General features: G+C 68.1%; 56 protein-coding genes and 1 pseudogene (1 of these 57 only partly in view). 37 read left to right on the plus strand and 20 right to left on the minus strand.

The features are described 5' to 3' along the window. Window positions 1–1,152, minus strand: a pseudogene (locus GPX89_RS35725) (Fe-S oxidoreductase); the annotation flags it as partial. 401 nt (window positions 1,153–1,553) lie between these two features. On the opposite strand from GPX89_RS35725, the gene pafA reads away from it, so the two are divergent. From pafA to GPX89_RS35770, 9 genes are all read left to right on the plus strand, one after another. Next, a complete protein-coding gene (gene pafA, locus GPX89_RS35730) occupies window positions 1,554–2,912 on the plus strand; it encodes a Pup--protein ligase (protein WP_187703011.1) in 1,359 nt (452 codons plus the stop codon). Window positions 2,913–3,110: 198 nt separating this feature from the next. Beyond that, a complete protein-coding gene (locus GPX89_RS35735; protein ID WP_328602680.1) occupies window positions 3,111–4,103 on the plus strand; it encodes a helix-turn-helix transcriptional regulator in 993 nt (330 codons plus the stop codon). A gap of 208 nt (window positions 4,104–4,311) precedes the next feature. After that, window positions 4,312–5,289 carry a helix-turn-helix transcriptional regulator gene (locus GPX89_RS35740; protein ID WP_268893429.1) on the plus strand — a complete coding sequence of 326 codons (978 nt, stop codon included), beginning with the start codon at window positions 4,312–4,314 and terminating at the stop codon, window positions 5,287–5,289. 8 nt (window positions 5,290–5,297) lie between these two features. Then, a complete protein-coding gene (locus tag GPX89_RS35745) occupies window positions 5,298–6,317 on the plus strand; it encodes a 2-dehydropantoate 2-reductase (RefSeq protein ID WP_328602681.1) in 1,020 nt (339 codons plus the stop codon). Window positions 6,318–6,381: 64 nt separating this feature from the next. Then, complete coding sequence (tatA, locus tag GPX89_RS35750; RefSeq protein ID WP_157392181.1) at window positions 6,382–6,666, plus strand: Sec-independent protein translocase subunit TatA; 285 nt, start codon at window positions 6,382–6,384, stop codon at window positions 6,664–6,666. Between the two features lie 121 nt (window positions 6,667–6,787). Next, window positions 6,788–7,762, plus strand: coding sequence for a twin-arginine translocase subunit TatC (tatC, locus tag GPX89_RS35755; protein ID WP_328602730.1), 975 nt, complete (start codon window positions 6,788–6,790; stop codon window positions 7,760–7,762). A 3-nt stretch (window positions 7,763–7,765) separates the two neighbouring features. Continuing rightward, a complete protein-coding gene (locus tag GPX89_RS35760) occupies window positions 7,766–10,459 on the plus strand; it encodes a DEAD/DEAH box helicase (RefSeq protein ID WP_328602682.1) in 2,694 nt (897 codons plus the stop codon). A gap of 112 nt (window positions 10,460–10,571) precedes the next feature. Beyond that, the gene (locus GPX89_RS35765) at window positions 10,572–11,291 is read left to right on the plus strand and encodes a DUF4333 domain-containing protein (RefSeq protein WP_157392183.1); all 720 of its coding nucleotides are present in this window, start codon (window positions 10,572–10,574) and stop codon (window positions 11,289–11,291) included. Window positions 11,292–11,440: 149 nt separating this feature from the next. Beyond that, entirely contained in the window at window positions 11,441–11,854 is a 414-nt protein-coding gene (locus GPX89_RS35770; RefSeq protein WP_157392184.1) for a hypothetical protein, read from the plus strand. A 15-nt stretch (window positions 11,855–11,869) separates the two neighbouring features. On the opposite strand, the gene GPX89_RS35775 is transcribed toward GPX89_RS35770, so the two are convergent. Continuing rightward, on the minus strand, window positions 11,870–12,835 hold the full coding sequence (locus GPX89_RS35775; RefSeq protein WP_157392185.1) for a 5'-3' exonuclease: 966 nt from the start codon (window positions 12,833–12,835) through the stop codon (window positions 11,870–11,872). Between the two features lie 417 nt (window positions 12,836–13,252). Here GPX89_RS35775 and GPX89_RS35780 point away from each other — a divergent pair, with 417 nt between their 5' ends. Then, window positions 13,253–14,383 carry a M24 family metallopeptidase gene (locus GPX89_RS35780; RefSeq protein WP_157392186.1) on the plus strand — a complete coding sequence of 377 codons (1,131 nt, stop codon included), beginning with the start codon at window positions 13,253–13,255 and terminating at the stop codon, window positions 14,381–14,383. Between the two features lie 297 nt (window positions 14,384–14,680). Here the strand turns inward: GPX89_RS35780 and GPX89_RS35785 are convergent, their stop codons facing one another. Both GPX89_RS35785 and GPX89_RS35790 read right to left on the minus strand, forming a co-directional pair. Continuing rightward, on the minus strand, window positions 14,681–15,838 hold the full coding sequence (locus tag GPX89_RS35785) for a serine hydrolase domain-containing protein (protein WP_157392187.1): 1,158 nt from the start codon (window positions 15,836–15,838) through the stop codon (window positions 14,681–14,683). 288 nt (window positions 15,839–16,126) lie between these two features. Further along, entirely contained in the window at window positions 16,127–16,552 is a 426-nt protein-coding gene (locus GPX89_RS35790; RefSeq protein ID WP_157392188.1) for a PPOX class F420-dependent oxidoreductase, read from the minus strand. A 66-nt stretch (window positions 16,553–16,618) separates the two neighbouring features. On the opposite strand from GPX89_RS35790, the gene GPX89_RS35795 reads away from it, so the two are divergent. Further along, window positions 16,619–17,380: an SDR family NAD(P)-dependent oxidoreductase gene (locus GPX89_RS35795; RefSeq protein WP_157392189.1), complete on the plus strand. Its 762-nt coding sequence runs from the start codon at window positions 16,619–16,621 to the stop codon at window positions 17,378–17,380. Next, the gene (cbiE, locus tag GPX89_RS35800) at window positions 17,377–18,639 is read left to right on the plus strand and encodes a precorrin-6y C5,15-methyltransferase (decarboxylating) subunit CbiE (RefSeq protein WP_157392190.1); all 1,263 of its coding nucleotides are present in this window, start codon (window positions 17,377–17,379) and stop codon (window positions 18,637–18,639) included. Before GPX89_RS35795 ends, cbiE begins: the two co-directional genes overlap by 4 nt. Here the strand turns inward: cbiE and GPX89_RS35805 are convergent. Then, complete coding sequence (locus tag GPX89_RS35805) at window positions 18,633–19,148, minus strand: hypothetical protein (RefSeq protein WP_157392191.1); 516 nt, start codon at window positions 19,146–19,148, stop codon at window positions 18,633–18,635. The two genes, cbiE and GPX89_RS35805, sit on opposite strands and share 7 nt — an antisense overlap. Before the next feature lie 537 nt (window positions 19,149–19,685). Between GPX89_RS35805 and GPX89_RS35810 the strand changes: the two genes are divergently transcribed. From GPX89_RS35810 to GPX89_RS35835, 6 genes are all read left to right on the plus strand, one after another. After that, a complete protein-coding gene (locus tag GPX89_RS35810) occupies window positions 19,686–20,834 on the plus strand; it encodes a sensor histidine kinase (RefSeq protein ID WP_157392192.1) in 1,149 nt (382 codons plus the stop codon). Continuing rightward, window positions 20,831–21,499, plus strand: a complete 669-nt coding sequence (locus GPX89_RS35815) for a response regulator transcription factor (RefSeq protein ID WP_328602683.1) — start codon at window positions 20,831–20,833, stop codon at window positions 21,497–21,499. The genes GPX89_RS35810 and GPX89_RS35815 overlap by 4 nt, the downstream gene beginning before the upstream one ends. 65 nt (window positions 21,500–21,564) lie before the next feature. After that, window positions 21,565–23,244 carry a murein biosynthesis integral membrane protein MurJ gene (gene murJ, locus GPX89_RS35820; RefSeq protein ID WP_235948903.1) on the plus strand — a complete coding sequence of 560 codons (1,680 nt, stop codon included), beginning with the start codon at window positions 21,565–21,567 and terminating at the stop codon, window positions 23,242–23,244. Window positions 23,245–23,282: 38 nt separating this feature from the next. Continuing rightward, complete coding sequence (locus tag GPX89_RS35825; RefSeq protein ID WP_157392193.1) at window positions 23,283–23,765, plus strand: nitroreductase/quinone reductase family protein; 483 nt, start codon at window positions 23,283–23,285, stop codon at window positions 23,763–23,765. A 65-nt stretch (window positions 23,766–23,830) separates the two neighbouring features. Next, a complete protein-coding gene (locus GPX89_RS35830; protein ID WP_157392194.1) occupies window positions 23,831–24,715 on the plus strand; it encodes an alpha/beta fold hydrolase in 885 nt (294 codons plus the stop codon). A gap of 38 nt (window positions 24,716–24,753) precedes the next feature. Continuing rightward, a complete protein-coding gene (locus GPX89_RS35835) occupies window positions 24,754–25,317 on the plus strand; it encodes an adenylate kinase (RefSeq protein WP_157392195.1) in 564 nt (187 codons plus the stop codon). A 7-nt stretch (window positions 25,318–25,324) separates the two neighbouring features. On the opposite strand, the gene GPX89_RS35840 is transcribed toward GPX89_RS35835, so the two are convergent. Further along, window positions 25,325–25,774, minus strand: a complete 450-nt coding sequence (locus GPX89_RS35840) for a MarR family winged helix-turn-helix transcriptional regulator (protein ID WP_157392196.1) — start codon at window positions 25,772–25,774, stop codon at window positions 25,325–25,327. Window positions 25,775–25,912: 138 nt separating this feature from the next. On the opposite strand from GPX89_RS35840, the gene GPX89_RS35845 reads away from it, so the two are divergent. The 7 genes from GPX89_RS35845 (at window position 25,913) to GPX89_RS35875 (ending at window position 30,946) form a co-directional block, all read left to right on the plus strand. Continuing rightward, complete coding sequence (locus GPX89_RS35845; RefSeq protein WP_157392197.1) at window positions 25,913–26,251, plus strand: DMT family transporter; 339 nt, start codon at window positions 25,913–25,915, stop codon at window positions 26,249–26,251. A gap of 37 nt (window positions 26,252–26,288) precedes the next feature. Beyond that, window positions 26,289–26,609 carry a DMT family transporter gene (locus GPX89_RS35850; RefSeq protein ID WP_157392198.1) on the plus strand — a complete coding sequence of 107 codons (321 nt, stop codon included), beginning with the start codon at window positions 26,289–26,291 and terminating at the stop codon, window positions 26,607–26,609. Window positions 26,610–26,685: 76 nt separating this feature from the next. Then, a complete protein-coding gene (locus GPX89_RS35855) occupies window positions 26,686–27,312 on the plus strand; it encodes a hypothetical protein (protein ID WP_157392199.1) in 627 nt (208 codons plus the stop codon). Window positions 27,313–27,400: 88 nt separating this feature from the next. After that, window positions 27,401–28,048, plus strand: a complete 648-nt coding sequence (locus GPX89_RS35860; protein ID WP_328602684.1) for an ABC transporter permease — start codon at window positions 27,401–27,403, stop codon at window positions 28,046–28,048. Further along, on the plus strand, window positions 28,045–29,199 hold the full coding sequence (locus GPX89_RS35865) for an ABC transporter ATP-binding protein (protein ID WP_157392200.1): 1,155 nt from the start codon (window positions 28,045–28,047) through the stop codon (window positions 29,197–29,199). The genes GPX89_RS35860 and GPX89_RS35865 overlap by 4 nt, the downstream gene beginning before the upstream one ends. Next, window positions 29,196–29,972, plus strand: a complete 777-nt coding sequence (locus GPX89_RS35870; protein WP_157392201.1) for an ABC transporter permease — start codon at window positions 29,196–29,198, stop codon at window positions 29,970–29,972. The genes GPX89_RS35865 and GPX89_RS35870 overlap by 4 nt, the downstream gene beginning before the upstream one ends. Then, the gene (locus GPX89_RS35875) at window positions 29,969–30,946 is read left to right on the plus strand and encodes a glycine betaine ABC transporter substrate-binding protein (RefSeq protein ID WP_157392202.1); all 978 of its coding nucleotides are present in this window, start codon (window positions 29,969–29,971) and stop codon (window positions 30,944–30,946) included. The genes GPX89_RS35870 and GPX89_RS35875 overlap by 4 nt, the downstream gene beginning before the upstream one ends. A gap of 31 nt (window positions 30,947–30,977) precedes the next feature. Here the strand turns inward: GPX89_RS35875 and GPX89_RS35880 are convergent, their stop codons facing one another. Further along, window positions 30,978–31,193, minus strand: a complete 216-nt coding sequence (locus GPX89_RS35880; RefSeq protein WP_157392203.1) for a hypothetical protein — start codon at window positions 31,191–31,193, stop codon at window positions 30,978–30,980. A 162-nt stretch (window positions 31,194–31,355) separates the two neighbouring features. Then, window positions 31,356–31,835 (minus strand): MarR family winged helix-turn-helix transcriptional regulator, encoded by a 480-nt coding sequence (locus GPX89_RS35885; protein ID WP_235948905.1) that lies wholly within the window; start codon window positions 31,833–31,835, stop codon window positions 31,356–31,358. A 145-nt stretch (window positions 31,836–31,980) separates the two neighbouring features. Between GPX89_RS35885 and GPX89_RS35890 the strand changes: the two genes are divergently transcribed. Continuing rightward, window positions 31,981–33,432: an MFS transporter gene (locus tag GPX89_RS35890; RefSeq protein WP_157392386.1), complete on the plus strand. Its 1,452-nt coding sequence runs from the start codon at window positions 31,981–31,983 to the stop codon at window positions 33,430–33,432. A 58-nt stretch (window positions 33,433–33,490) separates the two neighbouring features. On the opposite strand, the gene GPX89_RS35895 is transcribed toward GPX89_RS35890, so the two are convergent. Next, on the minus strand, window positions 33,491–33,988 hold the full coding sequence (locus GPX89_RS35895; RefSeq protein WP_198347778.1) for a VOC family protein: 498 nt from the start codon (window positions 33,986–33,988) through the stop codon (window positions 33,491–33,493). Window positions 33,989–34,057: 69 nt separating this feature from the next. On the opposite strand from GPX89_RS35895, the gene GPX89_RS35900 reads away from it, so the two are divergent. From GPX89_RS35900 to GPX89_RS35915, 4 genes are read left to right on the plus strand one after another with little or no spacing between them, the layout of a single operon-like run. After that, the gene (locus GPX89_RS35900; protein ID WP_328602686.1) at window positions 34,058–34,582 is read left to right on the plus strand and encodes a MarR family winged helix-turn-helix transcriptional regulator; all 525 of its coding nucleotides are present in this window, start codon (window positions 34,058–34,060) and stop codon (window positions 34,580–34,582) included. Window positions 34,583–34,638: 56 nt separating this feature from the next. After that, window positions 34,639–35,055, plus strand: a complete 417-nt coding sequence (locus tag GPX89_RS35905; RefSeq protein WP_198347758.1) for a hypothetical protein — start codon at window positions 34,639–34,641, stop codon at window positions 35,053–35,055. Then, the gene (locus tag GPX89_RS35910; RefSeq protein ID WP_157392206.1) at window positions 35,052–35,924 is read left to right on the plus strand and encodes an NmrA family NAD(P)-binding protein; all 873 of its coding nucleotides are present in this window, start codon (window positions 35,052–35,054) and stop codon (window positions 35,922–35,924) included. Before GPX89_RS35905 ends, GPX89_RS35910 begins: the two co-directional genes overlap by 4 nt. Beyond that, a complete protein-coding gene (locus tag GPX89_RS35915) occupies window positions 35,921–36,601 on the plus strand; it encodes an NUDIX domain-containing protein (protein WP_157392207.1) in 681 nt (226 codons plus the stop codon). Before GPX89_RS35910 ends, GPX89_RS35915 begins: the two co-directional genes overlap by 4 nt. Here the strand turns inward: GPX89_RS35915 and eda are convergent. The 4 genes from eda to zwf are packed head-to-tail and all read right to left on the minus strand — an operon-like array spanning window position 36,598 to window position 41,508. After that, window positions 36,598–37,221: a bifunctional 4-hydroxy-2-oxoglutarate aldolase/2-dehydro-3-deoxy-phosphogluconate aldolase gene (eda, locus tag GPX89_RS35920; RefSeq protein ID WP_157392208.1), complete on the minus strand. Its 624-nt coding sequence runs from the start codon at window positions 37,219–37,221 to the stop codon at window positions 36,598–36,600. The two genes, GPX89_RS35915 and eda, sit on opposite strands and share 4 nt — an antisense overlap. After that, entirely contained in the window at window positions 37,218–38,207 is a 990-nt protein-coding gene (gene glk / locus GPX89_RS35925) for a glucokinase (protein ID WP_157392209.1), read from the minus strand. The genes eda and glk overlap by 4 nt, the downstream gene beginning before the upstream one ends. Further along, window positions 38,207–40,024, minus strand: coding sequence for a phosphogluconate dehydratase (gene edd, locus GPX89_RS35930; protein ID WP_328602687.1), 1,818 nt, complete (start codon window positions 40,022–40,024; stop codon window positions 38,207–38,209). Before edd ends, glk begins: the two co-directional genes overlap by 1 nt. Beyond that, window positions 40,021–41,508: a glucose-6-phosphate dehydrogenase gene (gene zwf, locus GPX89_RS35935; protein ID WP_157392210.1), complete on the minus strand. Its 1,488-nt coding sequence runs from the start codon at window positions 41,506–41,508 to the stop codon at window positions 40,021–40,023. Before zwf ends, edd begins: the two co-directional genes overlap by 4 nt. Window positions 41,509–41,687: 179 nt before the next feature. On the opposite strand from zwf, the gene GPX89_RS35940 reads away from it, so the two are divergent. Beyond that, the gene (locus GPX89_RS35940; RefSeq protein ID WP_157392211.1) at window positions 41,688–42,878 is read left to right on the plus strand and encodes an ROK family transcriptional regulator; all 1,191 of its coding nucleotides are present in this window, start codon (window positions 41,688–41,690) and stop codon (window positions 42,876–42,878) included. A 34-nt stretch (window positions 42,879–42,912) separates the two neighbouring features. Here GPX89_RS35940 and GPX89_RS35945 read toward each other — a convergent pair whose 3' ends face one another. Further along, window positions 42,913–43,311 carry a hypothetical protein gene (locus GPX89_RS35945; RefSeq protein ID WP_157392212.1) on the minus strand — a complete coding sequence of 133 codons (399 nt, stop codon included), beginning with the start codon at window positions 43,309–43,311 and terminating at the stop codon, window positions 42,913–42,915. Window positions 43,312–43,703: 392 nt separating this feature from the next. Here GPX89_RS35945 and GPX89_RS35950 point away from each other — a divergent pair, with 392 nt between their 5' ends. Genes GPX89_RS35950 through GPX89_RS35960 form a run of 3 tightly spaced genes read left to right on the plus strand, consistent with a single transcriptional unit; the run spans window position 43,704 to window position 47,792 of the window. Continuing rightward, the gene (locus tag GPX89_RS35950) at window positions 43,704–44,666 is read left to right on the plus strand and encodes an AurF N-oxygenase family protein (protein ID WP_157392213.1); all 963 of its coding nucleotides are present in this window, start codon (window positions 43,704–43,706) and stop codon (window positions 44,664–44,666) included. Window position 44,667: 1 nt separating this feature from the next. Further along, window positions 44,668–46,287: an FAD-dependent oxidoreductase gene (locus GPX89_RS35955; protein WP_157392214.1), complete on the plus strand. Its 1,620-nt coding sequence runs from the start codon at window positions 44,668–44,670 to the stop codon at window positions 46,285–46,287. Next, window positions 46,284–47,792, plus strand: a complete 1,509-nt coding sequence (locus tag GPX89_RS35960; RefSeq protein WP_157392215.1) for a flavin-containing monooxygenase — start codon at window positions 46,284–46,286, stop codon at window positions 47,790–47,792. The genes GPX89_RS35955 and GPX89_RS35960 overlap by 4 nt, the downstream gene beginning before the upstream one ends. Window positions 47,793–48,150: 358 nt before the next feature. Here the strand turns inward: GPX89_RS35960 and GPX89_RS35965 are convergent, their stop codons facing one another. From GPX89_RS35965 to GPX89_RS35980, 4 genes are all read right to left on the minus strand, one after another. Further along, complete coding sequence (locus tag GPX89_RS35965; protein WP_157392216.1) at window positions 48,151–48,801, minus strand: flavodoxin family protein; 651 nt, start codon at window positions 48,799–48,801, stop codon at window positions 48,151–48,153. Between the two features lie 35 nt (window positions 48,802–48,836). Beyond that, a complete protein-coding gene (locus tag GPX89_RS35970) occupies window positions 48,837–49,298 on the minus strand; it encodes an SRPBCC family protein (protein ID WP_157392217.1) in 462 nt (153 codons plus the stop codon). A gap of 62 nt (window positions 49,299–49,360) precedes the next feature. Continuing rightward, window positions 49,361–50,338, minus strand: coding sequence for a TIGR03557 family F420-dependent LLM class oxidoreductase (locus tag GPX89_RS35975; protein WP_328602688.1), 978 nt, complete (start codon window positions 50,336–50,338; stop codon window positions 49,361–49,363). A gap of 35 nt (window positions 50,339–50,373) precedes the next feature. Further along, window positions 50,374–51,405, minus strand: a complete 1,032-nt coding sequence (locus GPX89_RS35980; protein ID WP_157392218.1) for a DNA topoisomerase IB — start codon at window positions 51,403–51,405, stop codon at window positions 50,374–50,376. 234 nt (window positions 51,406–51,639) lie between these two features. Here GPX89_RS35980 and mbp1 point away from each other — a divergent pair, with 234 nt between their 5' ends. Together mbp1 and GPX89_RS35990 are read left to right on the plus strand one after the other, a co-directional pair. Beyond that, on the plus strand, window positions 51,640–51,885 hold the full coding sequence (gene mbp1, locus GPX89_RS35985) for a microaggregate-binding protein 1 (protein WP_157392219.1): 246 nt from the start codon (window positions 51,640–51,642) through the stop codon (window positions 51,883–51,885). A gap of 183 nt (window positions 51,886–52,068) precedes the next feature. Then, window positions 52,069–54,387, plus strand: coding sequence for a molybdopterin oxidoreductase family protein (locus GPX89_RS35990; protein ID WP_157392220.1), 2,319 nt, complete (start codon window positions 52,069–52,071; stop codon window positions 54,385–54,387). A 3-nt stretch (window positions 54,388–54,390) separates the two neighbouring features. Here GPX89_RS35990 and GPX89_RS35995 read toward each other — a convergent pair whose 3' ends face one another. Next, window positions 54,391–54,936, minus strand: coding sequence for a hemerythrin domain-containing protein (locus tag GPX89_RS35995; protein ID WP_328602731.1), 546 nt, complete (start codon window positions 54,934–54,936; stop codon window positions 54,391–54,393). 702 nt (window positions 54,937–55,638) lie between these two features. Here GPX89_RS35995 and GPX89_RS36000 point away from each other — a divergent pair. Continuing rightward, on the plus strand, window positions 55,639–56,103 hold the full coding sequence (locus GPX89_RS36000; RefSeq protein ID WP_157392222.1) for a CinA family protein: 465 nt from the start codon (window positions 55,639–55,641) through the stop codon (window positions 56,101–56,103). Window positions 56,104–56,146: 43 nt separating this feature from the next. On the opposite strand, the gene GPX89_RS36005 is transcribed toward GPX89_RS36000, so the two are convergent. Continuing rightward, window positions 56,147–56,532 carry the final stretch of an aminotransferase class I/II-fold pyridoxal phosphate-dependent enzyme gene (locus tag GPX89_RS36005; protein ID WP_157392223.1) on the minus strand. Its footprint extends 1,069 nt past the window's final position, so only the last 386 of its 1,455 coding nucleotides appear in the window; its start codon lies off the right edge, out of view; its stop codon occupies window positions 56,147–56,149.

The following is a 56,532-nucleotide window of genomic DNA, read 5'->3' on the forward strand; positions in this document are numbered from 1 at the left end:
GCAGCTCCACAGGACCTCGGGGTCGATGACGCCGCCCACGTCCTCGCCGCCGACCAGCGGCCGCTCGGCCTCGGCGCGCGCGGCCTCGGAAATCTTCGCCAGCGCACGCTCATTCGGCTTGCCCTCGCTGCCGCCCGCGAGCAGATAGGGCGCCTTCGCATACGTGTGGTCGCGCAGGGACATGATCAACAGCTTGGGCGACAACGGTTTTCCGGTGTTCCAGGCCGGGCACTGCGACTGGCAGCGGCCGCACTCGGTGCAAGTCGTGAAGTCCAGCAGGGCTTTCCAGGTGAAGTCCTCGACCTTGCCGACCCCGAAAGTGTCGGTGTCGGGGTCGGCGGTCTCCATCTCGAGGACCCGGCCGCCGGACATCATCGGCTTGGCCGCCCCGAGCGCGACCCCGCCGTCGTCCTCACGCTTGAAGTAGATGTTGAAGAACGCCGAAATCCGGTGCCAGGCCACACCCCAGGTGAGGTAGCGCCCGATGACGTAGAGGAACGCCGCCCCCGCGATCATCTTGAGCAGCGCGAGGCTCGACAGCATGACCACGCTGGCAGGCATCACCCGGGCCAGCTGCATGGTGATCGGATCGGTCCACGCGCGCCCGCCACCGTAGGTCGCGATTTTCCCCGCCTCGAGCAGCATGTCGCTGACGCCGTGGGCGAGCACGATCAGCTCGATCAGGTACGCCGCAAAGAAATTGGATCCGCCGAACCGGGAGAGCCGCTCCGGGCGACGCGGATGATTCAGCTGCCGGATCGCGATCAGCGCGACGATCCCGACGACGGTCGTGACCGCGAGGAACTCCTCGAGCAGCCGATAGCCGGCGGTCTCGCCGATGATCGGCCACCCGAACTCGGGATCGAAAGTCTCCCCGTAGGACTCGAAGTAGAACACCATGCCGACGAGGAACCCGACCATGACGAGCCAATGCGCCCAGCCCACGGTCCGGAACTTGTTCATCCGCGTATGCGCCGCAACCTCCACGGCCACGGTCCGCACCCGCGGCAGTACCGGCCGCAACCGAGACCCGTCCGGTTGCCCGGCCCGGAAGACGCGAATCATCCGGGTCAACCCGGTGAAGAAGTATCCCCAGCTGACGATGGTGATGATGGCCCCGGTGATCCCGAGCACGATCGTCGCAGTGCTCAAGGCACAGCCCCCCGTCCCAAGAAGCCGCTGAGCGGCAACAAGATTCATGTTACCCGTGGGTAACTTATGTATTCTTCGTCAAGTTATCATCGAATCGGCGGGGGAGGAAGACCTGCCGAGGTGAACCTCACCGCGGCGAGGTCGCTCAGTTTCCTTGCGGCGGTTGACGCTTCGAGACTCGCGCCGATACCGCCCATCCCGGCGTCGGCGGGCCGTGAAAATCCCGCTATTCGGGATCTGGCCGATTTGCACTCTCAATAGCAGAGTGCAAAGGAGTCTTGCTTTTTCGCAGGGTAGGGCGCGTGGAACGTTGCATCCCGTGCTAAATCGTTGTGAATACGTTTGCACGAGCTGGCCGACAAGCCGGTTACCGGGCACTTCAGAGCTGTAATGTCGATAGGGTGCAGCGACGAATCATGGGGATCGAGACCGAATTCGGGGTGACGTGCACCTTTCACGGTCACCGACGGTTGAGTCCTGACGAGGTGGCCCGGTACTTGTTCCGCCGGGTAGTTTCTTGGGGCCGTAGTTCTAACGTGTTCCTCCGCAACGGTGCCCGGCTCTACCTCGATGTCGGTTCCCATCCGGAGTACGCGACGGCCGAGTGCGACAGCTTGGTGCAGCTGGTCACTCACGATCGGGCCGGTGAGCGGGTCCTCGAGGATCTGCTCATAGACGCCGAGCAGCGGCTGGCGGAGGAGGGTATCGGCGGCGATATCTACCTGTTCAAGAACAACACCGACTCCGCGGGCAACTCTTACGGCTGCCACGAGAACTTCCTCGTGGTCCGCGCCGGCGAGTTCTCCCGCATCTCGGATGTGCTGCTGCCGTTCCTGGTTACCCGTCAGCTGATCTGCGGTGCCGGCAAGGTGCTGCAGACGCCCAAGGCCGCCACGTTCTGCCTGTCGCAGCGGGCCGAGCACATTTGGGAGGGCGTCTCCTCGGCGACCACCCGCTCGCGGCCGATCATCAACACCCGTGACGAGCCGCACGCCGACGCCGAGAAGTACCGGCGCCTGCACGTGATCGTGGGCGACTCGAACATGGCCGAGACCACCACCATGCTCAAGGTGGGCACGGCCTCGCTGGTGCTGGAGATGATCGAAGCGGGCGTCGCGTTCCGAGACTTCGCCCTGGACAACCCGATTCGCGCCATCCGCGAGGTGTCGCACGACCTCACCGGCCGTCGTCCGGTGCGGCTGGCGGGCGGCCGTCAGGCCAGCGCCCTCGACATCCAGCGCGAGTACTACGCCCGCGCCGTCGAGCACCTGCGCAACCGCGACCGCGACCCGCAGGTCGATGCGGTGGTGGACCTCTGGGGTCGCACCCTCGATGCCGTCGAGGCGCAGGATTTCGCCAAGGTGGACACCGAGATCGACTGGATCATCAAGCGCAAGCTGTTCCAGCGCTACCAGGACCGCTACAACATGGAGCTGTCCGATCCCAAGATCGCCCAGCTGGACCTGGCCTACCACGACATCAAGCGCGGCCGCGGCGTCTTCGACCTGCTCGCCCGCAAGGGTCTGGCCAAGCGGGTCACCGAGGACGAGGCGGTGGACGCGGCGGTCACCACGCCCCCGCAGACCACCCGGGCCAAACTGCGCGGCGATTTCATCACCGCCGCCCAGGAGGCCGGTCGCGACTTCACGGTGGACTGGGTCCACTTGAAGCTCAATGACCAGGCCCAGCGCACGGTCCTGTGCAAGGACCCGTTCCGTTCGGTCGACGAGCGAGTGGATCGCCTGATCGCCTCGATGTGAGTCGGAGCCGACGCCCGGGACTCCCAGGGGCTTCGCCCCCGAACCCCCTGGATCCCGGGGAATTCTCCCGGCAACGGGCCGCGAACCGCAGGGTTCGCGGCCCGTTCCACGTTTGTATCGGTCGGCATGGGGGTCATTAGGGGGAAAACGGGACCGCCCATGCTCCATCTCGCCGACGCGCCCATTACTCTCTACGGGGTGGCGATATCCAAGGTCGAGCGGTTGATGAATCTGGTTATCGCGCTGCTGTCCACCCGGCAGTTCCTCACCGCGGAGCGGATTCGCGACAGTGTGGCCGGGTACGAGGAGTCCGCGAGCGACGAGGCCTTCAGCCGGATGTTCGAACGGGACAAGAACGAGCTGCGCGATCTGGGCATTCCGCTGGAAATCGGTCCGGTGAGCCGGTATTCGAGCGTCGAGGGCTACCGCATCAACCGGGATGCCTACGAGCTGCCCGATATCGATCTGACCAGCGGGGAAGCGGCCGCGGTCGCGGTGGCGGTGCAGCTGTGGGAGTCCCCGGAGCTGGCGGCTGCCGCGGAGGGAGGGCTGCTCAAGCTGCGCGCGGCCGGAATTCACGTGGAGCCCGACGCCGGGGTGTCGGCGGTGCCCGCGGTCCCGGCCCGTACCCGCGGCTCCGAACCGGTGCTGGGCAAGCTGCTGGCCGCCATCGATGCCGGACGGTCGGTGAAGTTCAAACACCGTCAGTCCCACGGGGATCCGGTCGAACGTGATGTGCAGCCGTGGGGTGTGGTCACCCACGGCGGCCGCTGGTATCTGGTCGGGCACGACAACATGCGCGACGACCGCCGCGTGTTCCGCATCTCCCGCATCGACGAGGACATCGTCGAATACGGCCCGGCCAATGCCGTGCACAAGCCCGAGGACCTGGACCTGCGGTCCGTCGTCGGCGAGGTCACCGCGCAGTCGCCGATCAGCGGTTCGGCCACGGTGTGGGTCGCCGAGGGTCGCGGCCAGGAGATCCGTCGCCTGGGCCCCGTCATGGAGGACCGGGTGCTGGGCGGACGCCCGGGCTCGATCGTCGAGGTGCCCGTCCGTTCCCGCGACTGGCTGGCCCGGCTCATCACCGGTCTCGGCGCGGACGCCCTGGTGCTTGCACCGGAAGACCTGCGCGACAATGTGATCGCGCGCCTGAAGTCGGTGCTGGAGCGAACGGAGGTCAGTGCGTGAACGGGTCAGGCCCGGAGGCGTCGCTCCACCTCCCTGCGCTTGCCTGCGTAACCACGCAGAGCTCCCGGTCGCGCGGAAAGGTGGCAGCGTGAGCGAGGCGACGGCACGGAAACGCCGGGGAGACAACGCGTCCGACGGCGCACGGTCCTCGGACGGTGCGAAGGACCGCAAGGGCGGCGCGGCCACCACGACCCGGCTCTCGACCCGGTTGGCCCGGCTGCTGAACATGGTCCCGTACTTCCAGGCCAATCCCGGCATCAGCGTGGCGGAGGCGGCCGCCGAACTCGGCGTGACGTCCAAACAGCTGATGACGGACCTGAATCAGCTGTGGATGTGCGGCCTGCCCGGTTACGGGCCGGGTGACCTCATCGATCTGTCCTTCTCCGAGGAGAGCATCGAGGTCACCTTCTCCGCGGGCATCGACCGCCCGCTGCGGCTCACCTCGCTCGAGGCGACCGCCCTGCTGGTGGCGCTGCGTTCCATCGCCGATCTGCCCGGCATGGTGGATCCGAGTGCGGCACACGCGGCCATCGCGAAGATCGAATCCGCCATCTCCGGACGGGAATTCGCGGGCCCGCCGCAGCCGGTGCCGGTGGAGGCTCCCGCTGTGGCGACCGTCCGGTCCGCCCTGGAGCATGGTCACGCCCTGCGCCTGGTCTATTACTCGGCGAGCCGCGATGTGGTCTCCGAGCGCGTCGTGGACCCGATCCGAATCGTGCTGGTGGACAACAACAGCTATCTGCAGGCATGGTGCCGGCAAGCCGAGGGCGTCCGGCTGTTCCGCCTCGACCGCATCGAGGAGGCCGACGAACTCGACGAGCCCGCGCGCCCGCCCGCCGAAGCCGCCGCCGACGAGACTGCGGCCCTGGACCTGTTCGTCGACGATCCCGCGGTCCCGCTGGCCCGCTTGCTGATTCGCCCCGACTACGCCTGGGTGCTCGAGCAGTACCCGATGCACAAGGTCACCACCCACCCCGACGGCAGCGTCGAGGCCACCATGCGCTTCGCCACCCTGGACTGGATGGCCCGGCTGCTGCTGGGCTTCGGGGCGGGCGTGACGGTGCTGGGGCCGGCCGAGCTGGTCACCGCGGTGCGGGAACGCTCGAGCTCGGCGCTGGCCGCCTATGCGACGGCCGCGCAGGACGACGCGTTCGCGAGCGGTCTCGAGGGGGTCGGTCCCGCTTGAGTTTCCGGGTGACGGTGCTGGGGGCGGGCAGCATCGGATGCTTTGTCGGCGGCCGCCTGGCCGCGGCGGGGGCGGACGTCACGTTCGTCGGCCGCCCGCGCGTACTCGACGAACTGCGCACCTTCGGGCTGCGGCTCACCGACCTCGATGGTGACGACCAGCGCGTCGAGCCGAGCGGATTCCGGCTGGCCACCGAGCCTTCCGACGACGCCGACCTGGTGCTCATCACGGTGAAATCCGCGGCCACCGCCACCGCCGCGGCCGAACTGGCCCCGCTGGTGAAGCCGGGCACCGTGGTGATCAGCCTGCAGAACGGCATCGGCAACGACGCGGTCATCCGGGAGATCCTGCCCACCTGCGTCGTGCTGGCGGGCATGGTCATGTTCAATGTGGTCCACCACGGCCAGGGCCGGTTCCACCGCGGCACCGCGGGCACGGTCGACATCGCCGACGATCCGGTGCTCAACCGCTTCGCGCCGATCTTCGGCAAGTCCGGCCTCGGCTTCAAGCGCTACCCGGACCTGCTGCCCATCCAGTGGGCGAAACTGCTGCTCAACCTGAACAACCCGATCAACGCGCTGTCGGGCCGCCCGCTGCGCGAGGAACTCGGCACCCGCGACTACCGCCGCTGCCTGTCGCTGGCCCAGCGCGAGGCGCTGGCCGCCATGGAGGCCGCGCGCATCCGCCCGGCCCGGCTCACCCCGCTGCCGCCGGAGGTCATGGCCCGGCTGCTGACCGTGCCGGACGGCCTCTTCCGTAGGGTTGCCGGAAAGGTGCTGGCAGTCGATCCGGTGGCCCGCTCGTCCATGGCCGACGACCTGGCCGCCGGGCGTAAGACCGAAATCCCTTGGCTCTGCGGAGAAATCGTCAGCCTCGGCGCCATGGTAGGAATACCCACGCCGGTGAACCAGAAGCTGATCGATCTCGTGACAGCTGCGGAGAACGGCGACCGGCGTACCTGGTCAGGCCCGGAATTGCTGGAACAGCTCACGAAGGCCGCGCGTGACGGCGCGGCGAACGAGGGTTGACAACAAGGTTCGCCATATGCGGGTCCGGTAGCATCGGACTCACCAAGTCTTTGGAGGTAATGGAATGACAGGCGCCATCAGCCCGTGGCACTTGCTGATCGTTGTGCTGATCTTCTTGCTGTTCTTCGGTTCGAAGCGCATGCCCGACGCCGCCCGCTCGCTGGGCCGCTCGATGCGCATCTTCAAGACCGAGGTCAGCCAGATGCAGAACGAGGGCAAGACGGGCGAGGCCGCTCCCGAGGCGCAGGCGCAGCCGGCTCAGCCGGTCCAGCAGCCCGCGCAGCTGCCCCCGGCCCAGCCGGTGCAGCCCGCGCCCGCGCCGCAGCCGAACGACCAGCAGAAGGCCTGAGGCCATCGTTTTGTCCGGGATGAGTGAATCTCATCCCGGGTAAGTCGTTGTCCGGGTCCGGGTCGGCCGCAAGGCTCCGGTTTGTCGGCCGCAAGGCGGAGGCAGTCACACACACATGCGCATTCGCATCCCGTTCGATCCCCGGCGCAGCAAGCGCCGCACGAACCCCGACGGCACCATGTCGCTGGTGGAGCATCTCTCCGAGCTCCGCAGGCGATTGCTCATCGCCATCGCCTGGGTCGCGGTCGGCACCCTGTTCGGGTTCTTCTGGTACTCGCATTCCTTCTTCGGGATCGAGAGCCTCGGCGAGATCCTGCGCGGGCCCTACTGTGATCTGCCCGCCTCCTCGCGCGCGAATCTCAGTACCGACGGCGCCTGCCGACTGCTGGCGACCGCCCCGTTCGAGCAGTTCACCCTGCGCTTGAAGGTCGGTACGACCGCGGGTGTGGTTGTGGCCAGCCCGTTCTGGCTGTATCAGCTGTGGGCCTTCATCACCCCGGGCCTGTACGCGAAGGAGCGCAAGTACGCGATCTCCTTCGTCGCGGCGGGTGCGGCGCTGTTCATCACCGGTGCGGTGCTGGCGTACTGGGTGGTCGCCCACGCGCTCAGCTTCCTGATGACCATCGGCAACAACGTCCAGATCACCGCGCTCTCGGGTGCGCAATACTTCAGCTTCATCATCAAGCTGCTGGTGATCTTCGGTGTGAGCTTCGAAACCCCTTTGCTCATCGTGGGTTTGAACTTCCTCGGGGTGCTGACGTACGCGCGGCTCACCAAGTGGCGGCGCGGTCTGATCTTCGGCCTGTTCGTGTTCGCGGCCATCGTGACCCCGCAGGACCCGATCTCCATGCTGTCGCTGGCGCTCGCGCTGACGCTGCTGTTCGAGATCGCGGTGCAGGTCGCGCGGCTCAACGACCGGCGACGCGCCCGCAACGCCGCGGCCTGGGACAACCTGGCCGACGACGAGGCGTCCCCGCTGGACACCTCGCCCGGCGGCATCGACGCCCCCACCCCGGTGCCGACCGCCGAACCGGTGGCCGCCACACCGGTGGAGAAAACCACGGGATCTGTGTCGGATTACTCCGATACTCTCTGAAAAGTGACATCAAGGTCGCTTACTGGCGAACTGGCGGCATTCGCCGCCGAACTGAAATTCGAGCTCGATCCGTTCCAGCGGCAGTCGTGTGAGGCGCTCGAGGGCGGGCACAGTGTGCTCGTCTGCGCGCCCACCGGCGCGGGCAAGACCGTGGTGGGCGAATTCGCCGTCCATCTGGCGCTGGCCTCGGGCGGCAAGTGCTTCTACACGACGCCGATCAAGGCGCTGTCGAATCAGAAGTTCGCCGATCTCACCGAACGTTACGGTCGCGACGAGGTCGGCTTGCTGACCGGCGACCAGTCCATCAATCCCGACGCCTCGGTGGTGGTGATGACCACCGAGGTGCTGCGCAACATGCTCTACGCGAGTTCGGATGCGCTGCGCGGACTTTCGTATGTCGTCATGGACGAGGTGCACTATCTGGCCGACCGCTTCCGCGGCGCGGTGTGGGAAGAGGTCATCCTGCACCTGCCGCCGGAGGTGCGGCTGGTCAGCCTGTCGGCGACGGTCTCCAATGCCGAGGAGTTCGGTGCGTGGATGGAGACCGTGCGTGGTGACACCGCGGTCATCGTCGACGAGACCCGGCCGGTGCCGCTGTGGCAGCACGTCATGGTCGGCAAGCGCATGTTCGACCTGTTCGACTCCAAATCCAGCGACGCCAAGATCGTGGTGGACGAGGATCTGCAGCGCTACATCAAGCACCGGGAACAGGCCGACCGCATGGACAACTGGGCGGTCCCGGGGCGTGGGCGCGGTGGTCCGCGGCGCTCGTTCCGGCCCATGCCGCGTCCGGAGGTGATCGCGAGACTCGATGACGAGGGGCTGCTGCCCGCGATCACGTTCATCTTCAGCCGCGCGGGTTGTGATGGGGCGCTGGCTCAATGCGTGCGCTCGCGGCTGGACCTGTCGCGGGACGAGGATCGCGAGCAGATCGATGCCATCATCGAGAAGCACACCGGGGATCTGCCGCGCAGTGATCTCGAGGTGCTCGGGTACTGGGAGTGGCGCGAGGCGCTGCACCGCGGGTTCGCCGCCCACCACGCCGGGATGCTGCCCGCCTTCCGGCACACGGTCGAGGAACTGTTCGTGCGCGGGCTGGTGCGGGCCGTATTCGCCACGGAGACACTGGCTCTGGGCATCAATATGCCCGCGCGCACGGTAGTGCTCGAGCGCCTGGTGAAGTTCAACGGCGAGAGCCACGCCGAGCTGACGCCGGGGGAGTACACACAGCTCACCGGGCGTGCGGGGCGGCGCGGCATCGATATCGAGGGCCATGCGGTGGTGTTGTGGCAGCCGGAGGTCGACACCAGCGCGGTGGCGGGTCTGGCCTCGACGCGGACCTATCCGCTGCGGTCCTCGTTCCGGCCCGGCTACAACATGTCGATCAACCTGGTCGATCGCATGGGTGCGGTGGAATCGCGGGCGCTGCTGGAGCGGTCCTTCGCCCAGTTCCAGGCCGACCGATCGGTCGTGGGGCTGGTGCGCGGCATCGAACGCAACGAATCCCAGCTGCGCAAGCTGCGCTCCCAGCTCGGTGACGAGAGCTTCTTCGAGTACATCCAACTGCGCGAACGCATTCGGGAACGCGAACGCCACCTGGAACGGCAGGGCCGCACCGATCGCCGGCAGGCGGCCGTGGCGGCACTGACGGCGCTGCGCCGTGGTGACGTGGTCGCGATTCCGTCCGGTCGCCGTCAGGGTCTGGCCGTGATCCTGGAACCCGATCAGACGCCGGGTGATCCGCGCCCACTGGTCCTCACCGAGGACAAGTGGGCGGGGCGCATCTCGGCGGCGGACTTCCCGACGCCGGCCGAATCGCTGGGCCGGTTGCGCCTGCCCAAGCACGTGGACCATCGCACCGCGCGGGTGCGGCGTGATCTGGCCTCGGCGCTGCGCAGCACCGGCATCACCATGCCGCGGCGCGGACGCCAGGGCGGTAAGTCCAAGGCCGCCGACGACCGCGATCTGCAAACCCTGCGCCGGGCGCTGCGCAACCATCCGGCGCACTCGCGCCCGGATCGAGAGCAACTGGCGCGCATCGGCGAACGCTACAACCGGGTCGAGCGGGAGACCGAGAACCTGCGGCAGCAGGTCGCGGCCACCACCAACTCGCTGGCGCGCACCTTCGACCGGATCCTCGGGCTGCTCGAGGAACGCGGATACGTCGCCGACGGTGAGGTCACCCAGGACGGCCGCCGGTTGGCGCGCATCTACGCCGAGGCGGATCTGGTTGTGGCCGAAGCCCTTCGGCAGGGGCTGTGGCGCGGGCTCGGCCCGGCCGAGCTGGCCGCGGTGGTGTCGATCCTGGTGTACGAATCCCGGCAGGAGGGCGGCTACCTCGGGGCTTCCGGCCCGACCGCGCCCATCCGGCGGGCCGTGGACGCCACCATCGGGGTGTGGTCGCAGCTGCGCGCCGACGAGTCGCGGCATCGGTTGCAGCCCACCCGGGAACCCGACCTCGGTTTCGTCACGGGCGTCTACACCTGGGCGCGCGGCGACGACCTTGCCGACGCCCTGCTCGCCAGCGGGGATCGCGGAAACCCGCTCTCGGCGGGCGATTTCGTGCGCTGGTGCCGCCAGGTCATCGACCTGCTGGACCAGATTCACAGCACCGCCGACGATGTCGAGGTGGCGGCTACCGCGAGCAAGGCGGTGCGGGCGATCCGTCGGGGTGTCGTGGCCGTGGACGCGGCGTAGTAGAAACGGTTGTGCTTTGATTCTTGGGTGTACCGACCGCAGCGGGAGCACGCGCGTGTTCCCGCTCGGGGGGCTAGCGTGAGGACAACGGATTGCTATTGGAGGCAAGCAAATGAGCGGCCCGTACGGACCGAATGACGCCCCTGGCCAAGGGGGAGGCAACGATCCGACGCAGCAGTGGAGCGGACAGCAGCCCGCGCCCGGCGCCGGACCGACTCAGCAATGGGGTGGTCAGCAGCCCGCGCAGCCGACCACGCAGTGGGGCGACCCGTCGCAGTCGCAGCCCCAGCAGCCGGCGCAGCAGCCGTGGGGGCAGAGCCAGCCGCAGCAGCCCTGGGGACAGTCGCAGCCGCAGCAGCCCGTGCAACAGCCGTGGGGACAGAGCCAGCCGCAGCAGCCGGTGCAGCAGTGGGGGCAGAGTCAGCCGCAGTGGCCGCAGCAGGGTCAGCCCGGACAGCCGGATTGGAGCCAGCAGTCCGGTCAGCAGTGGCCGCAGCCGGGACAGACGCTCGCTCCCGCCAAGAAGAAGCGGACCGGCCTGTACATCGGTCTCGCGGTTCTTGTCGTGATTCTGGCCGCGGCCGGTGGCGGAATCGCGTGGCTGGTGAGCAAGGACCAGCTGGACAATTCCGCCGTCCAGTCCGGTGTCACGAAGGTGCTCAAGGATTCCTACGGCATCGACGACGTGCAGAACGTGAGCTGCCCGTCGGGGCAGAAGGTCGAGGTGGACAAGACCTTCGACTGCACGCTCAAGGTGGGCGGCGAGAACAAGAAGGTCACCATCAAGATCACCAAGAGCGATGGGACCTACGAGGTCGGCCGCCCGAGCTGATTCGCGGCGGCTTTTCGGGGCAACTGCGTTGAGCCCGGACGCGATCGGGGAGATCGCGGCCGGGCTCGCGCGATTGCTGTGGGTTGGCCACCGGGGTGGGACGAGTACAGTGGGCGGGGTCGAGTAAGCCGGAGGACCGGGGGGTCCCGATGAAAAACATCAGATCAACCGCGCGTTTGGGCGTGACCATGGCCGCCCTGGCGGTCGGCGCGGTCGGATTCGCTCCCGTCGTCAGTGCCGATGGAACGGCGACGCCCGTCGTCAACGATTGCACCAGCTACCACGCCGTCATCGAGCCGTCGCGGCTGCTGATCGCCTGCGGCGACGGAACCGTGACGGTCAAGGACATCACCTGGACCAGCTGGGGACCCGACACGGCCGAGGGCGACGGGACCGAGTATCGCGTCGTGTGCTCGCCCTCGTGCGCGGGTGGCCACGAGGAGAACAAGCCGACCCACATCACGCTGCGCAAGGTATCCGAGCCGGGCGATTACTTCGGCGAGGTCGTCATCTCCGACCTGAACGGGAACCCCGAAACCTGGCCGATGACCGCGCCGCACTGATTCCCGTGCGGCGGTTCAGCGTTTGGCCATCGCGGTGACGAGGCGCTTGACCGGGTTCTCGGCGTTGTAGGCAACGGCCAACCGCGCCAAGCGATCCGGATCGGCCGGAGCGGCGGGTAGCAGGTCCGGGCCGGAGAACGCGACGTCGGCATCACGGACGACGCGCACCACCGGGGCGGCCGCCTTCAGATAGTCATCGGCGGCAACGAGTTTGGCGCGCACGCCCTTCGCGAGATCGGAGTGCGGGTCGGCGGCCGCGGCCCGCAGGGCCTCCACCGAGCCGAACTTGGAGATGAGCTGGGCCGCGGACTTGTCGCCGATGCCCGCGACACCGGGCAGGCCGTCGGAGGCATCGCCGCGCAGGGTGGCCATATCGGCGTAGGCGGGGCCCGCGTTCTGTTCCGGCACACCGTATTTCGCCGACACCTCGGCCGGGCCCCACAGCTCGGCCTTCGACAGTCCGCGGCCCACGTAGAAGACCCGCACCGGCGGCGTCGGCGTATCGCGCACCAGCTGCAGCAGATCCCGGTCGCCGCTGACCACGATCACCTCGTGGGTGCCCTCGCGGGTGGCGAGCGTGCCGAGCACGTCATCGGCCTCGAGCCCCTCGGCCCCCGCGGTCGCGATGCCGGCCGCCTCCAGCACCTCCATGATCATGTCGACCTGCGGCGTCAACGTGTCCGGCACTTCCTCGGCCTCGACCCCGTCGACCACCTCGCCACTTTCGGCCACCCGATGCGCCTTGTACGAGGGCACCAGATCCACCCGGTACCGCGGCCGCCAATCCAGATCCAGGCACACCACCAACCGACTCGGCGCATGCTGCTTGACCAGCGCCGCAACCATATCGGTGAACCCGCGCAGCGCATTGACCGGCCGCCCGTCGGGTGCGGTGATCTTCTCCGGGATCGCATAGAACGCCCGGAACCACAGGCTGGCCCCATCGAGCAGCAACAGCGGACCGGCGGCAGGGTTGCTCATAGCGCACGACCCTACTAGGCACGGTCGGCGTAGCCGTCCTCGATCCCGCGCATGGCCGGAGCGAATACGGAGGTACGCCTACCGCCCCGCTCCGACACCACGGCGCACAGCGGCGACGGGTCCTCTGTAGTCGGATCATTCGGCCGCGGGCGGCAGAACCGTCCGGATGGTGGTGCCTCCGGGATCGGATCGTGCTCCGCCGAGTCGCGGACGAGGTCTCCGCCGGGTGATTGCCTGACGGCGGGCTCGCCGGAGTGTACCGATGCGGTGAAGGCCACAGTTCGTGAATCGGCTGGTCGAAAGGTTTTGGGGCGCAGTGAGGTCGGCCTGCGGTACGGGAGTGGTGGCGGATCTGCGGGGTGCGAAGTTCGTCGGTGGCTGGAGAGTGGCGGGGGTTGGGGAGTAGCGTCGGTGGGCATGAGCTCTCATGACGAGTCACGGTTCGCGGCGGGGGTCTACGGGGCACGGTTGGAGCGGGCGGCGGAGTTGGCGCGCGGTGCCCATCTGGACGCGTTACTCATTACTCCGGGGCCTGACCTGCGCTTCTTGTTGGGGTCGCGGGCGCAGTCGTTCGAGCGGCTGACGTGTCTGGTGATCCCGGCGAGCGGGGAGACGCCGTCGGTGGTGATCCCGAAGCTGGAGCTGGCCTCGCTGAAGGGGTCGGCCGCGGGGGAGCTCGGGTTGCAGATCGTGGACTGGGTCGACGGGGTGGACCCGTACCGGATCGTGAAGAACGTGCTCAATGCCGGTGCGCGCGTGGCGGTCACCGATGTGATGCCCGCGCTGCACCTGCTGCCGATCGCCGATCAGTTTGGCTCGCTGCCGGTTTCGGCGACCCCGCTGCTGCGGGAGCTGCGAATGCTGAAGGATGCCAGCGAGATCGAGGCGCTGCGGCGCGCGGGCGCGGCCATCGACCGCGTGCATGCCCGGATGGGTGAGTTCCTGCGGGCGGGTCGCACCGAGGCCGAGGTGGGCGCCGACATCGCCGCCGCCATTGTCGAAGAGGGGCACACCGAGGCCGATTTCGTCATCGTGGGCAGCGGCCCGCACGGCGCGGACCCGCACCACCTGGTGTCGGACCGGGTGATCGAACCCGGTGACGTGGTGGTGATCGATATCGGCGGCCCGGTCGAGCCCGGCTACTTCTCCGACTCCACCCGCACCTACGTGCTGGGCGAGCCCGGCGAGGAGGTCGCCGCCCAGTTCGCGGAGCTGGAACGCGCTCAGGCCGCCGCGGTCGCCGCCGTCCGCCCGGGTGTCACCGCCGAATCCATCGACGCCGCCGCCCGCGACGTGCTCGTGGCCGCCGGTCTCGGCGACTACTTCGTGCACCGTACCGGTCACGGCATCGGACTGTCGGTGCACGAGGAGCCTTACATCGTCGCGGGCAACGACGACGTGCTCGCACCGGGCATGGCCTTCAGCATCGAGCCGGGCATCTACTTCCCCGGGAACTGGGGCGCGCGCATCGAGGACATCGTCATCGTCACCGAGGACGGCTGCGAGTCGATGAACAAGCGGCCGCACGGACTGACCCGCCTGGGCTGACCCGTCCGAGCCGTCCTGTCCTACCCCGCCCGGCTCCGCTACCCCGCCCTGTCCTGACCCGCCCGGCTCCGCTACCCCGCCCTGGGCTGACGTGCCCGGCTCCGTAGCCCCGGCCTGGGCTGACCGTGCATGGCTTCGCTGCCCCGGCCTGGGCTGACCGTGCATGGCTTCGCTGCCCCGGCCTGGGCTGACCGTGCATGGCTTCGCTGGCTCGGTCTGGGCTGACGTGCCTAACCCCGCTGGCCCGGCGTGGTTTCGGCCGCACCGGCCGGACGGACTCCGGGGTCGGCGTGGGATTCAGGCGCTCGCGTCCAAAGTGGCCGCATAGCGCCAGAAGTCGCGCATGGTCGGGTCCGGGACCGGACTGTCCATGCCGACCTGGGTGAACAGGATGGCGACGGTGCCGGTGGCCGGTATGAGGTGGGCACTGGTTCCGGTGCCGCCGACCCAGCCGTAGCGGCCGGGGACGTTCCACGGCTCGATCTGCGCGATATCGACCGAGCCGCCGCAGCCCCAGCCCTGTCCTTCCAGGAACAGCTCGGAGTGCACGCGGGTCGCCGGCGTGGTGTGGTCGGTGGTCATGAGGCGAACCGAGTTGGCCGACAGCAGTTTCCGGCCGTCCGGTGTGACACCGTCGGCGAGCAGCATCCGGGCGAAACGCAGCCAGTCCCGGGCTGTGCCCACCAGACCACCGCTGCCCAGCGGGAAGGCGGGCACGGTGCTCCACTGGCCGTCCGGAGCGTCGGCGAGCACGAGACCGTTCGCTGCGCGGCGGTAGTAGCTGGTGAAGCGGTCGCGTTCGGATGCCAGGACGTGGAATCCGGTGTCGGACATGCCGAGTGGCTCGAAGACACGCTCGGCGAGGACGTCGGGCAGGCTGCGTCCGGTGGCGCGGACGATGAGCGCACCCTGCAGCACCGAGCAGGTGTCGTAGAGCCACGCGGTGCCCGGCTGGGCCAGCATCGGCACCGCGGCGAGCTCGGCCAGCCATTCGTCCATGCCCGGATAGCTCTGCACTTCACGCCCGTCACGCTGCACCGGGAACAGCGCCTGCACGGCGGGCAGCGAGAAATCGGAAGCCCACCCGTACCCCGCCTGCGAGCTGAGCAGATCGAACACGGTGATCGGACGATGTGCGGGCACCACCTCGTCGATCGGCCCGCCGGGGCGTCGCACCACCATCGGATGCGCCAGCTCGGGCAGCCAGGGCGCGATCGGATCGTGCAGCCCGAGCACTCCGTCCTCGACCAACATCAGCACGGCCGCCGCCGTCACCGGCTTGGTGATCGACGCCCACCGGAACAGCGAATCCTCGGCCATCGCCGTTGTGCCACCGGCGTGTGCCAGCCCGACAGCCGCGATCTCGACACGATCACCACGCGCGAGCAGCCCCACCGCGCCCGGGATACCGCCGCCATCGACGTGTGCCTGCAACACCTCTCGAAGTGTGGTCATGGTCCTCCCTCTCGTACGCACTCCAGAGAGGTGACGTTCCGTGCGCCGCAAACTAATCGGTCCGCCATCGCAGCTGGCGTGCCCGGCTGGGCACAATCACGTGGCACCCGTCGATCCTCGTGCCCGAACGAACCCATGACCGTCTTCGCCGACGACCTGGCCGGGTGGATCCGGTTCCCGGGCCTGCCGTGACATCGATGGCTCGGCAGAACTTTTCGCGAGTCGGCGGACAACCGGTCGCGAGTGGTTGCCGCCGCGAACCGCCGCGACGCCTATCGAGTGAGAGGGTCAGTCGCCGTTCGGGGCGTCGGTTTTGAAGACGCTGCTGGCGAGCACGCGCCGGACTTCGATGGCGATCACGACGCGGGTGGGGTTCTCGCGGGGCTGGCGGTAGCGTCCGGCGTAGCGGTCGACCGCGTCGGCGACGGCGGCCGGGTCGTCGAGGACGGTGGCGGGGCCCTCGAGGGTGAGCCAGCGGGGGCCGTCGACCTGGGAGACCGCGGCGTATCCGGACCGGCGCACGTTGTTGACCTTGACCGAGCCGTCGTTGGTGATGATGCGGGCGATACCGGCCTCTGGATCCCAAGTGAAACCGACCGCTACGACATGCGGGGTGCCGTTGGCGCGCAGGGTGGTGAGGGTGGCCAGGTGTCGCTCGGTGACGAAGTCGGTGGCGGCGGGGGAGAGTTGGGGGCGCGCGGCGGTGCTGGTCATGATTCGACGCTAGCAATCGGAGTCGGGCGCACCGGACAGCAGTGCCGTGGTGGCAAACTGTGGGCCATGGGTTTCGGATCGCGGGACGTCGACAAGGGCGTCGTGCTGGTGCTGGGTGGGCGCAGTGAGATCGGGCTGGAGGTGGCGCGGCGGCTGTCGCCCGGCCGGGTGGTGATTCTGGCGGCGCGCCGCAGCGACCAGTTACAGAAACAGACCAAGGAGTTACTGATCGCCGAGGCGGCGGCGGTGCACTGCGTGGAGTTCGACGCCGACGACATGGCCGGTCACCAGCCGCTGCTGGAGAAGATCGTGGCCGAGCACGGGCGCATCGGCGTGGCGGTGGTGGCGTTCGGCATCCTCGGCGATCAGGCTCGCGCCGAGCAGGATCCGGCGCACGCGGTCGAGATCGTGACCACCGACTACGTCGCCCAGGTGAGCGTGCTGACCAGTCTGGCGAACCTGCTGCGCGAGCAGGGTGACGGCCAGATCGTGGTGTTCAGTTCCATCGCGGGCGTGCGGGTGCGGCGCGCCAACTACGTGTACGGCTCGGCCAAGGCGGGCCTGGACGGATTCGCCTGCGGACTGCAGATGGCGTTGGAGGACAGCGGAGTTCACCTGCTGATGGTGCGGTCGGGCTTCGTGATCGGGCGCATGACGGCGGGCATGAAACCGGCCATCATGTCCAGCACCCCCGATTCGGTCGCCGACGCCGTGGTGGCCGGACTGTATCGGCGGGCGCGCAGTGTCGATGTGCCGCGCCGGATTCGGCTGCTGTTCATCGCCATGCGGTTCACCCCGTACGTGCTGTGGCGGCGGGCGCGCCGATGAGTGCGGTCCCGCCGGGCCTCGGATTCGGGCCGGATCGGCCGCTGGTGGTCGTCGGGATCGGAGCCGACGGCTGGGACGGCCTGGGCGGCCCGGCCCGGCGGGAGATCGCGGCGTGCGCGGTATTGCTGGGCTCCACACGGCAATTGGCGCTGATCCCGCAGGACCAGACCGGGGCGTTGCGGGTGTCGTGGCCGTCGCCGCTGGTGCCCGCGCTGCCGGGTCTGCTCGCCGAGCATGCCGGGCGGCGCGTCGTCGTGCTGGCCAGCGGCGACCCGATGTTCTTCGGCATCGGGGTGACCTTGACCAAACTCGTTGGCACGCAAGCCCTGCGGGTGCTGCCGCAACCCTCGTCGGTGTCGCTGGCCTGCGCACGGCTGGGGTGGGCGCTCAACGAGACGCCGGTGGTGAGCGCGGTCGGGCGGCGGGTGGAGACGGTGCTGCCCGAATTATCGGACGGGCGCCGGATTCTCGTGCTCAGCTCCGACGAGCAGACGCCCGTTCAGGTCGCCGACCTGTTGGCGCACAATGGTTTCGGTCAATCGGCGCTCACCGTGCTGGAACAGCTGGGCGGGCCGGGTGAGCGGGTTCTCAGCGGCACCGCCGCGAAGTGGGATCACCTGGCCGGCGACGCGCTGAACATCGTCGCCATCGAATGCGTCGCCGATCCGGCCGCCCCGCGCCTGACCCGCATCCCCGGGCTGCCCGATACCGCCTACGGCGGCGACGGCCAGCTCACCAAGGCCGAGGTGCGCGCGCTCACGCTGTCGGCGCTGGCCCCCGCGCCCGGCGAGCTGCTGTGGGATGTGGGCGGCGGCTCGGGCACCGTCGCCATCGAATGGTGCCGCACGCATCCGGCCTGCCGCGCCGTCGCTTTCGAACGCATGGACAGCCGCCGCGACCAGATCGCCGCCAACGCCTCCGGTCTGGGTGTTCCGCAGATCGAGGTGCTCGGCGCCGCGCCGGAGTCGTTCGCCGGGGTCCCGGCGCCGGACGCGATCTTCCTCGGCGGCGGGCTCACCCAGGACGGCATGTTCGACGCCTGCTGGCGGGCACTGCGCCCGGGCGGGCGGCTGGTGGCCAGCGCGGTGACCGCGGAATCGGAGGCGTTGCTGCTGCGCCTGTCCGGGCTGCACGGTGGTGCGCTGCGCCGCTTCCAGATCTACCGCGGCGAGCCGCTGGGCGGGTTCACCGCGTGGCGGCCGCAGCTCCCGGTGGCGCACTGGTCGGTGGTGAAACCGGCGGCGGCGCAGCGTCAGTAGGGCAGGGCGAGCGGGCCGGGTTCGAACACCGTCACCAGCACGACGAGATTGCCGTACGGGGCCGAACCGTTGGCCATGCGATGCGCCATGCGCGCCAGGGAGGTCCGCCACCGGTACTTGGCCTCGATCTCGGCTTGGACGCGCGGCACGAAGGTGCCCGCGCTCACCAGGCGCGCGACGCCCTGCAGCTGCCTGGTCCCGAGCACCGGATTGCCGCGCCAATCGCCGGGCTGCACCAGCACTCGGCCGTCGTGGGCGAGCTGCTCGGCCTCGACGGAGTACGAGGAGGTGCGGAAGGCGAGGCCGTTGTCGCCGATCGGCACCACCAGCCGGGGCACGGTGACCAGCTGCCGCGGACCGGTGGTTCTGGTCACCAGGACGGTCTTCGCCTCGTGCCACATCGCCGCGGCGGCGGAGTGCGCCCGTCGTTCGGGCTCGGGTGCGGGGGTGGACGCGGGCCGGGCGAACTGGGTCCGGGCGGCCGCCGGGTCAATCATCAGGTCTGTCATCGCCTTCGATCCTTCCGTGCCGAAATCCATGTGGATCGGTGCCGGGCGCGGAGCGAGACGGGCATCGGGCCCGCCCACGACGGTAGCCGTGAATTCGCTCACTGAGGCGACGCGACCATTTCACTGTGTGCTGTCCCGGCCTCTTGGCGCAAGAGCGACACACGCGGTGGCCCATCGAGTTTCACCACGTGGACACCGTCGGCCACCCTGCCCCAACACTTCTCGACCACCATCGGTCGATCTCCTTCGATACTCCAGAGATTCGGGCAATCCGGCAACGATGCTGGTCAGAGCGGTGCAGCGGGTGTAGCCGGAACGTCACTCGAATCGGTACCCGCGGCCAGGACATCGGTACTCGAGGCGGAGGCGGCGATAGCTGTGTGTCAGCGACAGTGAGATCGGCCGCTCCAGGGGCGGTCGTCGCACAACCGCAGGATGTGGAGGGTGAACAGTGACGGTGGTTACCTACGCGGCCATCGGCGGGAACCGTGGTTCGATGGTTCCCGGACGTGTGCCGTACCCCGGGCAGGAGGCCCAGTGAATCCCAGTCGGGTCGATCGGCGCGGCCGGATCCTCGCGGGTTCGGCCGCGCTGGCCGTCGCGCTCGTCGGGGTCGCGGAGGCGCTGATCAGCATCCACGCCAACGTGTTTCCCAATCGGGGGACGCTGATACCGATCGTGGTGATGACCGCGGTCGCGGTCGGACTGTGCCGGCGATGGCCGGGTGTCGCGGTGGCGCTGGTGTGGTTGCTGCTCGGATACCACGCGATCACCGCCGCACCGCTGCTGTATGCCGAGGTCGCGCTGGCGGCGGTGCTGTTCGCCGGGACTCGCTGGGGTCGCCTCGGCACCTCGATGGCGGGTGCGCTGGCGGCCGCGGTCATCGGGGTGCTGGCGGTCTGGAGTCTCGGCTCCTATTCGGCCCTGCTGTTCATCACGTTGTTGGGCGGGGCGTGGCTGGCCGGGCTGGCGCTGCGCCGTTCGGCCGATCGCGCAGACGCGTCGCTGGCTTCCCAGCGGGCGGCCGAGGCCGAGACCGAGCAGGCGCATCGCGAGCGGGAACAGGCCAGGGAGATCGCCCGGCTGCGTGAGGAGCAGGCGCAGCTGGCCCGCGACGTGCACGATGTGGTCGGGCATTCGCTGGCCGTGATACTGGCGCAGGCGGAATCGGCGCAGTTCCTCGGCGCGGACGACGGTGCCGCGCTGCGGGATTCGCTGGCGAACATCGCGACGCTGGCCCGCGCCTCGCTGCGCGATGTCCGGCAGGTGCTCACCGCGAACGACGCTCCTGACACCGGGCCGGGTGAGCTGCGCACCTTGGTCGAAGGGGTGCGCGCGGGCGGGTACGAGATCTCCTTCGACGAGACGGGCCCCGCGCGGACCCTGCCGCCGGATCTGGCCACCGTCGCCTACCGGGTGGTTCAGGAGATGCTCACCAACGCGATCCGGCACGGCAGCCGCGAGTCACCGGTCGTGGTCGAGGTGGAGTGGGCCGGGGAATTGCGCATCCGGACTGTCAACGCGGTAGCGGAGCCGGAAACCGGCTCGGGTGGAAGCGGACTCGACGGCATGCGCCGGCGGGTGGAATCCGTCGGCGGCCGCCTGGAGATCCGGCGCGAGGACACGCACGAACCGTCCACCTTCTCCGTGATCGCGTGGATCCCCGTGCGTAGGCTCGTCGCGTGAACGACACCGACGACATCCGGGTGCTGCTGGTCGACGACCAGGAGCTGTTCCGCACCGGCGTCGCGGTGATCATCGACGCGCAGCCGGGCATGCGGGTGGTGGGCCAGGCCGCCGACGGTTTCGAGGCGCTGAACCAGGTCGACACTCTCGACCCCGACGTGGTGCTCATGGATCTGCGCATGCCCGAACTCGACGGCGTCGAGGCCACCCGCCAGCTCTTCGCCCCCGACCGCGCCGCCCGCCGCACCAAGCCGCTGCGCGTGCTGGTGCTGACCACCTTCAACCTCGACGACCGCGCGGCCACCGCGATCCGCTACGGCGCCAGCGGGTTTCTGCTCAAGGACACCACCCCGGTCATGCTGTGCGAGGCGATCCGCACCGTGCACAGCGGCAATGCCGTCCTCGCGCCCACCGACCTGGCCACCCTGCTCGACGGCCGTTTCCGCACCCAAACCCCCGTTCCCGCCGAATATGCCACGCTCACCGATAAGGAGCGCGAAGTCTTCGCCGCCGTGGCGAAGGGCAACTCCAACCAGGAGATCGCCGGTCTGATCTTCGCGAGCGAATCCACGGTGAAAACCCACGTGGGCGCCATCCTCCGCAAACTGGGCCTGCGCGACCGCGTCCAGATCGTCGTGTTCGCCCACGAGCACGGACTGGCCTGAGCCCGGGCACCGCGAATTTCTCCGTAGCCTGGTCGGGTTGGTGATCATCCGGTCGAGGAGGCGCGTTGCACGATTACGGCAGTTTTCCGACGCAGCCGTTGCCGGTCCAGCGCGACCGGCGTGACGCGGAACCGGTGCGGTTCAAAGGTATCGGGGGCCGTTCGGAGTCGGAGGGATTGGCGCGGGCCGGTCGTGGGGTCGCCGTGGCGAGCATGGTCAGCCGGGTGACCGGGTTCGCGCGGACGCTCGCGGTGGCCGCGGTGTTGGGGACGGCCGCGGTCGGTGACGCTTTCAATGGCGCGAACAATCTGCCGAACATGGTTTACGAGCTGCTGCTGGGCGGCGTGTTGGCCAGTGCCGTCGTCCCGGTGCTGACGCGGGCGCGCCGTCACGGGCGGCAGCGCTCGCGTGAGTTCACGCAGCGGGTCCTGCTGGCGGCGGTGTTGCTGCTGGCGGTGGTCACGGCGGTCACGGTGGCCTGTGCGCCGTTGATCGTGCATGTCTTCATCGCCGATTCCGGGCAGCGCCGGCTGGCTACCGCGCTGGCGTATCTGCTGCTGCCGCAGATCTTCTTCTACGGGGTCACCGTGATCGTCGGCGCGGTGCTCAATGTGCGCGACAGCTTCGCCGCGGCGGCGTGGGCCCCGGTGATCAACAACGTGATCGTCCTGGGCACCTGCGCCGTCTTCGTACTGCTGCCCGGACCGGTCACGCTGACACCCGCGACCATGACCTCCGCTCAGGTGCTGACGATCGGTCTGGGCGCCACCGCGGGCATCGTCGGCCAGTCGGTGTGGATGGTCGCGGCCCTGCGGCGCAATGGGTTCCGATGGAGCTGGCGGGCGCGACCGGTGCCCTACACGTGGCGTCCGGTGCGGGCGGCGGTGCCCATCGCGGGCTGGCTGCTGGTGTACGCCGCCATCAGCCAGCTCGGCGTGGCGATCACCATGCGCGTCGCGTTCGACCACGAGGGAGTGTCGATCAGTTCCTATGCCGAACTGCTGTTCCAGGTCCCATACGGCATTCTCGCGGCGTCGGTGCTGACGGTGCTGATGCCGCGCATCTCGCGGGCGGCGGCGGTGGGCGACGATTCCGCGGTCCTGGCCGACCTCGCGCGCGGTGCGCGCTACCTCTCGACCGCCCTGATCCCGGTCAGCATGGCGCTGAGCCTGTTCGGACCGGTTTTCGCGGCCCTGGTCTTCACCGGGCGTGTCGACCCCGCCTCCGCACACCTGATCGGCATCGCGGTGGCGTGCTCCTCCTTCGGCCTGGCCCCGTTCGCGCTGGTCATGTTGCAGATGCGAGTCTTCTACGCCCACAACGACACCCGTACCCCGGCACTGATCAATCTCGTCATGGTCGCCACCAAGCTCGCCGCGTTGGCCCTGGCCACGGCCCTGCTCCCAGCGCAGGCGGTCGTCGTGATGCTCAGTGTCGCAAGCTCACTCGCCTACACCGCGGGTGCGGCGACAGGTCATGTGCTGTTGCGCCGCCGCCACGGTCTGCTCGGATTCACCGCCGTGGCCGCGACCGCGCACCGCGTCCTGTGGGCCACCGCCGTCGCGGGCGTGGCGGGTTTCGCCGCCGTGCTGCTGACGAACATCACCGTCACGACCCCGACCCTCGACCATCTGACCGCGCTCGGTGCGGGCGGTCTCGTCGCCACGGCTGCTTTCCTGCTGGCCGCCAAGCTGATCGGCATTCCCGAAATCCGGACGGCGCGGACCTTGTTGACCCGCGCGTGACGCGCGGCCGCCACAATCGGATGCGGTTTACTGGCGGCATGGCTTTACTGGGTCGATTGGTCTCCGCCGGAGCGCAATTCGCGAATCGGCGGGGAGTGTATCTGGGGCGGCGGTCCACGAGAATCCATGTGCGCGTGTACCGCTGGAGCCGAGGGCGGGTCGGCGGAAACTTCACCGGCTACCGCGAAGGCAAACTCCTGCTGCTCGAGCACGTGGGCGCCAGGAGCGGCGTCACGCGGACCTCACCGCTCATGTACGTGGAAGACGGTGCGGCGGTGGCGGTCGCGGCGTCGAAGGCGGGCCAACCCGAGCATCCCGGGTGGTATCACAACCTGATCGCCCACCCGGACACCACGATTCAGATCGGCGGCGAGGTGCGGCCGGTGCGAGCAAGGGTGGCGAATCCGGCCGAACGGGAGCGGCTGTGGCCGCGATTCGTGGCGACCGTGCCGGACTTCGCCTTCTACCAACGGCATGCGGGAACCCGGACCATACCGGTCGTTCTGCTCGAGCCGCGCTGACGGCACAGCGTCTGGAACGACGTTGTTTGACCTGTTGGCGGCCGGTTTCGCCTAGGCTGACCGGAGTGAGTGCTGCCGCGTCGCGAACGATTGCTTTGCCGCACTGCCGGGTGAGCTATGCCGAGTACGGTGCGGACCACGGAACGCCGGTGCTGTATTGCCACGGCGTACCCGGAACACATTTGGAAGGTGAGGCTTTCGACGAAGCCGGCGCCGCCGCGGGAAGACGGATCCTGGCGGTGGACCGTCCCGGCATGGCCGAGTCGTCGCTACCGGCGGGGGAGCGGGTGGTCGACTGGGTCGACACCGTGGCCGCGCTGGCGGATCGGCTGGAACTGGACCGCTTCGCCGTCATCGGGGTCAGTGGCGGCGGGCCTTTCGCGCTGGCCATCGCCGCCCGGCTGCCCGATCGCGTGACCGGAGTCGCGCTCGTCTCCGCGCCCGCGCCGCCGGGCGAACAGGCCGATGCCGCCGAGCTGGACCCGGTGGCCCGCCGCCGTCGCCGCGGACTCAATGTGCTTCGGCGCGTGCCGTTCCTGGTGCACCCGATGGCCATGGAGATGTCACTGGTGATCCGCCGCCAGAAGGGCGTCGCCGGACTGGTCGCGCAAATGGCGCCGGTCGACCGCGACCGCGTCGAGGGCGACCCCGACCTGACCGCCAAACTCGAGGCCAACCTGCGCCGCAGCTTCGAACAGGGCAGCCGCGGCTTCGCCACCGACATCCGCCTGGTCTTCACCCGCGACTGGGGCTTCACTCTCGCGGAAGTGACCGTGCCCGTGCAGATCTGGCACGGCGACGCCGACGGCAATGTCCCCGTCGACGACGCCCACCGGCTCGCGGCCGCGCTCCCGCACGGCGAACTCCACCTCGTCGATGGGGCGGGTCATCTGCTGTTCGTCGACCGCCCGGCCGATATCCTGGCCTCACTCGGCACCGATCGGTCCTGACCGATACCCTCGAGGTTCGACGGAAGGGAAGCGCCCCAATGCGTTTGGTTATTCTGGGCCCCAACGGATCCGGCAAGGGCACGCAGGCGAAACTGCTGAAGGACGAGCTCGCCATCGCGCACATCTCGACCGGTGAACTGCTGCGCGCCGCCGTCGCGGCGGGCACCCCGCTGGGCCGCGAGGCCGAACAGATGGTGGAATCCGGCGGTCTGGTCCCCGACGATCTGGTGTTGAAGATGCTCGACGAGCGCCTCGCCGAGGCCGATGCGTCCCGGGGTTTCATTCTCGACGGCTACCCGCGCACCCTGGCGCAGGCCCGAGCCCTGGACACACTGCTGACCCGCACCGGACGGATGCTGGATCGTGTTGTCGAGCTGGAGGTTTCGGACACGGTCATCCTCGAACGCTGCGCGGCCCGCTTCGCGATCGAGCACCGTCGCGACGACGACCCCGAGGTGGTCCGCTCCCGACTGGCCCTGTACCGCACCAACATCGCCCCGATCGTCGAGTACTACCGTCCGCGCGGCCTGGTCGCCACCATCGAGGGCACCGGCGAGGTGGACGACATCCTCGCGCGTATCCTCGCGACGGTGCCGAAGTAGTTCGGGCTCAAGCAGTTTCGCGAGCGGTGGCCAGGATCGCGGCAATGGCCGGGTCACCGGCCGCGGCCTCGTCGAGCGCGGCGCTGAGCGTCTCGTCGTAGGTGGCGCGGGCCTGCTGATAGCGGGTGCGGCCCGCGTCGGTGATGACCGTGTAGACCCCGCGCTTGTCGTCCGGGCACAGATCGCGATAGGTGAACTCCGCCGCGTTGAGCCGGCCGACCAGCCGGGTGACCGAACTCTGATTGAGGCCGAGCTTGTCGGCCAGCTCCTGCATGCGCAGCTCGTCGTTGTCGGCCTGATCGAGAAAGCTCAACGCCCGATACTCCGACAGTCCCAGCCCGTGCCGCCGCTGCAGCGCGCTCGAGAGCCGGTTCTCCACCTGCGCGTGCAACACCAGCATGCGGTTCCACGCCCGCGTGTCCGGGCTGGTCTTCGTGGCTTCGACCTGCGATGACATCGATCAACTCCTCGAACTGACAGGTGGCCGAACGGGTTTCGTCTGCCCGCTCTTGACACAAGCTTACATGTACATGCATGCTTTCTGTCGTCGGAAAGTGCTTGCATATACATACAACTACTGAAGGGGTCGATACCCATGGCCTGGGTCTACCTGCTCATCGCATCCGTCTTCGAGGTCGTCTTCGCCCTGGCGACCAATGCCACCCACGGCTTCACCGTGCTCGGCCCGTCCCTGCTCACCGCGGCCGCGGCCGCGGGCGGCATCTTCTTCCTGAGCCTGGCGCTGAAATCCCTCGACGTCGGTGTCGGCTACACGGTCTGGACCGGCATCGGCTCGGTCGGCACCGTGCTGCTGGGTTCGGTGGTCTTCCACGAGGCCATCACCCCCGCCAAGGCGCTGGCCTTCGTCCTGATCATCGGGGGAGTCCTCGGTCTGAAGATCGCCGACAAGTTCTCCGCCGCACCCGCCGCCTGAAACCGCTTACGCCCGAACATCTTCCGAGGAGTCCGTCATGTCCTGGATCTACCTGCTGATCGCCGCCGTCTTCGAGATCGCCTTCGCGCTGGGCACCAATGCCACCCGGGGCTTCACCCGCTTGTGGCCGTCGGTCTTCACCCTGCTCGCCGCGGCCGGTGGCATCTTCACCCTGAGCCTGGCCCTGCGCACCCTGGATGTCGGTGTCGGCTACACCATTTGGACCGGAATCGGCTCCATCGGCACCGTCGTCCTCGGCGCATTGATCTACAAGGAGAAGATCACCGCCCCGAAACTGGTCGCCTTCGCCTCGATCATCGCCGGCGCCCTGGTCCTGCGCCTGGCCTCCGGAGCCTGACCCGGACCGACCGCGGGTTCGCTAGAGTGGAGGATTCGGGGGCCCGTGGGCCACACCGGATTGGGGAGGATTCATGATGTCCGACAACGATTCCCGATTTCCTCGGCTGCGGCGGATGGTGCGGCGCGCGACGGAGGCCGTGGCCCAGGGTCCGGCACCCGTCGGCGCGCCGCCCGCGCAGGTCGGCGACCTTCCGGTCGCCGAGAGCGTGACCCTGCGGATGCCCTCGCGCAAAGTGTGCCCGCGGCTGCCGGAATGGGTGTTCACCCTCAATGGGTCCGAATTCCAGAAGATGCTCGACTGCGATCACCCGCTGCCTCCGGCCCTGACGGTGAGCGACTACCTCGCACACCAGCAGCGGCACTTGGCGATCCGGCTGGTCATGGATCCGCCCAATGGGCGCAAACCGCGCAGCGTGGTCGAGTTCGTCCAGCGCTGCGACGCCGAGGAACTGCGCGCGATCTGGGCCGAAACCCTCGGCGGCGATGCCCTCATCGCCACCGCCACGGCGGGCCCGCTGCCCGCGCTCTCCCTGCTCGCCGCCGAAATGCTGGACCGCGCACACCGCTGGCAGGACCTGCTCGAACTCGAGCACGCCAGTGAGGTGGCCGGATTCCGGGCGAGAGAGCTCTTCAAGGACTACGTGCACGGCGACCGCGCCGAGGCCGCCAATCTCGACTGGGGAGCCACCGGCAGGATCTGATCGGCCGACGCCGGTTGCCGCATTACCGGTATGGGGCCGTCGCGTCCGGGATAGTCTCCGAGACAGCGGGATACGGGATGGGGACTCTGTGGACGCGCTCTGGCGGTTCCTGGTGACACGGCGGCATCAGCTGCTCGTCGATTCGTATCTGCACGTGTCGGCGGTGGTGCAGTCGCTGCTGATCGCGACCGTGGTGGCGGTGATCGTCGCGGTGCTGGTGTACCGCAGTCCGTTCGGATCCTCCGCGGCCACGGCGGCCGCCAGCGCGATCTTGACCGTGCCGTCGTTCGCGCTGCTGGGGTTGCTGATCCCGGTGCTGGGGCTGGGTGTCGCACCGACTGTCGCCGCGCTGGTGGTGTACGCGCTGCTGCCGATTCTGCGCAATGCGATCATCGGGTTGTCGTCGGTGGATCCGGCCGTGGTGGATGCCGCGCGCGGGGTCGGAATGAACCGGTGGCGGGTGCTGGCCGTGATCGAACTCCCGCTGGCGTGGCCCGCGATCCTCACCGGCATGCGGGTGAGCACCCAGCTGATCATGGGCATTCTCGCGCTCGCCGCCTACGCGAAGGGGCCCGGGCTGGGCAATGTCATCCTGTCCGGGTTGTCGCGGCTCGGCAGTCCGAACGCGGTGCCGCAGGCCCTGACCGGGACCGTACTGGTCATCGTGCTCGCGCTGCTGCTCGACGGCGTATTCCTGCTCGTCGGACGATTCACCACCTCGAAGGGGCTGCGATGAGCGGCGGGGCTTCCGTGTCCGGTGTCGGGATAGTTCTCGATTCCGTATCCAAATACTATGCGGGCCAGCCGGATCCGGCCGTGGACGCGGTCTCGATGTCGATCCCCGCGGGCGAGATCGTGGTGCTGGTCGGGCCGTCCGGCTGCGGCAAGACGACCACGCTGCGCATGATCAACCGCCTCATCGAACCCAGCTCCGGCACCATCTCCATCGGCGACCGCGACGCCGCCGCCATGAATCCGGACGAATTGCGGCGCGGCATCGGGTATTCGATCCAGCAGGCCGGGCTGTTCCCGCACATGACGGTGGCCAAGAACGTCGCCACCGTGCCCGGGCTGCTCGGCTGGGATCGCAAGCGGACCGCGGCACGGGTCGACGAGATGCTCGAGCTGGTCGGACTGGATCCGGGGACCTATCGGGGGCGGTATCCACGGCAGCTGTCGGGCGGGCAGCAGCAGCGGGTCGGGGTGGCCCGCGCACTGGCCGCCGATCCGCCGGTGTTGTTGATGGACGAGCCCTTCGGCGCGGTCGACCCGATCACCCGCGGGCTGCTGCAGGACGAATTGCTGCGCCTGCAGGCCGAATTGGGCAAGACGATCGTGTTCGTCACCCACGATTTCAGCGAAGCGGTCAAGCTCGGGGATCGAATCGCGGTGCTCGGCAACGGATCACGCATCCTGCAGTACGACACCCCGGCGGCCATCCTGGCGCGTCCGGCCGATGAGACGGTCGCGGGGTTCGTCGGCGCGGACGCCTCTCTCAAGCAGCTGACACTGACGCGGGTCGGCGACGTGGAACTCGAAGACTGCCCGACCGCGGTCGAGGGCGAATCCGTCGAGGTCTTGCGCGCGGCACTCGCGGGCCGGGACCGGCCGTGGGCATTGATCCTGGATGAGCAGCGGCGGCCGCTGCGGTGGGTGTCGGCCGGGCAGCTCGCGATCGCGCAGTCGCTGCGCGAGGTCGGCAGCCCGGTCGCGCAGACGCTGTCGGCGCGGTCGACGCTGCAGGCAGCGCTCGAATCGCTGCTCGCCGAGCAGACCGCGACCGCCGTGATCACCGGTGCGCATGGCGAATACGCGGGCCTGATCACGATCGACACCCTGGTCGCGCATCTGGCGACCCTGCGCGACGAGCACGGGCCGACCGCATGACCACCCGCGCCGTCACCGGACCGCCCGCCACCGCGACCGCGCGCCGCGCCGAACGCCTGCGGCTGCTCGTCCAGCCGCTGTTCGTCGCCGTACTCACCGCCGGCGTACTGACATGGGCCTTCACCCGCACACTCAGCACCACGCAGCGGGCGAGCATGAACGCGGCCACTATCGTGACCGTCACCCGGCAGCACGTGGCGATCACGATCGCTGTGGTGGCCATCGTGCTCGCGGTCGCGGTGCCGCTGGGCACACTGGTCACCAGGCCGGGATTCCGCCGTCTCGCACCGGTTTTCATCGGCATCGCCAATATCGGCGCCGCCGCCCCTGCGATCGGGTTGATCGTGCTGTTCTACCTGGTCACCCGCACCACCGGATTCTGGATAGGGGTGGCCCCGATCGCGTTCTATTCCTTGCTTCCGGTGCTGCGCAATACGATTCTCGGCTATCAACAGGTCGATCCGACCGTGGTGGACGCGGGGCGCGGACAGGGCATGTCGCCCGCAACGGTGTTGCTGCGCATCGAATTTCCGCTCGCGGTGCCCTACATCCTGGCGGGCGTGCGCACCTCGCTGGTGCTGGCCGTCGGCACCGCGACGCTGTCGTTCCTGGTGAGCGCCGGTGGGCTCGGCATCCTGATCGACACCGGATACAAGCTGCGCGACAACGTCACCCTGGTGGTCGGCGCGGTGCTCGCGGTCGCGCTGGCCCTGCTCGTCGACTGGCTCGGGGCGCTGGCCCAACGGTTCCTCGGGCCCAGGGGGCTGCGATGAGACCGGGGAAGTGGCTGTGCTGCACCGTGATCGGGGTTCTGCTGCTCTTGAGCGGATGCGGTCTGGAATCCGGCAGTGCCGTGCCGCTGCGAGTCGGCCCGGGCAGCATCCACCCGATACCCGCGCTGCACGGGGTGACGGTGACCGTCGGCTCCAAGGACTTCACCGAACAGAACATCCTCGGCTATCTGATCGAATTCGCGCTGTCCGCCGCCGGGGCGAATGTGCGTGACCTGACGAATATCCAAGGCTCCAACAGCCTTCGGGACGCTCAGTTGCACGGTCAGATCGACGTGGCCTACGACTACACCGGCACCGGCTGGGTGAACTACCTCGGCCGCGAGACTCCCGTCCCGGACGAACGCGGCCAGTTCGAGGCGGTCCGCGACGCCGACCGCGCCGCCCACTCCATGGTGTGGACCGACATGGCCCCCATGAACAACACCTACGCGTTGGTGACCAGCAGTCGCACCGCGCGGGACACCGGCGTGACCACCATCTCCGACTACGCGGCCCTGATCGCCAAGGATCCCGCCGCCGCGGGCACCTGCGTCGGCACCGAATTCAATGTCCGCCCCGACGGATTCCCCGGCCTGGCCGCCAAATACGGCATCGACCCGGGCAAGGTCCACAAGCAGATTGTCCAGGACGCCCTCGTCTACCAGGCCACCGCCGACGCCCGCCAATGCCGCTTCGGCTCGGTGGCCGCCACCGACGGCCGCATCCCCGCGCTCGACCTGGTCCTGCTGAAGGACGACCGCTCGTTCTTCCCGAAATACAACGCGGCCCTGGTGCTGCGCGCCGACTTCGACCGCGCCCACCCCGATATCGCTGCCCTCATGGCCCCGATCTCGGCCCTGCTCACCAATCCGGTGATCACCGAACTCAACCGCAAGGTCGACGTCGAGGGCCGCGAACCGGCCGACGTGGCCCGCGACTGGATGGTCGAGCAGGGCTTCGTCACCGCGCGGTGACGGATCGTCACCGTCACCGCGCGGCCGGCCGTCAGCAGAAGACGGCGGCGGCCACCGTGGTGCAGCCGGGCGGGACGAAGCCCTGCGAGCCCGTGTAGGGCGAGCCCGCGATCGGCTGCGGCGCTTGCACTTCCGGCGTGGCCGACGGCTGATCCAGCGTGATCTCGGCGAGGGCGTTCCCGGTGCCGAGCATCAGCACCGCGGCGCTCGCGACAAACGTTCCTGCGGCCAAACGCTTGATGGACAATTCGGATCCTCTCGTTCGTGAATGTCTACCGAACAGTAGGACCTGCGGGGAAATTCTCCACGCCACGAATTCTGTTGCCCCCCAATGCTTGGGGCGTGACAGGTCGAATTCGGGATTGCGTGCGGCGGATGGCGTGAAATGTCCCCTTTTCGGCGTGAATCGTTACTTGTTCGGGCGGCGTTGCCCGGATACGGACGCCGCCGGTCGTGGCCAGGGGCGGCCGTGATAGCGCTCGATCGCCGTATTGAACCGTTCGAGATAGGAAGCGAGGTTCGCCACTTCTTCCTCGGGCCAGTCGGCGAGAATCGCGTCGAGATGGCGAATACTCTGCGCGCGTTCGTCTTCCAAGGTCGCATCGCCCTCGGGCGTGACCCGGAATTTGCGCGCGATTCCGCCGTCGGGGTCGGGAATGCGTTCCAGTAAGCCGGATTTCATCATGGCGGCGGTCTGGCGGTTGAGCGTGGAGACATCCAGGGCGAGGGCCTCGCTGAGTTGCCCGATGGACAGCGGCCCATTGGTGCGCAGCAGGCTCAGGATCGTGTACGCGCTGCGGTCGAGGCGGTGGTCGCCCTTGCGTGAGATCAGGCTGTAGCGCCCGAAGAGCATCGCCTCGAACTCGAGCAAGTCGGTGGGTTTGGTCAAATCCGTTCCTTCCACTGATCGGCGTCGACCTGCGGTCCGTTCCGCGCGCCCATGCCTACACCCTACGTGATGTGTATGGCGCACTCGATATGCATCATGCATTGAGTGTGTATAGTGCACATGATTGCTTCGTAGTGCTGAGGAGATGCACGTGACCCAACCCGATGCCACGCCGCGGACCGGCGGCATTCTCGCGGTGCTGGCCTATACCGGCATCGTCGCCTCGCTCATGCAGACGCTGGTGGTGCCGCTGCTGGGCGAGCTGCCGCGAATCCTGAACTCGACGGCGTCCAACACCTCGTGGGTCGTCACCATCACGCTGTTGGTCGCGGCCGTGGCCACCCCGGTCGCCGGGCGCCTCGGCGACATGTACGGCAAGCGTCGGATGATGATCGCCTCGACCGTGCCGCTGATCATCGGCTCGGTGACCTGTGCGCTCGCCGGATCCCTGGTGCCGATGATCGTCGGCCGCGGCCTGCAGGGGCTCGGTGTCGGCGTGATCCCGCTGGCCATCGCGCTGCTGCGCGACGTCATGCCGCCGCAGCGGCTCGGCGCGTCCATCGCGCTGATCAGCTCGTCGCTGGGCATCGGCGGTGCGCTCGGCCTGCCGCTGGCCTCGGCGGTCACCCAGTACAGCAACTGGCGCGTAATGTTCTGGGTCGCAGCGGTTCTGGTCGCGGTCGCCACGGCACTGCTGGTGGTCTTCGTGCCCGAGGGCGCGGCCGAAGGGTCGAGCGGGCGCTTCGATTTCCCGGGCGCGCTGCTGCTCGGCGCGGGCCTCGTGGCGCTGCTGCTTCCGGTGTCCAAGGGTGCCGCGTGGGGCTGGACCAGCGGTGCGACCCTGGGCCTGTTCGCCACGTCGGTCCTGGTTCTGCTGGTGTGGGGCCGGTGGGAGCTGCGCGCGCCCGAACCCCTGGTCGACCTGCGGATCACCGCCCGCCCGCAGGTGCTGGTCACCAATCTCGCCAGTATCGCCCTCGGCGTCGGCATGTACGCCCTGCAACTGAGTGTGCCGCAGCTGCTGCAGCTTCCGAAGGCCCTCGGCTACGGCCTCGGGCAGTCCATGCTGGCCATGGGCCTGTGGATGGCCCCGGGCGGCCTGATGATGATGCTGATCTCCCCGGTCGGCGCGAAACTCTCGGCCCTGCGCGGCCCGAAGTTCACCCTCACCACCGGCGCCCTGGTCATGGCTATCGGCTACGGCATCGCCCTGCCGCTGATGGGCTCGGTCTGGGGTCTGCTCGTGGTCACCATCGTCTGCAGCTCGGGCGTCGCCTTCGCCTACGGCGCCATGCCCGCCCTCATCATGGGCGCGGTCCCGCTCTCGGAAACCGCCGCCGCCAACAGCTTCAACACCCTGATGCGCTCCATCGGCACCTCGGTCTCCTCGGCGGTCGTCGGCGCCGTCCTGGCCCAGCTGACGGTATCCCTCGGCGGCCACTCCATCCCGACCGAACACGGCTTCCGCGTCGTGTTCGTCATCGGCTCCGCGGTAGCCCTGCTCGCCGCCGTGATCGCCGCCGCGATCCCGGTCCGCCGCAGCATGCGCGGGTCGGCCGCCCCGACCGTCGAACCGATCGGCGCGTCCCGCTCCTGAAAACGCCGATCACGCATGGCGATCCGCCGGAACCCGCTCGTTCCGGCGGATCGACCACTCACGACGGCGAGTGCCGGGCCGGGGAACGATCCGTCCCCGGGCTGAGCGGTGAACCCGTGAAATCGACCTGGTCCGGGCGCATCTCGACATCGGCGAATCCGTTGGGTGGGTCGGTGTAGAGGCGGATACACAGGTCGTCGGGGGTGCGGAATTCGATCAGGTGGCCGATGAAGCCGGTGGTGACGGGTGAATGGTCGATGCCGAGCCCGTCCAGGTGAGTCACCCACCGGCGTAGTGCGTCGAGGTCGGTCACGCCGAAAGTGACCGGGTCAGAGCCCGCGGCCGCCGTGGTCGCGGCGGGGGACAGGCGTAATTCGAGCGGGATGTTCACGCCGGGAAGCGACATGATGACCGCGAAGACCGTGCCGTCGGGGTGGCGGTGATCGAACTTGCGGACATGGGTTGCGGCCATGGCGGTTTCGAACCAGGCGATGGCGGTCGGGAGATCGGAGACAGGGATCTTCAAGTGGTGGACGCCCGTCAGGCGTGGATTCATGGGGCGAGCGCCTTTCCCGGTGACCGGAGTAACTTTGACGGCCATGTAGTTAGGTGCCATATTAGATTCGTGACCACGGATCCGGAAGACCTGAACGCTCCCACGCTGGCGCAGGCGCGGTCGCAATTGCGGCGCTATGGTCTCGAATCCGAGGTCGATCCCCGGGCCGTGCTGGTGGCGGTGCGGCTGCTGGCGGCGGGGGCGAAGCTCGGGCAGGCGACGGAGGTGCACTTCGCGCGGTTCGGGCTCTCGGCCGGGCGGTATCGACTGCTGGCCGCGCTCGAAGACGCCGAGGGTGAGCTGTCGCCGTCGCGGCTGGCGGCCATCCTGGGAGTCACGCGCGCAACGGTTACCGGACTGATCGATGGGCTCGAACAGCAAGGGCTGGTGTGTCGGCGGGCCTCGGCCGAGGACGGCCGCGCGGTGACGGTGGTGCTGACCGCGCGCGGCGCGCAGAAGCTGCGGGAGGTGGCGCCGGAGCACTTCGGCCGCCTGCAGTCGATGGTCGGCGCGCTGACCCGCGAGGAGCGCGAGGTCTTCCTGGATCTGCTCGAGCGCATCAGCCGCGGGGTCGGCGCGCTCACCGACGACTGATCGGACCGGTACCGCCCAGCGGTTCGGTCTGCCCATATAGTTAGGTAGCTAATTAGGTGAGTTCAACCTCGACATCGCCCGATTTCGTGCTGTGGCGTGAGGTCTCGGTGGCGTACCTGGCTCCGGCGTTGAGCGCCGGCATCGGCGGATTGCTCACCGGGCGAACGGAATTGCAGGTGGCCGCGGTGACCTCGATTGCCGGGACGTCCGCGTTCGTCGCGTTGTTGCTCGGAATGTGGCTGCGGTACATGGGGATTCGGTACCGGTGGTTGCGGACGACCGCGCCGTGGGCGCTGGCCGCAGGCTTCGGAGTCGTCGCCGCAGCGGCAGCGGCCGCGATCGGTGTCCTCCTCGCGGCTGTGCCGCCGTTCCCCGACCGGGTCCGCATCGATTTCCCGATCGCCGCCGCGCTGGCGGCCGTCATCATCACCCGGCGCTGGTGTTGTTCCACGATTCGAAAGGGCGACAAATGATCACAGTGATGGGGGCGACCAGCCGGATCGCCGAATCTCTCATCGGGCGGCTGACCGAACTCGGCGTGCCCTGCCGGGCGTTGAGCCGACGGCCCGATCTCGTGCGGGCGCAGCCGGCCCCCGGCTCGGAGATCAGATACGCCGACGCGGCGGATTCATCGTCGCTGCGGGCCGCTTTCCGCGGTGCGGCACAGCTGTTCCTGACCATGACCAATGGCCCCGCGCAACTCGAACTCGAGGCTCGCGCCGTCGACGTGGCCGCCGAACAAGGCATCGGGCATGTGGTGAAACTGTCCGCGCCGATGGCCGCTCCGGATTCGCCGGTGGCCGTCTCGCGCTGGCACTACGCGATCGAGGAGGCGCTGCGGGCGACCGGGATGGCCGCGACGATCCTGCGGCCCTACGCGTTCATGCAGAAGCTGCTGCTCCTGGCTCCCGGAGTCGCGGAGCACGGTGTCATCGTCGGCAGCTCGGGTGCGGCCGCCTGCAACTACATCGACTGCCGTGATATCGGCGAGGTCGCGGCGGCGGCGCTCACGCGCACCGAAATCGCCGGTGGCGCCTATGTTCTCACCGGATCCCAGACCTACGGCTATCCGAGGATCGCGGAGATGCTGGGCGATCTGCGCGGGGCCCCGGTTCGATACGTCGACCTCCCACCCGACGAATTCCGCGCACACCTGATCGAGCGGTCCGGACTCCCGAACTGGCTGGCCGCGCACATCACCGAAATCCAGCAACTGACCCTGACCCATCCGGAACATCCGACCGACACCGTCGCTCACATCCTGGACCGTGCCCCTCGAACGCTGGAATCCTTTCTGGCCGAGAACGCGGTGGCCTTCCGCGCGCGGGCGGTGACCCGATGACCGCGGGCATCGACACCCCCGACCGGCGCGGACGCACCGGCCTGGACCAGCACGGCCGCGGCCTCACCGGTAACCCGCGGGTCCGCATCCGCGAGGTCGAACTGCTGTCGTGCCACTGGTATGTCCTGCGCAACACCACCTTCGACTACCAGCACCGCGACGGCCATTGGAGCCGCGAACAGCGCGAAACCTACGACCGTGGCGACGGCGCCACCGTCCTGCTCTACTGCCTCGAAACCCGAACCGTCCTGCTGACCCGCCAATTCCGCCTCCCCGCCTACGTCAACGGACACCCCGACGGCATGCTGCTGGAAACCGCCGCCGGCCTCCTGGACGACGACGACCCCGAGGCGGCCATCCGCCGAGAGGCCCACGAGGAGACCGGATATCGCCTAGGCCCGATCCAGCGCGTGTTCGAGGCCTACATGAGCCCCGGCTCCGTCACCGAACGACTCCACTTCTTCGCCGCCCCCTACGACCCTGCCCGCCCGGCCACCGGCGGCGGAATCGCCGAGGAAGGCGAGGACATCGACACCGTCGAAATCGATTTCACCCGCGCCCTGCAGATGATCCGCACCGGCGCGATCGCCGATGCCAAAACCATCATGCTGCTGCAATGGGCGGCCCTCGACGGACCGTTCCGTCATGCGCAGGATCACCGCCGGGGTGCCGACTAGGAAGTGGCTCTCGGGAGAGCCGCGGCTTCGGCGGCCAGTCGCCGGATCCGGGGCCAGTCGGCGTCGTTGATCACGGAGTCCGGAGTGAGCCATGAGCCGCCGACGCAGCCGACATTCGGCAGCGCGAGGTAGTCGCTCGCGGTGGCCGGTGTGATACCGCCGGTCGGGCAGAATCGCACGTGCGGTAGCGGGCCGTTGAAGCTTTGCAATGCCTTTGTGCCGCCGGAACTTTCGGCCGGGAAGAACTTCATGTCCGTCATGCCGTGCTCGAGGACGGTGAGGATCTGCGAGACCGTGGACACGCCGGGAAGGCAGGGGAGCCCGGTGTCGGCGAGGGCCTGCAGCAGGGTGGCGGTGACACCCGGGCTGACCAGGAATCGCGCCCCCGCCGATGTCGCCGCGGCGGCCTGTGCGGGCGTGAGAATGGTTCCGGCGCCGACCGCCATATCGGGCAGCTCGGCCGCGATCCGCTCGATCGCCGGAAGCGCGGCCGCCGAGCGCAGTGTGACCTCGATGATGCCGATGCCGCCATCGAGCAGAGCCCGCGCCAGGGGCACCGCCTTTCCCGGATCGTCGAGGACCACTACGGGGATGACAGGTGAGATGTCGAGTGGATTCATGCGTGGTCCTCGGGAGATCGGTGCTGAGCGAGTCGGTGGGCCGCGCCACGCAGCGCGGGCGTGGACGCCACGATGAGATCGGTCGCGACGTGGTCGAGATAGCCGGGCACGGCACGAATGCCGACGAATCGGCGTCGAAAGGCGCTGGCCGAGAGGATATCCGCGATATCGGGCAAGAAGCCGCCGAGGAGCACGCCGCCGGTGGCGCCGAGCGTCAGAGCGATGCCGGCGGCGAAGGCGCCGAGCATTCCGCAGAACATCTCGAGCGTTTCGCGGGCCGTGGAGTCGCAGCCGCGACGGGCGCTCTCGCACAGCCACTCCGCCCGCATCGACGGGCGGGCGATACCGTCCACCAGGCACAGCGCGGCATGCAATCGGGTCAGCCCGGGACCGGAAAGGACCGTCTCCGCGCACACTGTGCCGTGCTCTTGTCTCAGCACCCGGGCGACCTCCGCCTCGCGGTCGGTGTCGATCGGGAGGGCTGCCTGCCCGCCTTCACCCGGAAGCGGAATCCAGGAACGCCGGTGGCGGATCAGTCCCGCGACGCCGAGCCCCGTGCCCGGTCCGATGACCGCCAGCGGTCTGTCGGCTCGGCGTATCCCGGCGCCGATCGGCACGAAGGCCGAGGACGGCAGCTGCGGGACGGCCAGCGCGAGCGCGGCGAGGTCGTTGATCACCTCGAAGTGCTGGAATCCCAGCCTTTCGCGCGTATCGGCGATGGAGATGTCCCAGCGCGCGTTGGTGAGCCGGACCCGGTCGCCGTCCACCGGCCCGGCCACCGCGACGCAGGCCGCGACCGGAGTCTCGAGATCCGGGATCCGGCTGAGGTAGTCCTCGATGGCGGTGACCAGATCGGGGTAGTCGTTGCTGCGCAGGATTCGGACCTCCTGAGGTTCCGAGCGCGCGCCCGTGGTGAGACCGAAGCGAGCGTTGGTACCGCCGATGTCGGCCACCAGCCGGGTCTCGGCGACGGCGGGCGCGGCCATCAGGCGGCTCCGAAGACGGAAGCGCCGCGGTCTGCCGGACTGACAGCGGAACGGAAGGGGGCGAACAACTCTCGTCCGGTTCCCCGGTCGCTTCCGGCGGTGGGGCTGGGGCGTCGACCCGCGAATTCGAGGGGATCGACGATGAGGTCGAGTCTGCTCTCGTTCGCGTCGAGGTCGATGATGTCGCCGTCACGGACGCGGGCCAGCGGTCCGTCGGCCGCTGCCTCGGGGGTCAGATGCATCGCGGTGGGCACCTTCCCCGAAGCGCCCGACATCCTTCCGTCGGTGACGAGTGCGACGGCGTGCCCGCGGTCCTGGAGAACCCCCAATACGGGTGTGAGCTTGTGCAATTCGGGCATGCCGTTCGCGCGCGGGCCCTGGAAGCGGACCACCACCACGACATCTCGGTTCAGCTCTCCGGCCCGGAACGCGGTCAGGAAATCCTCCTGCGTCTCGAAAACCCTTGCGGGGGCGCGGACCACGCGGTGCTCGTGCCGCACCGCCGAAACCTTGATCACCGCCTGGCCCAGCGCGCCGGTGAGCACGCGCAGGCCCCCGTCGGGAGCGAACGGATCCTTCGCGGGTCGCAGGACCGTCGTATCCGTGCTGTCGGAAGGGCTTGTCCGCCAGGTCAGTTCGCCGTCAGCCAGGTCCGGGACGGAGCGGTAGTGGGCTCCGAGACCCGGTCCGGCCACGGTGGTGACGTCGTCGTGGAGCAAACCCGCGTCGAGCAGCTGGCCGATCAGATACGCGGTGCCACCGGCGTGGTGGAAGGCGTTGATGTCCGCGGTGCCGTTGGGATAGATCCGGGTCAGGGTGGGCACCACGGCCGACAGCTCGGCGAAATCGTCCCAGCGCAGATCGATTCCGGCGGCGGCGGCGATCGCGACCAGGTGCATGGTGTGATTGGTCGATCCGCCCGTGGCGAGCAACGCGACCACGCCGTTCACCAGGGCGCGTTCGTCGAGCATCTCGCCGATCGCCGCGCTGCCGTCGCGTATCGCGGTGAGTTCCACGATGCGGCGGCCCGCCGCCGCGGTCAGTGCTTCGCGCAGCGGGGTGTTCGGCGGTACGAAGCTGGAGCCCGGTAGGTGCAGGCCCATGACCTCCATCAACAGCTGATTGGAGTTGGCGGTGCCATAGAACGTGCAGGTGCCCGGGGAGTGATAGCTCGCGGCCTCGGCGGCGAGCAGGTCGGCGCGATCGGCCTTGCCCTCGGCGTGCAGTTGCCGGATCCGGCTCTTCTCGGCATTCGGCAGGCCGGACGGCATGGGACCGGCCGGTACCAGGATCATCGGCAGGTGCCCGAAGGCGAGGGCGCCGATCAGCAGGCCGGGAACGATCTTGTCGCAGACGCCGAGCAGCAGGGCGCCGTCGAACATGTCGTGCGCCAGGGCGATCGCGGTGGACATCGCGATCACGTCCCGGCTGAACAGCGACAGCTCCATCCCCGCGCGCCCCTGGGTGATGCCGTCGCACATGGCGGGAACTCCACCGGCGAACTGGGCCACCGCGCCCACGCTCGCGACCGCGGCGCGCAGCACCTCCGGATAGGCGCGGTAGGGCTGATGCGCGGAGAGTATGTCGTTGTAGGCCGACACGATGGCGATATCGGGGTGGGAGTCACCGTGCAGTTTCAGCTTGTCCGCAGGGGAACAGGCGGCGAATCCGTGTGCGAAGTTACTGCATGCCAACGACATTCGCGCGGGCGCGATCGAGCGAGCCGCGCGTATGCGGTCCAGATAGGCGGTGCGGCTCGCCGCGCTGCGCTCACCGATCCGCGTGGTGACCTCGGCCAGGACAGGATGGATGCTCACTGGTTCTCCTCATGCCAGGTGCGACCGTCGCGTTCGATCAGCGCGATCGCCGCGGCCGGTCCGTTGCTGCCGGCCGCATAGGGGCGCGGCGCCTGGTCGAGTTCGGACCATGCCGCGAGAATGGTCTCGATCCACGACCACGCCGCCTCGATCTCGTCACGGCGCATGAACAGGGTCGGATTGCCCCGCATGACGTCGCCGAGCAGTCGCTCGTAGGCGTCGGGCAGCCGGGAACGGAAGGTTTCGGCGAAACTGAGATTCAAAGGGGCCGAACGCAATCGAAGCCCACCCGGGCCCGGCTCCTTGGTGACCAGCCGAAGGTGCACACCCTCGTCGGGCTGCAACCTCAGCACCAGTTGATTGGGCGGGAGTTCGGAGTCCTCGATTCCTGGGAACACCGAGTGCGGGACCTCCCGGAACTGCACCACGATCTCGGCGGCGGTGCGGTCGAGCCGTTTGCCGGTGCGCAAATAGAACGGCACCCCGGCCCAGCGCCAGTTCCGGATCTCGACCTTCAGGGCCGCGAAAGTCTCCGTGCCACTGGGCCTTCCGTGCATCTCCTCGGCGTATCCGGGCACCGGTTGTCCGTCGATGGCGCCGGCCGTATAGCGCCCTCGCACGGTGAATCGGTGGACCTCGGCGCCGTGCAGCGGCTGGAGCGCCTGGAGCACTTTGAGTTTCTCGTTGCGGACGGCTTCGGGGTCGAGTCGCGCGGGCGGCTCCATCGCGACCAGGCACAGCAACTGCAGCAGGTGGTTCTGCACCATGTCGCGCAGCGCGCCGGAATTCTCGTAATAGCCGGTGCGCCCGCCGACCCCGAGGGCCTCGCTGACGGTGATCTGCACGTGGTCGATGGCGCCGGAGTTCCACAGCGGCTCGAACATCGCGTTGGCGAAGCGCAGCACCAGCAGGTTCTGCACGGTCTCCTTGCCGAGGTAGTGGTCGATCCGGAAGATCTGCTCCTCGGCGAATACCGCGCCGACCTCGTCGTTGATCCGTCGCGCCGAGGCGAGATCGGTGCCGATCGGCTTCTCGAGCACCACCCGGGACGCGGCGGTGATGAGCCCGGACCGGTGCAGTCCGGTGCAGATCGGTCCGAAAAGTGTTGCGGCACAGGCAAGGTAGAAGACCCGGGTCCGGTTCGAGTCGGGTATCGCGGCGGCCAGGTCGTACCAGGCGGCGTCCGGGTCGCGATCGTCGAGCACGTCGAGGGTGATGTGGTGCAGCCGCCGCGCGAAGGTGTGGGCCGCGGTGGCGTCGTAGGTGTCGGCGGGGAGGAATTGACCCAGCTCGCCGTGGATCTTGACGCGATAGCCGACGTCGTCGAGACCCGCTCTCGACACCGCGATGATGCGGGTGTCCTCGGGCAGTTGACCGTCGCGGTCGCGCAGGTACAGGGCTGGAAGCAGTTTGCGGACGGCGAGGTCGCCGGTGCCGCCGAAAACCACGATGTCACACGAAGGGATGGGGGAGGGGGCCGACATAGCGGGGCTCCTAGGGATGTACAGCGTGAGCAAGCACACGGAACGTTAAAGCCGCTTAGGATCTTTTGCAAGCAAACTTTTGTTCTCGAGAGACCTAACTTGAGGAGTGATCGGCTGAACAGGACCGATACTGTGTTCTCGGCAGCGGAGTGCGTCCACCGGAACGCGGAGGTGTGGGGATGGGTCGACCGATAGCGACACCAGGGACGTCGACCGGTGACGTTCTCGACCTCATCCGTGGTCGTGACGACATCACCCGGGCGGATATTCGCAGGCTGACGGGCCTGTCCAGGACGGCGGTGACGGCTCGGGTCGACCAGCTGCTCGACTGCGGGCTGATCGCCGAGCAGGCCGAGGGCGCGTCGACCGGTGGCCGCCCACCGGGGCGGCTCGCGTTCAACCCTGAATCCGGGACCGTCCTGGCCGTGTCGATCGGAGCCAGCCGTGCGCAGATCGCGATGTGCGATCTCGCCGGGCGGGTGCTCGCGGAAACCGCGTTCGAAGTGCCGCCGGTCGGCGACATGCAGTCCGTACTCGCCACCGCCGCAGAACATCTGGAAGGACTGCTCGCCGCGGCTCCCGGAAATCTGGTGCACGGTGTGGGCGTCGGCGTGCCTTCCGTGGTCGATGTGACCACCGGGCACAGCATGAGCCTCGCGGGACGGGACACCGTAGCGGTGGCCGAATTCTTCGGGGCGCGTTTCGATGTCCCGGTTCGCGTCGACAGCGACGTGAATGTGTTGGCCCTGGCCGAACACACGCGCCGCGCGGACCTCGGCGACCTACTGGTCCTGAAGGTGTCCACCGGTATCTCGGTCGGCATCATCGCGGGCGGTCGCCTGCAACACGGCGCCCTGGGCGCGGCGGGCGAGATCGGGCACATCAAAGTCGGCGACGCCGGCGATCGGCTGTGCCACTGCGGCGATCGGCAATGTCTGGAAACCGTCGCGGCGGGTTGGGCACTACTCGAACAATTCGCCGATCTCGGCCGTTCCGTGCCGGGCCTGCCCGCGCTGGCCGAGCTGGCCCGTGAAGGCGACCCGGATGCCTTCCGATTGGTGCGCGAGGCGGGCCGTCGCATCGGCGAGGTGGTGGCGGCCGCGGTCAACCTGCTCAACCCCGCCGCGATCGTGGTCCGCGGCGACCTGTCCCACGCCTTCGAACCGCTGGCCGCCGGCATGCGTGAACGCATCTACCAACTCTCCTCGGCCCTGGCGACCCGGTCGCTGCGTATCGAGCCGGGCGCCCCGGACGCCCCCTCCGGTGTCCAGGCTTGCGCCGCAATGATCCTCGACCAAGTGCTCGCCCCCGCCGCGATCAACAGCCTCCTCGACCGTGTCGCCGACGACGACCGGCGAAAGTCCTCCTGAATCGGTTGCCGTCTTCCACGTCATTCCAGTGTCGTCATTCCAGTGTCGAGGCCATGGCGATCGCGAGGGCCGAAATCGACACCGCCACAATCACGCCCAGTCCGAGTATGCCTCCGGCGAGAGTTGTCTGCCGCCAGTGCATTCCGAGCACGACCATGGCCGCCAGCACGACAGCGCCGTCGGCGACGATGGCCGTCACCGTCATCCAGTCATGCTTCGGCCGCCCGGGCCATGTCAGCGTCGCGATGCCCTGTGTGGCGAGCACGGCGGCGGCGATGCCGGTGAGAACGCCTACGGCCCAGCTCCCGAGAACAGGTCCGGCGGCCAGCAGTGCCGCAATCGTGACGCCCGCAGCCACCTGCAGGGTTCCGGCCGTCACGGACGGGATCCGGTGTTCGGTTGCGGCGCGGGGAGTTTCGTCTTTCATGGTCATTCTTCGAGTGTTCGTGTCGCGCAATCGATTACAAACGGGCTTTGCGCCTGATCATCGGAGTCCTTGGTCACCACCGCGGGCGCATCCACATCGAGCCGTCGCTGGTCGCACTGCTCGGTGCGGGAGTACTCGTCCTGCCTTCCGGACTGCCCCAACGCCATTACCTCGGTGCGTTCGCGGGGCACGGCTGGTTCCGATCTCTGATCGGTGAAGAGCCGCCGGGGAGATGCGGGTGGCTTCCGGGATGCCGTGGGCCGGGATGGTCCCTATCGATCAGGGCCGAAAGGCCCGAAAGTGTGTGCCCTTCGGCGTGTTGGCCCCGATAGAAGAAGGTGCAACTCTCGGTAACACATAAATGCGGCCCATTCGGCCGCCGGATTATCTGGAGTGACATGACCGCGACACAGACATTCGACGAGGCCGTGCGGACCCTGTCCGCGGCGTCGGTGAGCGTTCATTTCGATGCCTTCACCGATATCGACTGGGACAATCCCGACTACGTGATCGATCGTGGTGATCCGCGCTGGGTGCTGCCCGCGGTGGATCCGCTGGGCAGGCATCCCTGGTATCTGGCCCTGCCGTTGGAACGGCAGATCGAGATCGGGATCTGGCGGCAGGCCAATGTCTGCAAGGTCGGGCGCACCTTCGAAGAGATCCTGATCGGCGGGATCATGGCGTTCGTCATGGATATGCCCAATGGCAGGCCGGAGTTCCGGTACGTGACGCACGAGGCGACCGAGGAATGCCATCACACGCAGATGTTCCAGGAGTTCGTCAACCGGTCCGGGGCCGACGTGCCCGGGGCGCGGCGGTGGTTCCGGCATGCGGGGCCGTTCGTCTCCCTGGCGGGCAAGCTGGTGCCGGAGCTGTTCTGGACCGGGGTGCTGGCGGGTGAGGAGCCGATCGATCACATCCAGAAGGCGTATCTGCGTTCGGGAATCGCGCTGCACCCGCTGATCGAGCGGATCATGCAGATCCACGTTGCCGAGGAGGCCCGGCACATCTCCTTCGCCCACCGGTACCTGCGCGAGACGGTGGCGAGCTTCCCGCCCGCGCGCCGGGCGTTCCTGTCGCTCGCCTTCCCGATCATCATGCGAGTGCTGTGCGACGTGATCGTCATCCCGCCGAAGGAGATGACCGCCGCGCTGGACATCCCGAGAAGCGTTATCCGCGAGGCCTTCTGGGATATTCCCGATTCCAGGCAGCAACTGCACGACGTCTTCGCCGACGTCCGGGGTCTCGCCGAGGACGCCCGGCTGATGAACCCGATCTCGGCGCGCGTGTGGAAACTGCTCGGCATCGACGGCCCGTCCTCGCGCTTCCGCAGCGAGCCCGCTCAGCGGCCGGCGGCCTGAGATGCCCTACGTCGTCACCCAGCCGTGCTGCAACGACGCCTCCTGTGTCATTGCCTGCCCGGTCAACTGCATCCATCCCGCACCGGGCGAACCGGGTTTCGCCACCGCCGAGATGCTGTACGTGGACCCGCGCACCTGCGTGGATTGCGGCAACTGCGCCACCGCCTGCTCGGTGGACGCGATCGTCCCGCACACCACGCTGACCCCGGCGGAGTTGCCGTTCCTCGAGCTCAACGCGGCCTATTACGAGGAAAATCCGCACGCCGACCGCACGCCGCTCGCGATCGTGCCGCCGAAACGGAAGCTGGCCCCGCACGGCCCGATCAGGGTCGCGGTGGTCGGAGCCGGTCCCGCCGGACTGTTCGCCGCCGATGAGCTGCTCACGAATGTCGGGGTTTCGGTGGACGTATTCGACCGTCTGCCAACGCCTTACGGACTTGTGCGGTCCGGTGTGGCTCCGGATCACCAGGCGGTCAAGGGAATCGCCCGGCTGTTCGGCGCGATCGAGGGTCAGCCGGGCTTCACCTATCACCTGGGCGTGGAGGTCGGCGTGGACGTGTCCCACGGCGAGCTGGCCGACCACTACCATGCGGTCGTCTACGCGGTCGGCGCGCCGACTCCGAAGGCTCTGGGCATCGAGGGTGAGCAGCTGCCCGGCAGTGTGCCCGCCTCGGATCTGGTGGCCTGGTACAACGGCCATCCCGATCACGTCACCGCACCCGCCTCGTTCGCCACCGCGCGGGCGGTGGTGGTGGGCAACGGCAATGTCGCTCTGGACCTCGCCCGCATCCTCACCGCGGACCCGGACCGTCTGGCACACACCGACATTGCCGACCATGCGCTCGAGGCATTGCGCGCCAGCGAGATTCGCGAGGTGGTGGTGTTGAGCCGGCGCGGGCCGGAATCGGCGGCCTGCACCATCGCCGAACTGATCGGCCTGGCCGGACTGCCCGATGTCGATGTGTGCGTCGACAACGGCGGCGTTCCGATCGAAGCGGTCGACGCCAAGACCGCGCTGCTGGCCGAACTGGCGGCCCGGCCGGGCACGGGCGCGGCCCGCCGGATCGTGCTGAAGTTCCATGCCGCACCGGTGCGCCTGACCGGATCGGACCGGGTCAACGGCATCGAAATCTACTGCACTCGTGCGGAATCGGGTGTCGACACCGAGGTCATCGATACCGGCCTGGTGCTCCACGCGATCGGGCACCGGGCGCGGCCGCTGCCCGGTCTGCCCTTCGACGAGGTCGCGGGCATCATCCCGCACGAGAACGGCCGGGTGCGGCCGGGCGTGTACGTGGCGGGCTGGGCCAAACGCGGCCCGTCCGGCTATATCGGCACCAACAAGGTGTGCGCCGAGCAAACGGTGGCCGCACTGCTCGACGATCTCGAGCGCGGCCTGTTGCCCACGCCGGGCGGTACGCGACGCATGTTCGATGCGATCCTCGCCCGCCGTGCCCCGCACGCGACCGGCATGGCGGGATGGCGGGCCATCGACGCCGCCGAATCCGCGCTCGGTGCCGCGACCGATCGCCCGCGGGTCAAGTTCACCACCTGGCCGGGCCTCGAATGCGCGGCCCGCTCGGACCATTTCAGCTCGAAGGAAAGAAGGACCGTACGATGAGCAGCCAGCCGAAGACGGGGTCTCGGAAGAGTCGGGCGACACATGTGGATGTGCTGGTCGTCGGAGCCGGGCTCTCCGGCATCGGCATGGGCCATTATCTGAAGAAGCTGTTGCCGGGCAAGTCCTTCGTGCTCCTGGACGCCCGCGACCGCATCGGCGGCACCTGGGACCTGTTCCGCTACCCCGGCATCCGCTCGGACTCCGACCTGCACACCTACGCCTTCGAATTCAAGCCGTGGACAAAGGATTACGCGATCGCCGACGGCCAGGAGATCCTCGACTACCTCGACGAGGCCGTCGCCGAGGACGCGCTCATGCCGCACATCCGCTTCGGGCACAAGGTGCTCAGCGCGGACTTCTCGACCGAGCAGCGACGCTGGACCGTGCGGGTGCAGCAGGTCGCCACCGGCCGCATCGAGGAGATGACCTGCCAATTCCTGTTCAGCGCAGCGGGTTACTACTCCTACGAGGAAGGCCACGCACCGCACTTCGAAGGCCAGGAGACCTTCACCGGACAGATCGTGCACCCGCAGTTCTGGCCCGAGGATCTCGACTATCGCGGCCGTCGCGTGGTGGTGATCGGCAGCGGCGCGACCGCGATGACGCTGGTGCCCGCCATGGCCGCCGACGCCGCGCACGTCACCATGCTGCAGCGCTCACCGACCTACGCGATCCCGTTGCCCGGCAAGGACTATGTCGCCATCGCCCTGCGCAAACTGCTGCCCGATCACACCGCGTACTGGGCCACCCGCCGGCTCAACATCGCCCGGCAGCGCCTGATCTGGGAAGTGAGCCAACGGCATCCGGCCGTGGCGCGCCGCATCATCCGCGAGGTGAACAAGGCGCTGCTGCCGCGCGGATTCGACGTCGACGTGCACTTCAAGCCGGGCTACAACCCGTGGGACGAGCGGCTGTGCGCGGTGCGCGACGGTGACCTGTTCAAGGTCATTCGCCAGGGCAAGGCCGACGTGGTGACCGATCACATCGAACGGTTCACCGAGCACGGCATCGCGTTGAAGTCCGGCAAGCAGCTCGAGGCGGACATCATCGTGACCGCCACCGGCCTGAAGTTGTTGCCCTTCGGCGGAATTCGATTGAGCAAGGACGGCGCGCCCATCGACGTGGGGGAGACGCTGGCGTTCAAGGGCATGATGCTCAGCGGCGTGCCCAACTTCGGCTACGCCATCGGCTACACCAACTCGTCGTGGACGCTGAAGCTGGATCTGGTGTGCGAGCACCTGTGCCGGATGCTGGCCCTGATGGACGAGCGCGGCTACGACACCGTCGAGCCGGTCGCGGACGAGACCGTCGAGCGTCGCCCACTGCTGGACTTCCACGCCGGCTACGTCCAGCGCGCGGCCGGCGCCCTACCCAAGCAGGGCACGTCGGGCCCATGGACGGTGACGATGACCTACGCGTCGGACCTCACGCGCCTGCGCAAGGGCCCGATCGAGGATCCCGCCCTGCGCTTCGGCAGCGCACGGCTACCCGCGCTGGCGGGCTGAGCAACAGGCCCGGAACCACCAGGTTCCGGGCCTGCTGCGTTGAATCAGGATGCGAGTCCGGGGAGCCGCCAGCCTTCGCGGATTCGGTACAGCACGAGCCAAGCCGTTGTACCCCAACATAATCGACCGGTCAGTCGTTCATCGGTCATGGTCGGGACCATACCGCGTGGCGAGGAGAACATCCTGCACCGCCGCCGATCGCGGTGATCGAACCTGCCGCCGCGAGCCACTCAAAGTTCCACCGCCCGTGCCGATCCGGCACCCGCCGAATGCACTCACCGCCGCCGCCCCCTTCGCCCTTGTTGAGTGGCGCATGAGCGAAGGTTTTCCGTCCAAATCGGCCTCGCCGGTGCGTCACTCAACAAGTTGGCCCGACCGAACGCCCTGCATTGCCTACGGCCTGGTTTCCCGGATAGTTGCGCTCGGTCAGTAGCTTGGCGAGGTGTGCGGCGTTGCGGGCGAGGGCGGCGGTGGCGTCGGCGACCGCCGAGGGGGTCTCGTCGAGATCGCGGTAGTCAGTGCCGCCCATTGCCTGGTCGTTCCAGTAGGTGCAGCCCTGGGCTGGGATGCTGAAACCGAGGTCGTCGAGTGACTGGAAGAGGTCGGCGCAAATGTTGTGTGCGCCATCCTCATTGCCGACGACGGCGACCGTGGCGACCTTGCCGGTCAGGATCGGTCGCCCGGAATCATCTGTGTTGGACAGTTCGGCGTCGAGCCTTTCCAGGGCGCGGTGTGCGACCGAGGACATGTGGCCCAGCCAAGTCGGGGTGGAGACCAGCAGGATGTCCGCGGCCAGGATCTGTTCGCGAATAATCGGCCACTGATCCCCGGGACCTTCGTCGGCGGTGATTCCGGGCGCGAGGTCGTAATCGACCAAGCGCACAGTCGTGCCCTTGACGTCATGAGTCGCGAGTTCGTCGAGGACCTGCTGCGCGATGAGATCGCTGCTCGATGGCGTGGGTGACTTCTTCAATGTGCAGACCAAGGCCAGTGCGGTCAGTCCGGTCATCGCGACTCCTCCGTCGATCATGTCCTGCTAGGGATTCACTGTCCGGGGCGGGGAACGTCACCGCGCCACGCGCCGGTCTCATGCTGTTGGTTTTCGATGAATTCCTTGAACCGGCGCAGATCGCCCTTCACCCGGTGGTCGAGCAGGCCGGTCTTGTCGGCGACATTCTCGACGAATCCCTCGGGGTCGATGTCCATTTGGGTGATGACGCGGGTGGTGTCGTCGTCGATGCGGTGGAAGGTAACGACACCGGCGTGGCAGGGACCGCTGTCGGAATGCCAGGCGACGCGCTCGTCGGGATGTTGTTCGGTGATGGTGGCGTCGAATTCGCGTTCCACCGGACCGATTTTGACCTTCCAGTGGGTGCGGGTCGGACCGAGTTGATCGACCTGTTGCACGCCTTCCATGAACTGCGGGAACGTTTCGAACTGGGTCCACTGGTTGTAGGCGGTGTGCAAGGGGACGTCGACGTTGGCCGACGCGGTGACGGTGCTCATTCGGATCTCCTCGGGTTGTCGGTTCTTCCCACCGCCTACCCCGGCGAGGTCGGCGGAAACAGCTACGAGTCGGCTGCCCGCAGCTTCTCCAGCAAAGGTCCCGCGGCTTCGGTGAGGAATCGCTGCTGTGCCTCGTCTCCGACCTGCACCACTGCGATGTCGGTGAACCCTGCCTCCCGGTAGGGGCGTACGGCCTCGACGACCGCGTCGAGATCCGGGCCGCAGGGGATCGAATCGGCGACATCCTCGGGCCGGACGAGTCGGGTCGCCGCGGCGAAGGCGTCGGTGGTGGGCAGATTGGCGTTGACGTCCCAGCCGCCGGTCGACCACCGGAACTGTTCGTGCGCGCGCTGAACAGCCTTGTCGCGGTGGGTATCCCAGCTCATCGGTACCTGTCCGGTCACCCGTGTCGCGGCGTTGCCGGGTCGGGCCTCGCGCCACGAACGGACGACGGTTTCGTCGGGGTCGGTGCTGATCATTTCATCCGCCAGCGGGGCGAACCGTTGTACCGAATGCGCCCCGGACACCGCTACGGCGATGGGGACCGGATCCGGCGGCAGATCCCAGATGCGGGCGGAATCGACCCGGTACCAATGCCCGTGGCGACTGACCGTCCCACCCGAATTCAGTGCACGGATGATGCCGATCGCCTCCTCCAGACGCTCGTGGCGTTCGGCCAGGCCCGGCCAGCCCGCGCCCACCACGTGTTCGTTGAGGCTTTCCCCACTGCCCAAGCCCAAGGTGAAACGGCCACCGGAGAGGATCTGCAAGGTGGCAGCTTGCTGGGCCACGATGACCGGGTGGTAGCGCAGGGTCGGGCAGGTCACATAGGTCATCAATGGAATCGACTCGGTGGCCTGCGCGACTGCTCCGAGCATCGTCCACGCATGCGGTGCGTGGCCCTGCTCGTCGAGCCAGGGGGAGAAGTGATCGCTGCTGACCAGGAAATCGAATCCGGCTCGCTCGGCGGCCATCGCGTACTCGACGAGTTCGCGGGGCCCGCTCTGCTCTGTCATCAGCGTGTATCCGAATCTGGTCACGGCTCGCTCCTGTCGTCGATTGCGATACCGACGAGCTACCCGGTAGGCGCCGATTGATGCGCCGCATGCCGCAGCAGGCGGATGACGGCTCGATCGACGATGTCGCGCTGTGCGTCGCCGGTGGCGGCGCGTCGCGCGCGGCGGACGGCGGCGGCGATCGAGGCGCCCTCCTCGTAGGCGTGAATCACTCGCGGATCGACGTAGGAGGCGCGCACCACGGCGGGAGTGTTGCCGAGGAGCTCGGCCACGTCCGACAGCACGTGCCGCACAGCGGTTTTGCGGCCACGAACCGAGTTCGGCCGGGACACGGTCGCAAGTCCGGCGGCGGCCAACACGGTGGCCTGCCAGGTGCGAAGATCCTTGACGCTGAACTCCGGGCCGGTGAGCTCCCGGAAGCGAGCGTTGACGGCGTCGGCGTGTATTTCGTGCGGGCCGGTGGCGTCGCGATGAACGAACAGGCGCTGTGTGCCGTCGCGGTCGATCGACAAGGCCCGCAACGCTTTTGCCAGCAAGGCGTCGCAGACCTCGGCGCGGCATCGGATACCGCTCTTGGCCGGGAAATCGAGCGAAATAGTCTCGCCGTGAATCCGGACATGGTCGCATTGCAACGTCGCGACGCCGTGCGATCCGTTTGTTTCGGCGTACTCCTCACCGCCGACGCGCAGCACGCCCGAGTCGAGCAGTGTGATCGCCGCGGCCAGCACCCGATGCTCGCCGAGTCCCCGGCGACGCAGATCGGTGCGCAGTCGTTCGCGCATGGCCGGTAGCCGGGTCGCCATGTCGAGGACGCGATCGAACTTCTCCTCGTCGCGTTCGCGCCGCCATTGCTCGTGGTAGAGATACTGTTTTCGGCCCGCCGCATCGCGCCCCACCGCCTGGATGTGACCGTTGGGATACGGGCAGATCCACACCGCGCGCCACGCCGGTGGAACCGCCAGCGCCCGGATCCGCTGCAAGGTCTGCTCGTCATCCACCACGTGGCCGGCGGTCGTGGTGTAGGTGAAGCCCCGCCCACGTCGTCGTCGAACAATGCCGACTCCCTCGATGCTGCTGCGCCGCAACCGCATTCACTACACCGATGTCTGTGGCCAAGGCGGAACACCTCGGCGAACGGCGACACAGCAGAGCATGGCGACTCCTGATTGGACCGGCAGTGCGGGCTAGGGGCCGGATACCCCGCTGCACCGGGATCAACCGGCGGTCCGCTCGATGGTCCCGGTCGTAGCCAGATGGGTGTTTCGCTCTGCTACTCGCGGGTAGGTCCGGGTCGTCCATCAATTCCGATATCGGAGGTACATCCCATGTCCGAGCATGACAAGAGCGGGTTCCGGGAAGGCGTCGAAGGGGCTGCCGAAGGTGTGAAGGGCAAGGCCAAGGAAGCCGCCGGCGCTGTCTTCGGAGACGACGACCTGCGCGGCGAGGGTCGGGCACAGCAGGACAAGGCCGATTCGCAGCGTGAAGCCGCCAAGAAGGAGGCACAGGCCGAGAAGGAACGCGGTGAGGCCGAACTGGACGAGCAGCGTCAGCGCTCACACCAGAACCGTTGATCTGAAGGCTGATTCGACCTTCGGGCCGCGATCGGACCGGTGCCAACGTCGCCACCGGAACCGACGCGCCGACGACCCCGTCCCGATTGAAGGCTCACGCAGCGGGTAGCGCTCTGACGTACTCGGCGCGGAGGAGGAGACGATGCTCGACTTGCTGGGCGGGCCGCGGATCGCGGTCGCGAAATGACCGGGCCGCGGCGGATACGGAATCCGTGGGGCGAGCGGTCGCCCTATGCGAGGGGCGCGAGGTGGCCCGTCCGGGTCGATCTGTGCTTGACGGAGGGCGTCGAAGTCGACAATGTCGACCGCTGGGTGCCTTCGGCGTCGGTGCTGCATTCGAATGGTGATGCCTTCGACATCGCCGTGCGCGGGGACCGGATCGTGGGGGTGCGCGGCCGAGCGAACGATCGTGTCAATCGAGGGCGGCTCGATCCGAAGGATCTGTTCGGGTGGCAGGCCAACGCGTCCCCGGACCGGTTGACCACACCGCTGGTGCGCGAGGACGGCCAACTTGTGGAAGCGGATTGGGACACCGCGATGGATCGGATCGTTGGACGTACCAGGGAGCTGCTCGACGGGCCCGGCCCGGATGCGATCGGCTTCTATACGAGCGGTCAGTTGTTTCTGGAGGAGTACTACACGCTGACCACGCTCGCCCGGGCGGGGATCGGGACCAACCACCTCGACGGCAATACACGACTGTGCACCGCGACCGCTGCGGAAAGCCTCAAACAGTCCTTCGGCTGCGACGGTCAACCCGGCTCCTATACCGATATCGACCATGCGGATGTGATCACGCTCTACGGCCACAATGTGGCCGAAACTCAAAGCGTGTTGTGGTCGCGGATACTCGATCGGCTCGCCGGTCCGCAACCGCCCGCACTCGTCTGCGTCGATCCGCGCAGGACACCCGTCGCCGCGGCCGCGACCGTCCATCTGGCGGTGTTGCCGGGTACCAATGTCGCGTTGATGAACGGACTGATTCACGAACTGATCGAGCGGGATTGGATCGATCACGACTACATCGACACCTACACGATCGGTTTCGACGAGCTGGCCAAGATGGTCGCGGACTGGCCCGCGGTGCGGGCCGCCGCGGTCTGCGGCATCGACGAAGACGAACTCCGCCTTGCGGCGAATGTCATCGGCACCGCCGATCACCTGGTGTCCACGGTGTTGCAGGGCTTCTATCAAGCCCATCAGGCCACCGCAGCAGCGGTGCAGGTCAACAATATTCATCTGCTGCGCGGCATGCTCGGGCGCGCCGGCTGCGGGGTGTTGCAGATGAACGGTCAACCGACCGCGCAGAACACGCGCGAATGCGGCGCGGACGGCGATCTGCCCGGGTTCCGGAATTGGGCCAACCGCGCCCACCTCGAGGATTTGGCGCGGGTGTGGAACGTGGAGGTGGACAAGCTCGACCACGGAAAGCCGCCGACGGATGTCATGCAGATGATGGACCTGGCCGAGTCGGGTGATCTGCGCATGCTGTGGGTATCGGCCACCAATCCCGCTGTGTCCCTGCCGGAATTGGCGCGCATCCGTCGCATTCTCAACGGCGAGAACCTGTTTCTCGTGGTGCAAGACCTGTTTCCCACCGAGACGACGGAGCTGGCAGACGTGGTGCTGCCCGCTGCGGGATGGGGTGAGAAGACCGGCACGTTCACCAACGCCGATCGCACCGTCCACCTGTCCGAGCAAGCCGTGCCGCCGCCCGGGCAAGCCCGTTCGGACTTGGCGATCTTCCTCGACTTCGCACGCCGCCTGGACCTGCGTGACAGGTCCGGAGAACTCTTGCCCGGCTGGGACGACCCGGCCGGTGCCTTCCGTGCCTGGCAGGACTGCAGCGCGGGACGCCCGTGTGACTACACCGGCCTCGACTACCGCAAATTGCGCGATCAAGGCATCCAATGGCCTTGCAATTCAGCGCATCCCGACGGAGCCGAACGTCTCTACGCTGACGGCGCGTTCTTCGCGACGCCGGACAGCTGTGAGACCTACGGCAAGGATCTGGTCACCGGCGAACCGGCAGGAGAAGCGGCCTATCGAGAACGCAACCCACACGGCCGAGCGATGCTCGAACCCGCGCCGTACCTGCTTGCGCCCGAATCATGTTCTGCGGATTACCCTCTCGCCCTCATCACCGGCCGCACCGTCTACCATTTCCACACGCGCACCAAGACCGGCCGGGTGCCCCGGTTGCAGGCTGCGGCCCCGGAGGTATGGGCCGAGATCTCGGAACTGGACGCGGCCGCCAACGGAATTGTCCACGGCGACCGCGTCCGAGTGATTTCCCCGCGAGGCGAGATCATCGCCGCGGCCCGCATCACGGACATCCGCCCCGGCGTCGTTTTCGTGCCGTTCCACTACGGCTACTGGGATACCTCCGACGGCACTCATCGGCGCGCAGCCAACGAACTGACTCGCACGGATTGGGACCCCGTCTCCAAGCAGCCATCGTTCAAATCCGCTGCCGTGCGCCTGGTCCCGTGGACTGGATGAGCATTACGCGCCCTGCGGCTTGGTGATGGCGTCGCGGGCACGGTCGAGCATGGCCGCGAAGGGACCGGCCAACAGGTTGGCCTCCACCGACTCGACTCCTGGGTGCGGACGGGTCGGGGCGAGTGATTCGGCGATCTCCACCGCTCGCCGCATGGCCTGTAACTGGCGTGGTTCCAGCTCGCCACGCAACTGCGAGAACTCTTCCTGCTCTTCGTGTTCGGCGTGCGCGAGCACGTCCTCGCGCAGCTGTGCCAGCTTCTTCTCGAATTCGGGTGAATCGATGTCGAAGGATTCGAGCTCGGCCAGTTGCTGTTTGGCTTCGTGCTCTTCGCTCAGTCGGGCGTCGACCACCGTGGACCCGTCCTCGATCTCCTTGCGGGCGCGCGGATGGATGATCTGTTCCTCGGCGGTCTCGTGCACAGCCAGTAGCCGCCGCAACTGCCGGAACTTCGCTTCCCGGTCCTTGGGCTCGGAGGCGTCCAAGGTTTCGCCGAACAACGCCTTGATCTGTTCGTGCTGTCGCAGTAGCAGTTCGAGGGCGTCGTTGATGCTCTGCGGCTGCGCCCTACCCGGGGCGTTGTCATGGCTGTGTGCGCCCGCGCGGCGTGGGTCGGCTGCGTTCTTGTCCCCGAAGCTGCCAGTGCTGGCTTTGCCGCCTTTGCTCGCCTGCTCGACCGTGTCCGGTCGGTTGCCGAACTGTCCGGGATTGCCGGTGTCTGCCATGGGATGTTCCTCCTGTCAGCGAATGAACCACCGGCGTCGGGCCGGGTCTGTTGGTCGTACCCAGATTCGGGATCTTCACCCACGACCACGCTGCGCGGCGTTGCGGCCGATTCAAGGACGGGCAACCGGGTAGTGCTCTGGTCGAACCGTGAACCAGATCTCAGCAGGAGAACATCGTGGGGCTGGCCGTGAACGTGTACGCCCACCGAACCGCATTCGAGCTCGCGGCGTCCCCGCGTTCCGGCCCGCAGCGTCCGCTCGCCCATTTGCTCGTTACCGAACTGGGAAGTGGGCGTCGCACCACGCTATTTCGACCCCGGCACGCAAACTGCCCGAGGCGGTCGAATTGCTACCGCGCCTGCAGGCAGCGGTCCGTGCCTCGCCTACAGCGGAAGCAGGCGCGGACGCGGCAACCGGTCACCGCGGATCGTGAGAGCTCCATCGCCGCCTCTCGGTGACACTGTCGCCGCCGATCGTTGGGCTCTGCGGCTGTCGTACCCAATCGAGTCATTTCGAAAGGATGAGGTCATGGCGGATATCGACGAGCTCGCCGAACGCGTGGCGGGCGCGGCGCGGCGGGCGGGCCTTACCGTGGCGGTCGCGGAATCGTTGACGTGCGGAAAGCTGTCCTCGTCGCTCGGCGCAGCGCCCGATTCGGCCCACTGGCTTCGCGGTGCGGTGGTGGCCTACAGCGAACAGGTCAAACGCCAGGTTCTCGGCGTATCGGACGTACCGGTTGTCTCGGAGGAGGCTGCGCGCGCCATGGCCGCGGGCGTGCGGTCGCTGCTCGACGCGGACGTAGCAGTGGCGGTGACCGGTGTGGGAGGTCCTGGTCCTCAGGACGGCGAGCCTGCGGGCTCGGTGTGGTTGGCAGTCGATGCCGACGGCGAAACACGAACTCGCCATGAGCAATTCGACTGTGACCCGAGTGCGGTCCTCGCCGCGGCCATTGAAACGGCACTCGACATGTTGCTCGCGGCCGTCCAGGGATGACCTTGTCGTGGCCACGAGTAGATGGTCCGGTGAAACCGACGGCCTACCGTGCGACGACACGCAGCGTGCGGAGTTGGGGGTCGGCCGGGTCGGGGACGTTCATCCCGGCGGCGATCCCGGTGCGCAGATAGTCGACGACGGCAGTGTTGATGAGCTCGCCGGGCACGATCACCGGAATTCCCGGCGGATACGGTGTGACCTGTTCGGCCGCGATGCGTCCCGCTGCGTGCTCGGCGGGGACGTCCTCGCATGGGCCGAAGAATGCGTCCCGTGGAGAAATGACGGTATCGAGTTGCAGTTCTTGTGGCGAGAGCAGCCGAATATCGTGTGGCGCTGGGTGTTTCAGCCGTGTACGCCAGGCGGCGAGCCCATCGTGGAGGGTGTCGAGAGACTGTTTGTCGTCGCTCATCGCCAGGGTCGCGAGGACAC

The organism is Nocardia terrae (assembly GCF_009760405.1).
GTDB classification, from domain to species: domain Bacteria; phylum Actinomycetota; class Actinomycetes; order Mycobacteriales; family Mycobacteriaceae; genus Nocardia; species Nocardia terrae.

Coding starts and splice junctions, on each gene's coding strand:
- tatA (WP_157392181.1), top strand. CDS start 6,382: ATGACAGGCGCCATCAGCCCGTGGCACTTGCTGATCGTTGTGCTGATC.
- GPX89_RS35765 (WP_157392183.1), top strand. CDS start 10,572: ATGAGCGGCCCGTACGGACCGAATGACGCCCCTGGCCAAGGGGGAGGC.
- GPX89_RS35770 (WP_157392184.1), top strand. CDS start 11,441: ATGAAAAACATCAGATCAACCGCGCGTTTGGGCGTGACCATGGCCGCC.
- GPX89_RS35775 (WP_157392185.1), bottom strand. CDS start 12,835: ATGAGCAACCCTGCCGCCGGTCCGCTGTTGCTGCTCGATGGGGCCAGC.
- GPX89_RS35780 (WP_157392186.1), top strand. CDS start 13,253: ATGAGCTCTCATGACGAGTCACGGTTCGCGGCGGGGGTCTACGGGGCA.
- GPX89_RS35785 (WP_157392187.1), bottom strand. CDS start 15,838: ATGACCACACTTCGAGAGGTGTTGCAGGCACACGTCGATGGCGGCGGT.
- GPX89_RS35790 (WP_157392188.1), bottom strand. CDS start 16,552: ATGACCAGCACCGCCGCGCGCCCCCAACTCTCCCCCGCCGCCACCGAC.
- GPX89_RS35795 (WP_157392189.1), top strand. CDS start 16,619: ATGGGTTTCGGATCGCGGGACGTCGACAAGGGCGTCGTGCTGGTGCTG.
- cbiE (WP_157392190.1), top strand. CDS start 17,377: ATGAGTGCGGTCCCGCCGGGCCTCGGATTCGGGCCGGATCGGCCGCTG.
- GPX89_RS35805 (WP_157392191.1), bottom strand. CDS start 19,148: ATGACAGACCTGATGATTGACCCGGCGGCCGCCCGGACCCAGTTCGCC.
- GPX89_RS35825 (WP_157392193.1), top strand. CDS start 23,283: ATGGCTTTACTGGGTCGATTGGTCTCCGCCGGAGCGCAATTCGCGAAT.
- GPX89_RS35835 (WP_157392195.1), top strand. CDS start 24,754: ATGCGTTTGGTTATTCTGGGCCCCAACGGATCCGGCAAGGGCACGCAG.
- GPX89_RS35840 (WP_157392196.1), bottom strand. CDS start 25,774: ATGTCATCGCAGGTCGAAGCCACGAAGACCAGCCCGGACACGCGGGCG.
- GPX89_RS35845 (WP_157392197.1), top strand. CDS start 25,913: ATGGCCTGGGTCTACCTGCTCATCGCATCCGTCTTCGAGGTCGTCTTC.
- GPX89_RS35850 (WP_157392198.1), top strand. CDS start 26,289: ATGTCCTGGATCTACCTGCTGATCGCCGCCGTCTTCGAGATCGCCTTC.
- GPX89_RS35855 (WP_157392199.1), top strand. CDS start 26,686: ATGTCCGACAACGATTCCCGATTTCCTCGGCTGCGGCGGATGGTGCGG.
- GPX89_RS35865 (WP_157392200.1), top strand. CDS start 28,045: ATGAGCGGCGGGGCTTCCGTGTCCGGTGTCGGGATAGTTCTCGATTCC.
- GPX89_RS35870 (WP_157392201.1), top strand. CDS start 29,196: ATGACCACCCGCGCCGTCACCGGACCGCCCGCCACCGCGACCGCGCGC.
- GPX89_RS35875 (WP_157392202.1), top strand. CDS start 29,969: ATGAGACCGGGGAAGTGGCTGTGCTGCACCGTGATCGGGGTTCTGCTG.
- GPX89_RS35890 (WP_157392386.1), top strand. CDS start 31,981: ATGCACGTGACCCAACCCGATGCCACGCCGCGGACCGGCGGCATTCTC.
- GPX89_RS35895 (WP_198347778.1), bottom strand. CDS start 33,988: ATGAATCCACGCCTGACGGGCGTCCACCACTTGAAGATCCCTGTCTCC.
- GPX89_RS35910 (WP_157392206.1), top strand. CDS start 35,052: ATGATCACAGTGATGGGGGCGACCAGCCGGATCGCCGAATCTCTCATC.
- GPX89_RS35915 (WP_157392207.1), top strand. CDS start 35,921: ATGACCGCGGGCATCGACACCCCCGACCGGCGCGGACGCACCGGCCTG.
- eda (WP_157392208.1), bottom strand. CDS start 37,221: ATGAATCCACTCGACATCTCACCTGTCATCCCCGTAGTGGTCCTCGAC.
- glk (WP_157392209.1), bottom strand. CDS start 38,207: ATGGCCGCGCCCGCCGTCGCCGAGACCCGGCTGGTGGCCGACATCGGC.
- zwf (WP_157392210.1), bottom strand. CDS start 41,508: ATGTCGGCCCCCTCCCCCATCCCTTCGTGTGACATCGTGGTTTTCGGC.
- GPX89_RS35940 (WP_157392211.1), top strand. CDS start 41,688: ATGGGTCGACCGATAGCGACACCAGGGACGTCGACCGGTGACGTTCTC.
- GPX89_RS35945 (WP_157392212.1), bottom strand. CDS start 43,311: ATGACCATGAAAGACGAAACTCCCCGCGCCGCAACCGAACACCGGATC.
- GPX89_RS35950 (WP_157392213.1), top strand. CDS start 43,704: ATGACCGCGACACAGACATTCGACGAGGCCGTGCGGACCCTGTCCGCG.
- GPX89_RS35955 (WP_157392214.1), top strand. CDS start 44,668: ATGCCCTACGTCGTCACCCAGCCGTGCTGCAACGACGCCTCCTGTGTC.
- GPX89_RS35960 (WP_157392215.1), top strand. CDS start 46,284: ATGAGCAGCCAGCCGAAGACGGGGTCTCGGAAGAGTCGGGCGACACAT.
- GPX89_RS35965 (WP_157392216.1), bottom strand. CDS start 48,801: ATGACCGGACTGACCGCACTGGCCTTGGTCTGCACATTGAAGAAGTCA.
- GPX89_RS35970 (WP_157392217.1), bottom strand. CDS start 49,298: ATGAGCACCGTCACCGCGTCGGCCAACGTCGACGTCCCCTTGCACACC.
- GPX89_RS35980 (WP_157392218.1), bottom strand. CDS start 51,405: ATGCGGTTGCGGCGCAGCAGCATCGAGGGAGTCGGCATTGTTCGACGA.
- mbp1 (WP_157392219.1), top strand. CDS start 51,640: ATGTCCGAGCATGACAAGAGCGGGTTCCGGGAAGGCGTCGAAGGGGCT.
- GPX89_RS35990 (WP_157392220.1), top strand. CDS start 52,069: ATGACCGGGCCGCGGCGGATACGGAATCCGTGGGGCGAGCGGTCGCCC.
- GPX89_RS36000 (WP_157392222.1), top strand. CDS start 55,639: ATGGCGGATATCGACGAGCTCGCCGAACGCGTGGCGGGCGCGGCGCGG.